62 protein-coding genes, 1 tRNA gene and 1 other RNA gene are annotated in these 57,140 nt (G+C 44.1%); 58 read left to right on the top strand and 6 right to left on the bottom strand.

What is annotated here, in order from left to right:
• Window positions 1–54: 54 nt before the first annotated feature.
• A complete protein-coding gene (locus ABDZ72_RS07570) occupies window positions 55–210 on the bottom strand; it encodes a hypothetical protein (protein ID WP_343752171.1) in 156 nt (51 codons plus the stop codon).
• 89 nt (window positions 211–299) lie between these two features.
• Window positions 300–713 (bottom strand): DUF3221 domain-containing protein, encoded by a 414-nt coding sequence (locus ABDZ72_RS07575; protein WP_343752173.1) that lies wholly within the window; start codon window positions 711–713, stop codon window positions 300–302.
• A 494-nt stretch (window positions 714–1,207) separates the two neighbouring features.
• Here ABDZ72_RS07575 and ABDZ72_RS07580 point away from each other — a divergent pair, with 494 nt between their 5' ends.
• The 4 genes from ABDZ72_RS07580 to ABDZ72_RS07595 all read left to right on the top strand — a co-directional run bounded on the left by ABDZ72_RS07580 (window position 1,208) and on the right by ABDZ72_RS07595 (window position 5,361).
• The gene (locus ABDZ72_RS07580) at window positions 1,208–1,681 is read left to right on the top strand and encodes a sigma-70 family RNA polymerase sigma factor (RefSeq protein WP_343752174.1); all 474 of its coding nucleotides are present in this window, start codon (window positions 1,208–1,210) and stop codon (window positions 1,679–1,681) included.
• Window positions 1,671–2,570 carry a hypothetical protein gene (locus ABDZ72_RS07585; protein WP_343752175.1) on the top strand — a complete coding sequence of 300 codons (900 nt, stop codon included), beginning with the start codon at window positions 1,671–1,673 and terminating at the stop codon, window positions 2,568–2,570. Before ABDZ72_RS07580 ends, ABDZ72_RS07585 begins: the two co-directional genes overlap by 11 nt.
• A 385-nt stretch (window positions 2,571–2,955) precedes the next feature.
• Window positions 2,956–4,671, top strand: coding sequence for an acetate--CoA ligase (gene acsA, locus ABDZ72_RS07590; RefSeq protein WP_343752176.1), 1,716 nt, complete (start codon window positions 2,956–2,958; stop codon window positions 4,669–4,671).
• Window positions 4,672–4,842: 171 nt separating this feature from the next.
• On the top strand, window positions 4,843–5,361 hold the full coding sequence (locus ABDZ72_RS07595) for a type 1 glutamine amidotransferase domain-containing protein (protein ID WP_343752177.1): 519 nt from the start codon (window positions 4,843–4,845) through the stop codon (window positions 5,359–5,361).
• Between the two features lie 48 nt (window positions 5,362–5,409).
• Here ABDZ72_RS07595 and ABDZ72_RS07600 read toward each other — a convergent pair whose 3' ends face one another.
• On the bottom strand, window positions 5,410–6,699 hold the full coding sequence (locus ABDZ72_RS07600) for a LysM peptidoglycan-binding domain-containing protein (RefSeq protein WP_343752178.1): 1,290 nt from the start codon (window positions 6,697–6,699) through the stop codon (window positions 5,410–5,412).
• A gap of 129 nt (window positions 6,700–6,828) precedes the next feature.
• Here ABDZ72_RS07600 and tadA point away from each other — a divergent pair, with 129 nt between their 5' ends.
• The 17 genes from tadA to rsmI all read left to right on the top strand — a co-directional run bounded on the left by tadA (window position 6,829) and on the right by rsmI (window position 18,172).
• Window positions 6,829–7,308, top strand: coding sequence for a tRNA adenosine(34) deaminase TadA (gene tadA / locus ABDZ72_RS07605; RefSeq protein ID WP_343752179.1), 480 nt, complete (start codon window positions 6,829–6,831; stop codon window positions 7,306–7,308).
• 61 nt (window positions 7,309–7,369) lie between these two features.
• An RNA gene (ffs, locus tag ABDZ72_RS07610) (signal recognition particle sRNA large type) lies at window positions 7,370–7,635 on the top strand.
• A 147-nt stretch (window positions 7,636–7,782) separates the two neighbouring features.
• The gene (gene dnaX, locus ABDZ72_RS07615) at window positions 7,783–9,474 is read left to right on the top strand and encodes a DNA polymerase III subunit gamma/tau (protein ID WP_343752180.1); all 1,692 of its coding nucleotides are present in this window, start codon (window positions 7,783–7,785) and stop codon (window positions 9,472–9,474) included.
• A gap of 29 nt (window positions 9,475–9,503) precedes the next feature.
• Window positions 9,504–9,818 carry a YbaB/EbfC family nucleoid-associated protein gene (locus ABDZ72_RS07620; RefSeq protein WP_343752181.1) on the top strand — a complete coding sequence of 105 codons (315 nt, stop codon included), beginning with the start codon at window positions 9,504–9,506 and terminating at the stop codon, window positions 9,816–9,818.
• 56 nt (window positions 9,819–9,874) lie between these two features.
• The gene (recR, locus tag ABDZ72_RS07625) at window positions 9,875–10,471 is read left to right on the top strand and encodes a recombination mediator RecR (RefSeq protein WP_343752182.1); all 597 of its coding nucleotides are present in this window, start codon (window positions 9,875–9,877) and stop codon (window positions 10,469–10,471) included.
• A gap of 22 nt (window positions 10,472–10,493) precedes the next feature.
• Window positions 10,494–10,712, top strand: coding sequence for a YaaL family protein (locus tag ABDZ72_RS07630; protein ID WP_343752183.1), 219 nt, complete (start codon window positions 10,494–10,496; stop codon window positions 10,710–10,712).
• 71 nt (window positions 10,713–10,783) lie between these two features.
• Complete coding sequence (locus tag ABDZ72_RS07635) at window positions 10,784–11,050, top strand: pro-sigmaK processing inhibitor BofA family protein (RefSeq protein ID WP_343752184.1); 267 nt, start codon at window positions 10,784–10,786, stop codon at window positions 11,048–11,050.
• 183 nt (window positions 11,051–11,233) lie between these two features.
• Window positions 11,234–11,425 (top strand): sigma factor G inhibitor Gin, encoded by a 192-nt coding sequence (locus ABDZ72_RS07640; protein ID WP_343752185.1) that lies wholly within the window; start codon window positions 11,234–11,236, stop codon window positions 11,423–11,425.
• A gap of 86 nt (window positions 11,426–11,511) precedes the next feature.
• A complete protein-coding gene (locus ABDZ72_RS07645; RefSeq protein WP_343752187.1) occupies window positions 11,512–12,930 on the top strand; it encodes an aminotransferase class I/II-fold pyridoxal phosphate-dependent enzyme in 1,419 nt (472 codons plus the stop codon).
• A 14-nt stretch (window positions 12,931–12,944) separates the two neighbouring features.
• Window positions 12,945–13,595, top strand: a complete 651-nt coding sequence (tmk, locus tag ABDZ72_RS07650) for a dTMP kinase (RefSeq protein ID WP_343752188.1) — start codon at window positions 12,945–12,947, stop codon at window positions 13,593–13,595.
• On the top strand, window positions 13,592–13,921 hold the full coding sequence (locus ABDZ72_RS07655; RefSeq protein WP_343752189.1) for a cyclic-di-AMP receptor: 330 nt from the start codon (window positions 13,592–13,594) through the stop codon (window positions 13,919–13,921). Before tmk ends, ABDZ72_RS07655 begins: the two co-directional genes overlap by 4 nt.
• Window positions 13,922–13,980: 59 nt before the next feature.
• Window positions 13,981–14,967, top strand: a complete 987-nt coding sequence (gene holB, locus ABDZ72_RS07660; RefSeq protein WP_343752191.1) for a DNA polymerase III subunit delta' — start codon at window positions 13,981–13,983, stop codon at window positions 14,965–14,967.
• Window positions 14,968–14,973: 6 nt separating this feature from the next.
• Entirely contained in the window at window positions 14,974–15,801 is an 828-nt protein-coding gene (locus tag ABDZ72_RS07665; RefSeq protein ID WP_343752193.1) for a PSP1 domain-containing protein, read from the top strand.
• Between the two features lie 14 nt (window positions 15,802–15,815).
• On the top strand, window positions 15,816–16,160 hold the full coding sequence (gene yabA / locus ABDZ72_RS07670; RefSeq protein ID WP_343752194.1) for a DNA replication initiation control protein YabA: 345 nt from the start codon (window positions 15,816–15,818) through the stop codon (window positions 16,158–16,160).
• Window positions 16,161–16,292: 132 nt separating this feature from the next.
• Window positions 16,293–17,036, top strand: coding sequence for a tRNA1(Val) (adenine(37)-N6)-methyltransferase (locus tag ABDZ72_RS07675; protein ID WP_343752196.1), 744 nt, complete (start codon window positions 16,293–16,295; stop codon window positions 17,034–17,036).
• A complete protein-coding gene (locus ABDZ72_RS07680; RefSeq protein ID WP_343752198.1) occupies window positions 17,026–17,319 on the top strand; it encodes a GIY-YIG nuclease family protein in 294 nt (97 codons plus the stop codon). Before ABDZ72_RS07675 ends, ABDZ72_RS07680 begins: the two co-directional genes overlap by 11 nt.
• A complete protein-coding gene (rsmI, locus tag ABDZ72_RS07685) occupies window positions 17,297–18,172 on the top strand; it encodes a 16S rRNA (cytidine(1402)-2'-O)-methyltransferase (protein ID WP_343752200.1) in 876 nt (291 codons plus the stop codon). Before ABDZ72_RS07680 ends, rsmI begins: the two co-directional genes overlap by 23 nt.
• A gap of 129 nt (window positions 18,173–18,301) precedes the next feature.
• Here the strand turns inward: rsmI and abrB are convergent, their stop codons facing one another.
• Entirely contained in the window at window positions 18,302–18,586 is a 285-nt protein-coding gene (gene abrB, locus ABDZ72_RS07690; protein ID WP_343752202.1) for a transition state genes transcriptional regulator AbrB, read from the bottom strand.
• 274 nt (window positions 18,587–18,860) lie between these two features.
• Between abrB and metG the strand changes: the two genes are divergently transcribed.
• The 24 genes from metG (at window position 18,861) to ABDZ72_RS07810 (ending at window position 41,088) form a co-directional block, all read left to right on the top strand.
• Entirely contained in the window at window positions 18,861–20,816 is a 1,956-nt protein-coding gene (gene metG / locus ABDZ72_RS07695) for a methionine--tRNA ligase (RefSeq protein ID WP_343752203.1), read from the top strand.
• A 14-nt stretch (window positions 20,817–20,830) separates the two neighbouring features.
• Window positions 20,831–21,604 carry a TatD family hydrolase gene (locus tag ABDZ72_RS07700; RefSeq protein ID WP_343752205.1) on the top strand — a complete coding sequence of 258 codons (774 nt, stop codon included), beginning with the start codon at window positions 20,831–20,833 and terminating at the stop codon, window positions 21,602–21,604.
• Between the two features lie 225 nt (window positions 21,605–21,829).
• Entirely contained in the window at window positions 21,830–23,050 is a 1,221-nt protein-coding gene (locus ABDZ72_RS07705; RefSeq protein WP_343752207.1) for a resuscitation-promoting factor, read from the top strand.
• Between the two features lie 67 nt (window positions 23,051–23,117).
• Window positions 23,118–23,705, top strand: coding sequence for a ribonuclease M5 (gene rnmV / locus ABDZ72_RS07710; protein ID WP_343752209.1), 588 nt, complete (start codon window positions 23,118–23,120; stop codon window positions 23,703–23,705).
• Complete coding sequence (rsmA, locus tag ABDZ72_RS07715; RefSeq protein WP_343752211.1) at window positions 23,677–24,552, top strand: 16S rRNA (adenine(1518)-N(6)/adenine(1519)-N(6))-dimethyltransferase RsmA; 876 nt, start codon at window positions 23,677–23,679, stop codon at window positions 24,550–24,552. The genes rnmV and rsmA overlap by 29 nt, the downstream gene beginning before the upstream one ends.
• 129 nt (window positions 24,553–24,681) lie before the next feature.
• Window positions 24,682–25,554, top strand: a complete 873-nt coding sequence (gene yabG / locus ABDZ72_RS07720) for a sporulation peptidase YabG (RefSeq protein ID WP_343752213.1) — start codon at window positions 24,682–24,684, stop codon at window positions 25,552–25,554.
• A gap of 207 nt (window positions 25,555–25,761) precedes the next feature.
• Entirely contained in the window at window positions 25,762–26,022 is a 261-nt protein-coding gene (gene veg / locus ABDZ72_RS07725) for a biofilm formation stimulator Veg (protein WP_343752215.1), read from the top strand.
• 173 nt (window positions 26,023–26,195) lie between these two features.
• Entirely contained in the window at window positions 26,196–26,366 is a 171-nt protein-coding gene (locus tag ABDZ72_RS07730) for a small, acid-soluble spore protein, alpha/beta type (RefSeq protein WP_343752254.1), read from the top strand.
• A 188-nt stretch (window positions 26,367–26,554) separates the two neighbouring features.
• Window positions 26,555–27,412: a 4-(cytidine 5'-diphospho)-2-C-methyl-D-erythritol kinase gene (gene ispE, locus ABDZ72_RS07735; protein WP_343752217.1), complete on the top strand. Its 858-nt coding sequence runs from the start codon at window positions 26,555–26,557 to the stop codon at window positions 27,410–27,412.
• Window positions 27,413–27,483: 71 nt separating this feature from the next.
• Window positions 27,484–28,302, top strand: a complete 819-nt coding sequence (gene purR, locus ABDZ72_RS07740) for a pur operon repressor (RefSeq protein ID WP_343752219.1) — start codon at window positions 27,484–27,486, stop codon at window positions 28,300–28,302.
• 129 nt (window positions 28,303–28,431) lie between these two features.
• Entirely contained in the window at window positions 28,432–28,722 is a 291-nt protein-coding gene (spoVG, locus tag ABDZ72_RS07745) for a septation regulator SpoVG (RefSeq protein WP_343752221.1), read from the top strand.
• 191 nt (window positions 28,723–28,913) lie between these two features.
• A complete protein-coding gene (glmU, locus tag ABDZ72_RS07750; protein WP_343752222.1) occupies window positions 28,914–30,293 on the top strand; it encodes a bifunctional UDP-N-acetylglucosamine diphosphorylase/glucosamine-1-phosphate N-acetyltransferase GlmU in 1,380 nt (459 codons plus the stop codon).
• A 15-nt stretch (window positions 30,294–30,308) separates the two neighbouring features.
• Window positions 30,309–31,262 carry a ribose-phosphate diphosphokinase gene (locus tag ABDZ72_RS07755; protein ID WP_343752224.1) on the top strand — a complete coding sequence of 318 codons (954 nt, stop codon included), beginning with the start codon at window positions 30,309–30,311 and terminating at the stop codon, window positions 31,260–31,262.
• A 118-nt stretch (window positions 31,263–31,380) separates the two neighbouring features.
• The gene (locus ABDZ72_RS07760) at window positions 31,381–32,016 is read left to right on the top strand and encodes a 50S ribosomal protein L25/general stress protein Ctc (protein ID WP_343752225.1); all 636 of its coding nucleotides are present in this window, start codon (window positions 31,381–31,383) and stop codon (window positions 32,014–32,016) included.
• Window positions 32,017–32,154: 138 nt separating this feature from the next.
• Entirely contained in the window at window positions 32,155–32,715 is a 561-nt protein-coding gene (gene pth, locus ABDZ72_RS07765; protein WP_343752227.1) for an aminoacyl-tRNA hydrolase, read from the top strand.
• A 75-nt stretch (window positions 32,716–32,790) separates the two neighbouring features.
• Window positions 32,791–33,021: an anti-sigma-F factor Fin gene (gene fin, locus ABDZ72_RS07770; RefSeq protein ID WP_343752229.1), complete on the top strand. Its 231-nt coding sequence runs from the start codon at window positions 32,791–32,793 to the stop codon at window positions 33,019–33,021.
• Window positions 33,022–33,125: 104 nt separating this feature from the next.
• A complete protein-coding gene (mfd, locus tag ABDZ72_RS07775) occupies window positions 33,126–36,671 on the top strand; it encodes a transcription-repair coupling factor (protein WP_343752230.1) in 3,546 nt (1,181 codons plus the stop codon).
• A 175-nt stretch (window positions 36,672–36,846) separates the two neighbouring features.
• Window positions 36,847–37,383, top strand: a complete 537-nt coding sequence (spoVT, locus tag ABDZ72_RS07780) for a stage V sporulation protein T (RefSeq protein ID WP_343752231.1) — start codon at window positions 36,847–36,849, stop codon at window positions 37,381–37,383.
• A gap of 193 nt (window positions 37,384–37,576) precedes the next feature.
• Window positions 37,577–39,028, top strand: a complete 1,452-nt coding sequence (gene yabN / locus ABDZ72_RS07785; RefSeq protein ID WP_343752232.1) for a bifunctional methyltransferase/pyrophosphohydrolase YabN — start codon at window positions 37,577–37,579, stop codon at window positions 39,026–39,028.
• 5 nt (window positions 39,029–39,033) lie between these two features.
• Window positions 39,034–39,291, top strand: a complete 258-nt coding sequence (locus tag ABDZ72_RS07790; protein ID WP_343752255.1) for an RNA-binding S4 domain-containing protein — start codon at window positions 39,034–39,036, stop codon at window positions 39,289–39,291.
• 61 nt (window positions 39,292–39,352) lie between these two features.
• Entirely contained in the window at window positions 39,353–39,652 is a 300-nt protein-coding gene (gene yabP / locus ABDZ72_RS07795) for a sporulation protein YabP (RefSeq protein WP_343752233.1), read from the top strand.
• Window positions 39,649–40,248, top strand: coding sequence for a spore cortex biosynthesis protein YabQ (gene yabQ / locus ABDZ72_RS07800; RefSeq protein ID WP_343752235.1), 600 nt, complete (start codon window positions 39,649–39,651; stop codon window positions 40,246–40,248). The genes yabP and yabQ overlap by 4 nt, the downstream gene beginning before the upstream one ends.
• Window positions 40,249–40,254: 6 nt before the next feature.
• Window positions 40,255–40,635 carry an FtsB family cell division protein gene (locus tag ABDZ72_RS07805; protein WP_343752236.1) on the top strand — a complete coding sequence of 127 codons (381 nt, stop codon included), beginning with the start codon at window positions 40,255–40,257 and terminating at the stop codon, window positions 40,633–40,635.
• 75 nt (window positions 40,636–40,710) lie between these two features.
• Complete coding sequence (locus ABDZ72_RS07810) at window positions 40,711–41,088, top strand: S1 domain-containing RNA-binding protein (RefSeq protein ID WP_343752237.1); 378 nt, start codon at window positions 40,711–40,713, stop codon at window positions 41,086–41,088.
• A gap of 123 nt (window positions 41,089–41,211) precedes the next feature.
• On the opposite strand, the gene ABDZ72_RS07815 is transcribed toward ABDZ72_RS07810, so the two are convergent.
• Window positions 41,212–41,285 (bottom strand) — tRNA-Met (locus tag ABDZ72_RS07815).
• A gap of 212 nt (window positions 41,286–41,497) precedes the next feature.
• Here ABDZ72_RS07815 and spoIIE point away from each other — a divergent pair.
• The 13 genes from spoIIE to lysS all read left to right on the top strand — a co-directional run bounded on the left by spoIIE (window position 41,498) and on the right by lysS (window position 56,451).
• On the top strand, window positions 41,498–43,948 hold the full coding sequence (spoIIE, locus tag ABDZ72_RS07820) for a stage II sporulation protein E (RefSeq protein ID WP_343752238.1): 2,451 nt from the start codon (window positions 41,498–41,500) through the stop codon (window positions 43,946–43,948).
• A 108-nt stretch (window positions 43,949–44,056) separates the two neighbouring features.
• The gene (locus tag ABDZ72_RS07825; RefSeq protein ID WP_343752239.1) at window positions 44,057–44,791 is read left to right on the top strand and encodes a VWA domain-containing protein; all 735 of its coding nucleotides are present in this window, start codon (window positions 44,057–44,059) and stop codon (window positions 44,789–44,791) included.
• A complete protein-coding gene (locus ABDZ72_RS07830; RefSeq protein WP_343752240.1) occupies window positions 44,766–45,689 on the top strand; it encodes a serine/threonine protein kinase in 924 nt (307 codons plus the stop codon). Before ABDZ72_RS07825 ends, ABDZ72_RS07830 begins: the two co-directional genes overlap by 26 nt.
• A gap of 107 nt (window positions 45,690–45,796) precedes the next feature.
• Window positions 45,797–47,185 (top strand): tRNA lysidine(34) synthetase TilS, encoded by a 1,389-nt coding sequence (gene tilS / locus ABDZ72_RS07835; RefSeq protein ID WP_343752241.1) that lies wholly within the window; start codon window positions 45,797–45,799, stop codon window positions 47,183–47,185.
• 10 nt (window positions 47,186–47,195) lie between these two features.
• Window positions 47,196–47,738 (top strand): hypoxanthine phosphoribosyltransferase, encoded by a 543-nt coding sequence (gene hpt / locus ABDZ72_RS07840; RefSeq protein WP_343752242.1) that lies wholly within the window; start codon window positions 47,196–47,198, stop codon window positions 47,736–47,738.
• A gap of 157 nt (window positions 47,739–47,895) precedes the next feature.
• Window positions 47,896–49,929, top strand: a complete 2,034-nt coding sequence (gene ftsH, locus ABDZ72_RS07845; protein ID WP_343752244.1) for an ATP-dependent zinc metalloprotease FtsH — start codon at window positions 47,896–47,898, stop codon at window positions 49,927–49,929.
• A 113-nt stretch (window positions 49,930–50,042) separates the two neighbouring features.
• Window positions 50,043–50,810, top strand: a complete 768-nt coding sequence (locus ABDZ72_RS07850; RefSeq protein ID WP_343752256.1) for a type III pantothenate kinase — start codon at window positions 50,043–50,045, stop codon at window positions 50,808–50,810.
• Between the two features lie 43 nt (window positions 50,811–50,853).
• The gene (gene hslO, locus ABDZ72_RS07855; RefSeq protein ID WP_343752245.1) at window positions 50,854–51,732 is read left to right on the top strand and encodes an Hsp33 family molecular chaperone HslO; all 879 of its coding nucleotides are present in this window, start codon (window positions 50,854–50,856) and stop codon (window positions 51,730–51,732) included.
• A 338-nt stretch (window positions 51,733–52,070) separates the two neighbouring features.
• Window positions 52,071–52,994, top strand: a complete 924-nt coding sequence (gene cysK / locus ABDZ72_RS07860) for a cysteine synthase A (RefSeq protein WP_343752246.1) — start codon at window positions 52,071–52,073, stop codon at window positions 52,992–52,994.
• A 123-nt stretch (window positions 52,995–53,117) separates the two neighbouring features.
• Window positions 53,118–53,951 (top strand): dihydropteroate synthase, encoded by an 834-nt coding sequence (folP, locus tag ABDZ72_RS07865; protein WP_343752247.1) that lies wholly within the window; start codon window positions 53,118–53,120, stop codon window positions 53,949–53,951.
• Window positions 53,944–54,309 carry a dihydroneopterin aldolase gene (folB, locus tag ABDZ72_RS07870; RefSeq protein WP_343752248.1) on the top strand — a complete coding sequence of 122 codons (366 nt, stop codon included), beginning with the start codon at window positions 53,944–53,946 and terminating at the stop codon, window positions 54,307–54,309. Before folP ends, folB begins: the two co-directional genes overlap by 8 nt.
• On the top strand, window positions 54,306–54,818 hold the full coding sequence (gene folK, locus ABDZ72_RS07875) for a 2-amino-4-hydroxy-6-hydroxymethyldihydropteridine diphosphokinase (RefSeq protein WP_343752250.1): 513 nt from the start codon (window positions 54,306–54,308) through the stop codon (window positions 54,816–54,818). The genes folB and folK overlap by 4 nt, the downstream gene beginning before the upstream one ends.
• A 151-nt stretch (window positions 54,819–54,969) precedes the next feature.
• Complete coding sequence (gene lysS, locus ABDZ72_RS07880; RefSeq protein ID WP_343752252.1) at window positions 54,970–56,451, top strand: lysine--tRNA ligase; 1,482 nt, start codon at window positions 54,970–54,972, stop codon at window positions 56,449–56,451.
• Window positions 56,452–56,939: 488 nt separating this feature from the next.
• On the opposite strand, the gene ABDZ72_RS07885 is transcribed toward lysS, so the two are convergent.
• Window positions 56,940–57,140 (bottom strand): hypothetical protein (locus ABDZ72_RS07885; RefSeq protein ID WP_343752253.1); only part of this gene is annotated, 201 nt, incomplete at its 5' end.

Below are 57,140 nucleotides of genomic sequence, written 5' to 3' on the forward strand. Positions count from 1 at the left end.
ACCTTTTTTCGGTCCGAGATCGAAAGCCCCTATTATTCTTAGGTAAGATATAAATCATTCAGCAACCCCTAATGTATCTTCATCAAATTTGTACACTTCGATACTGGAAACATTCTCATCTAATGCAAGGTTTTCTTTTGAGCAACTGGCTAAAATCGCTATTAATAATAAAATGGAAAAGAAAAATACTAATGTTTTTGTTCTAACCATTGAACTTCCTCCCCAGTAATATTTATGCCGTTAAATGGCCCAATTCCCGCATACAGTTGTTCGATTAACGCGCCCGTTTTATAAAGTGACTAGTCTTTTAAAGAAATTTCTTTTCCGTCTGCTTGTGTAGGATAAGATTCTTTAATCTCTCTACCTATTTGGGCTTTGATTTTATCACCTTTTTCATATTCGCTTATTTCCTCATCAACATCTTTATAGTTTATATACATAAAATTACCATCATCAGGACCATCAAAGGTTGGATTAGAACCTTTAAAATTGGAAGAAGGGTCATCTGAAGCAAACTTATCCTCGACTTTTTGAAATTCCTCTAACGAAGCATCTTTTAAAAGTAAAACGTCGTCACCATCTATTTCGACTATATAACCTGCTACTTCTTGACTCGAATTAGCTGTATCAGAATTATTTTGCTCGCTTATACCACATCCTGCTAACAAAATACATACAAGTAAAGTAACAATAAAAGCAAAAGACTTTTTCATTGATTCCTCTCCTTCCTAAAGTATAAAACGTATTAAATTAATTATTTCCTTACTTTGGGTATTTTCAACAGTAGTAAAAGCGATTAAGTCTACCTCGTCTATTATTTCTTCAAAATCATATACAGGCCAGTCTCCCTTTGCCTGAGTGTTATCATCGTTATTAATTGGATTACTGGAACCGCATCCAATTAATAAAACACTTATTAGCAAGGTAATGACAAAAAGAAAGATTTTCTTAATTGATTAAACTCCTCCTTAATTGTTTATAGAATAGGACGTATTAATCTCATTATAAGTTTCGGATTTCTAAACAAAACGTCCTGGTTGCTTAAGAATGTACACAGCATATTAAATTGAATAAAAAAACTTCGATAAATTTTAGACTAATGATGATATTCAACCGTCTAATACGTGTGTAAAAGAAAGGGGGGTGAAGTAAGTATTTTATGAAAAGGTTAGTAAAAAAAGCCCAAAGTGGTAATAAGGATGCATTCATGAAACTTATGAAGGAATACGAGAATGATATCTATCGAACAGCGTATGTCTATACAAAAAATGAAGCTGATGCACTCGATATCGTTCAAGAAACCGTCTTCCAATCCTACAGCAAAGTTAACAATTTAAGGAATCCGCAGTATTTTAAAACATGGTTAATCAAAATTACAATTAACTCCGCGATTGATCTGGTAAGAAAGAAAAAAAACATCACACATTTAAAGCCGGAATATACCGATAATTTGGGCGAAGATGATGGAAACATTACTCTATCCATAACTCTAAGGGGAGTCATTGAAAATTTAAATGAGCAAGAGAAAAGTATTGTCCTTTTAAAATATTATTATGGTTATACTTTTAAAGAAATTGCTGACATATTGAGGGTTCCTACGAGTACAGCAAAGTCTGTATTATACCGTTCTTTACAAAAAATGCGAGAGGACATGAAGGAGGATGATGTTTGTGAAAGGTAAGAACTTAAAAGAAGATATGCAAAATATAAAAGTTCCTAAGGAAAAACTTCATCAGAGAATTGAATCAGGTGTAAGGCAAGCAGAATCAAAAGGAAAGAAAAAGAGAAGAGTTCCTAAGTGGATACTTAGTTCAGTTGCTTCAGTAGTGATTATTGGTTCGGGTGTCACTTTTGGCGGTTCTTACATCGCAGATGCTGCCGAATCATTAATAAATCAAATATTTGGGTCGGAAGAAAATTTAATGCAAGCTTATCCTGATGAGAGTCAAGAAGAAATTGATGATTTCGACCGACACTTAGAACTAGCAAAGGAAAATTTAACGGAAGAAGAATTCAACGATTATAGTGAACTAATAAAAGAACGAACCGAAATATGGAGTAGAATAAAAGAAGAAAATAGAGAACCTAATGAGAACGAGGCAGCGAGACTAAACCAAATTGGAGATTTACAGCAATCTTACACAGATAAATTTGCACTAAAGGAAGTGCAACAGCAAGCAAAATTTAGTTTCACCATCACAAAGCCAACATATATACCTGAGAGTTATAATCAAATTGGCGAAAATTACTCTATCGAAAATGTAGATGAGGAACCAGTTGTTTCATTAAATTATAGCAATGGAGAGTATCTGTTTTGGACACAACAGGTGAATATAAATCAAAAAGATATTATGGAGGAGATGCTTGGGGATGGCCCTTATAAAAAATCCGAAACGTATTCTTCAAATGGGCTTCAGTTTGATGTAGTTTCCCCTAAAGATGAGAGTGCTAGTTTCAGGGGTGGTATGAGGGTTGCTGTACCAGAAAAAGATTACAAAATCGTAATGTTTGCAGAAGCATTGTCAAAAGAAAAAATGGAAAAAGTGTTGCTGTCTATGGTTGAAAAGTAAATGGACTTGAATAATCAGGTAGCGTTCGTGCCAATAAATAAGTGATTCATATCCACTTTTTTATTTTCATCATTCAATTGTAGGCAATTGTAAAAAAATAGAAGTTAATAACGATGATAGCACAGATTCAATTCTGTGCTTTTTATATGCAAATTCGTTTCACCTTTCAAATGATAACATGGCAAGGGGTTGCATCTGTATGCGTACTTCTCCGGTGTATTTTAAATCAAAATACTTTAAAAATGTCACAAAACGTTTTAAAATAGAAAACAGTCACAATATGATTTAATTAATTTCATCTGGTTGCATAGTTGGTTCAGTGATTCTATAAGTATATAATACGGATTATTGTAACCGATTGCAAAACAAGGAAGGGATGATAAACATGGATATGCAACGTATACCCGCGCAGAACGGGCATTTTAATTTACAAAACTATGAAAAGATGCGCGAGACGTTTTCCTGGGAGGAGGTCAAAAAAAACTTCACCTGGCATGAAACAGGCAAAGTGAATATGGCTTATGAAGCAATTGATCGCCATGCTGAAAATCCCGCTAAAAAAGATAAAACGGCCTTGTTATATTCATCACCGGAGCGGGAGGAAGCAGTGACGTTTGAAGAGCTGCGTCAACAAAGCAATCAGTTTGCCAATGTACTTAAGAAGCATCATGTTGAAAAAGGCGATCGTATCTTTCTTTTTCTTCCGCGAAGTCCAGAATTTTATGCGGTGTTTTTCGGCATTATGAAAACCGGTGCGATTGCCGGCCCGTTGTTTGAAGCATTTATGGAACAAGCAGTCCGGGATCGTTTGCAGGATAGTCAGGCAAGCATGCTGGTAACAACCCCTGACTTGTTGGATCGGGTACCACAGGAGGATTTGCCTGATCTTGAAAAAATCGTCCTTGTCGGCGAAAACAATGAGACGTCTGATAAGTATATCGACTATGCCTCGGAAATGAAGGAAGCCTCTTCTGAATTTGCTATGGAATGGGTCGATTTGGAAGATGGTATGCTGATTCATTATACGTCCGGTTCAACCGGAAAACCAAAAGGCGTCTACCATGTTCATCATGCCATGATTCAGCATTACCAAACGGCTGAATGGGTGCTTGACTTGCGGGAAGACGATGTTTACTGGTGTACGGCCGACCCGGGCTGGGTAACCGGAACCAGTTACGGCATTTTTGCGCCATGGCTGCACGGTGTCACTAACGTGGTCCGCGGGGGCAGATTCAGTCCGGATGCTTGGTATGGCACGATTGAACAATACAATGTATCGGTCTGGTATACAGCGCCAACGGCATTGCGAAAATTGGTCAGTGCTGGTGAGGATCCAGTGAAACGGCATGACTTATCATCCTTGCGTCATGTGTTGAGTGTTGGTGAACCACTGAATCCAGAAGTGATCACATGGGGCATGCAAGCATTCAATCTGCGTATTCATGACACATGGTGGATGACCGAAACGGGTGCACAATTGATTGTGAACCTTCCATCGCTGGAAATCCGTCCGGGTTCGATGGGCAAACCAATACCGGGAATCGAGGCGTCCATTGTTGATAATGAGGGCAATGAAGTTCCGCCCTACCAAATGGGAAATCTTGCAATCAAAGCACCGTGGCCGGCTATGATGCGCACCATTTGGCAACGTCCGGAAAAATTTGAAAGTTACTTTATTAATGGATGGTATGTTTCCGGTGATAGTGCTTATCAAGACGAGGATGGCTACTTCTGGTTCCAGGGACGCTTGGATGATGTGATCAATACATCCGGTGAACGCGTTGGTCCATTTGAAGTGGAAAGCAAATTGATTGAACATTCTGCTGTTGCGGAAGCCGGTGTTATTGGCAAGCCGGATCCAGAACGCGGGGAAATTGTCAAAGCATTTATCACTTTAAATGAAGGGTATCAGGAGTCGGAGGAATTGCTTGAAGAAATCCGTCAATTTATCAAAACTGGATTGAGTGCCCATGCGGCTCCACGTGAGTTGGAAGTGAAAGAGGGTATTCCGAAGACGCGCAGCGGAAAGATTATGCGCCGTTTGCTTAGATCACAAGAGCTTGGATTGCCGACTGGCGATACATCCACATTGGAAACGTAATTTGGGGATATAAGAGCTGTCATCATTTGGTGGCGGCTCTTTTTTGTCTCAATGGGGATGGATAAGCTGTTTGATTGTATATCTGTCCTGCTAGGTTTTATAATACGAGATGTGTGATCATCTTGATGATTATTGGTCATAAATTTCATTTAGCCGGAAGGAGTGAAGGTCATGAACAAAAAAATAGCAACTGTCATAACGGACATGTTTGAAGATGTGGAATACACGGAACCGGCAAAGGCATTCACGGATGCGGGTCATGAGATTGTGACCATTGAGAAAGAAAAAGGAAAACACGTAACAGGCAAAAATAAAGAAACATCCGTTACCATAGATGAGGCGATTGACCAAGTGAATCCAGACGATTTTGACGCATTGTTTATTCCCGGCGGATTTTCACCGGATATGCTACGTGCTGATGAACGTTTTGTGCGGTTTGCGGGTCAGTTTATGGATGCGGACAAGCCGGTGTTTGCTATCTGCCACGGACCCCAGCTCTTAATTACAGCGAAAAAGCTGGAAGGTCGGACAGCAACCGGGTTTACATCTATTCAGACCGATATGGCCTATGCTGGTGCCAATGTGAAGGACGAAGATGTGGTCGTTTGCTGCAATCAGCTCGTGACGAGCCGGCAGCCCGACGATATCCCTGCCTTTAATCAGGAGGCATTGCAATTGTTAAACAGCTGATAAAAATACTCCCCCTCGAGCATGCATGTGTTTGAGGGGGATTGTTGCTTATGGCCATTTTTTTATTTGAAAACGATCCTGCAGCAACAGCCAATTTTGCGGGAAAGCCAGTCCGAGCTTCCAGTAAGCAATCCCCTGCAGCCCAAGTTCCATTATCAGTTCTAATTTGGCCTGGATGGAGCGTGCATCCTCAAACCACACTTCATGCTTTGTGTTTTGTTTATCGTAATACGTGTAAAATGGCGCCTGTGCGTCGTTATCGTACTGGATGGCCACATTATGAATGCGTGCACGGTTTACGGCCTTTTGCGGACTGATTGCTTCAGCAGGTTCACCGCCTTCCTCGTAAGGCAATGTCCAGTCATAACCATACAGATTTTGACCCAACATTATTTTATCAGCAGGCATGACACTCAATGCAAAGTTGACAACTTTACGAACTTCATTTATTGGTGATACCGCTAACGGTGGGCCGTAACTGTATCCCCATTCATATGTCATGAGCACGACAAAGTCAGCAATTTCCCCGTGGACGGCATAATCATGTGCTTCATACCAGCCGCCCTCCTGCTGGGCACTGGTTTTCGGAGCGAGTGCGGTCGATAGAAAAAGACCTTTTTCGGACAGGCGTTGTTTAGCTTTACGCAGAAACTGATTGTAAGCTTCCCGGTCTTCCGGCGGCAAAAATTCAAAGTCAAAATGGACCCCACGGTAACCTTGTTCGGCAGCGGTATTGATCATATTATCAAGCAGTGTATTTTGCACGGCTTGGACGGTGACGATGATGTGTCCGAGCTCTCTGCTGAATTCACCCTCTTCCAGGTTCGTCACGACAAGTACCATGGCTGTATTGTTTTCGGCAGCGATCTGATGAAAGTTATCTAGTGGCGGCGGGGTAAGTGTTCCGTCGCGGCTGACGTTGTAACTGGACGGGGCGATATACGTCAAATATGGTGATGTTTTGGTTGTTGCATTTACCAATGTATCGGAAACGCGATCCCCGTAAGGTTCTACATAAGCGAAAGTGGCGATTGCACGTTTGGCCTGTTCCGGAATATACAATCTGTAACCAATGGGCAGCTTTTGATTGACAGGTAGACGGTTTACCACCGCTAATTCCTGTTGAGTCATGCCAAATGTATGGGCAATCGAATTCAGACTATCACCAGCCTGGACAACATACCATTGCCCGATAATTGGTACGACCAACGTTTGCCCGACAACAAGGCTGCCCGGTTCATCCAATTCGTTGGCTTCAATGAGTTCATTGATGGATGTACCATATAAATGGGATATGGCATATAAGGTATCGCCTGGCTGTACGACGTGAATTTGCACGAATATTCCCTCCTTCGTTTATATCCTAGTTCCACATTATGTTTGACTACACCTAGATATACCTCTGTCACATATGTCATTTGCCGGCGGAATAAGTTATACTGATGGTCAGTGAGGTGTTGGGTGTTTATGAATGATGCCACGTTTATGCATGAAGCAATCAAACAGGCCAACAAGGCAAAAGCCATCAATGAAGTCCCGATCGGAGCGGTTATTGTTCGCGAGGGACAGGTGATCGCTGCAGGATATAATATCCGGGAAACGTCCCGGACAACCTTATCGCATGCAGAACTGATCGCCATTCGAAAGGCTAATCAAGTCATCGGAAGCTGGCGATTGGAAGATTGTACATTGTACGTAACGCTTGAACCATGTCCCATGTGTGCCGGTGCGATTGTTCAATCACGAATCAAACGGGTTGTATACGGCGCCCCCGATCCGAAAGCAGGCTGTGCCGGTACGTTAATGAATCTGCTTGATGAGGAGCAATTCAATCATCGGGCAGCGGTTGTCAGCGGTGTTCTGGAGACGGAATGCAGCCTTCTTTTAACGGATTTTTTCCGGAACTTGCGGAGTCAGAAAAAAACAAGTAACGACCGGAAACTGTAAAATACATCCATCCAATGATTTTCATTGCATTTTACCCCGATAGTACGTATAATAACCATTACCGTGCTAAGCGGGGAGGTAGCGGTGCCCTGTACTTGCAAGCCGCTATAGCAAGGCCGAATTCCCATTCGAGGTCAGGCGTCTTTAGGGTCTGCCTCAAGGGATTGGTGTTGACGCCCAGGTCCTGCGCAACAGGAACCCATGAACCCTGTCAGATCCGGAAGGAAGCAGCAGTAATTGGTTATTCTTGTGTGCCGCGGGGAAGCCTGAGCCGAGCCATGAACTTGGGTAACGCTTAGGGATGTCCGATCAACAATGGGTGCACGGTTACATAGGTTCAACAAACTGCATCAGCGCTTGTTTTGCGGCTGGTGCAGTTTTTTCGTTTATTGGTTGGTATCGATTGAAAAGGTTCACATCCCCCCAGTTATCGAGTATAATGGAATCACACTATATAAAGAGGAAGCATGCATTATGAGCTATCAGGCATTATACCGTGTATGGCGTCCAAGACAGTTTCAGGATGTTGTTGGACAAACTCATATTACGAAAACATTACAGAATGCAGTGGCCCAGGAGACATTCTCTCATGCCTATATATTCTCCGGACCGCGGGGAACAGGGAAGACCAGTGCGGCGAAAATTTTTGCAAAAACGATCAATTGTGAGCAAGCCCCTGTTCTAGAGCCATGCAATGAATGCAATGCTTGCCTTGGTATTCAGGATGGTTCCATTTCCGATGTTATTGAAATGGATGCTGCCTCGAATACGAGCGTTGAGGATATACGTGAGATACGTGATAAAGTGAAATACGCCTCAAGCAGCGTTCCTTATAAAGTGTATATTATTGATGAAGTGCATATGATCTCCACCAGTGCGTTCAATGCACTGTTAAAAACGTTAGAAGAACCACCGAATCATGTCGTGTTTATTTTGGCTACAACCGAACCGCATAAAATTCCACTGACGGTCGCGTCACGGTGCCAGCGTTTTGACTTTAAGCCAGTTACAAACCGATCCATCGTTGAACGTATGCAAACAATTATCAACGCAGAAAATATAGCTGTATCGTCTGAAGCATTGGAAGCCATTGCGTTAGCAGCAGAGGGCGGCATGCGGGATGCGCTGAGCATTCTTGATCAGGCTATCTCCTACTGTGATGACCGCGTCGATATGGAGGATGTTCTGGCCGTGACCGGTGGTGTGGCACAGGGAATTTTGACAGATATTGTGCAGGCGTTGGAGCAGCGGAATGTGCAGCAGTCTCTGTCATTATTGGATGAGCTGATTCAAAATGGCAAAGATCCGGCCCGCTTTGTCTACGATCTTATCTATTTTTTGCGTGACTTGCTGCTTTATAAAAGTGCCCCGTCATTGGAAGGCATTTTGGAGCGGGCCATGGTTGATGATGCGTTCCAACAGCTGGCTAGTGATATTTCCAGTAGTTGGATTCAGGAAGCGATTGCTCATCTGAATCAGTGTCAACAGGAGATAAAGTGGACGACTAATCCGAAAGTATTTATTGAAATTGCCCTGCTGACGATTGCCGGTAAGGAGGAGCAGCACGTACCGCAACATGAACAGAATTCGGATAAAGTCATTGAATTGGCGACAAAGATTCAGCATCTGGAACAAGAGCTGAATGCACTGAAAGAAGCACCTCCCGCTGCCAAACAGCCGTCCCCATCCAATGAGCCAAGGCGTCCGAAACCCAAATCATCCAAAAACAGCTACGATGTTCCTTATGAAAAAATCCGACGTGTACTGGATGCGGCAGAACGGCCGCTTTTGCAAGACGTGCAGTCCGAATGGGCATCGTTTCTTTCCAGGCTAAAATCCGTCAGTGCTCCGGCTCACGCTACGATTCAGGACAGCAAACCAGCGGCTGCATCCCAAGAGGCGCTCATAGTTCAATTTAAGTATGACATTCATTGTTCCTTATTCCTCGATAACCAGGAGACGGTTGAATCGGTTTTAAAACATGTCACAGGGAAAGACTGGACGATTATACCGATTCCTGCGCATAAATGGCAGGAATTGCGTAATGAATATATAAGCAAACAGGAAGACCCATCGCCGGCCGAAGAAGATAACCAGAAGGATGATCCGCTGGTGGAGGAAGCTAGAAAGCTCGTTGGCGATGATTTGTTGGAAATTCGTGACTAGTAACTGATTATTTTAAGGAGGCGTTTTCGATGAAAGGTAATATGAATAACATGATGAAACAAATGCAGAAGATGCAGAAAAAAATGGAGAAGGCCCAGGAAGAATTGCATGAAATGACCTTTGAAGCGTCCAGTGGCGGTGGAATGGTCACCGTTACCGCAAACGGCAAAAAGGAAATAACGGACGTGCAGATTTCTGAAGAAGTGGTTGACCCGGACGATTTGGATATGTTGCAGGATTTGATTCTCACGGCAACCAATGATGTTTTAAAACAAATTGAAGATAAAACGAATGACACGATGGGTGAATTTACCAAAGGCATGAATATACCGGGAATGTTTTAATCCGGTCCATCTGTTACTGAGAGAACCCTTGCGCCGTTGTTCGAGGAGGCATCGGAATGTATTATCCAGAACCGATTTCCAAATTGATTGACAGTTTTACAAAATTGCCAGGGATTGGCCCGAAAACTGCCGTCCGGCTGGCATTTTTTGTGTTAAATATGAACGACGATGATGTGATGGACTTTGCCAAATCACTAGTCAATGCCAAACGGGAACTGACGCATTGCGCTAGATGTGGACATATCACTGACCAGGATCCTTGTGCGATTTGTCAGGATACGTCAAGAGATGGTTCCATTATCTGTGTTGTGCAAGATCCGAAAGATGTCATCGCTATGGAAAAAATGAAGGAATACAACGGAAAGTATCATGTTCTGCACGGCGCCATCTCCCCCATGGATGGCATTGGCCCGGAAGATATTAATGTCTCGGACTTGATTAACAGACTTAAAGATGAGGGTGTCGATGAACTGATTCTGGCGACGAATCCGAACATTGAAGGCGAAGCAACAGCGATGTACATCTCCCGTCTTGTTAAACCATCAGGTATTAAAACGAGTCGAATAGCACATGGACTGCCGGTCGGAGGTGACTTGGAATACGCGGATGAAGTGACATTATCCAAGGCTCTTGAAGGCCGGAAAGACCTATGAACATGCATGATCAGGTGATGGTATGAGAAAAACAAGAAAAAACAAGGAAACAGATCAACAATTGCTGGATGCGATCATAGCCTTGGAGCACGAATGGAAACAGATTCAAGCGATCGTTGATAAAAGTATTGAACCGACAGAAGATGTTTTTTTCAGACAGAATCTCGCTAGGGAAAACTACTTATTTTTGCTGCGTGAGGCTAAACGGCGTCATATTGGCATCATTCGTTACACTCGATAGATAAGTCGTTCTTTTTTCGTACATCTTTTCATATATAAGTAGAAAGGGACAAGGAAAAGGGGTGTTCGAAATTGAGTTCGACGCTAGTTATATCGATTATGGTTGCTCTGATTATTGTCTTATTGTTTGCAGGTGCCCCCGTGAAGCCGGTACGCTTCATTGCCAACGGTACCGTGAAAATGGGGATTGGCATTTTGTTTCTTTTCTTCGTTAATGTTTTTGGAGGAGCTATTGGGTTGCATATCCCCATCAACCTCTTTACAGCAGCTGTTTCCGGGTTTTTGGGGTTGTTTGGCGTGGCATCACTCGGCGCTATTCATTTGTTCATTATACCGTGACGGTCATGTTTGAAGCGTATTGCCCAAATATCGGTAAAGAAAAAAGCCCTCCTCGCATATACTGTTGTATATAGGCAAAAGCAACCATCTATATTACAAAAGCTATGAAAAATCTACATTTACAAGATTATCATGTATACGATTCGTTAGATTAGGAGATACTAAACTAACGGAGGTGGGGACATGGAACAAAAAATCATGACCGAACGATGCGGTATTTGTGAAGAAGAGAAAGAACGCGGCATCCATTTATACAAAATGTTTATTTGCCGTGAATGTGAAACAAACATGGTCCAGACAGAACCAAGAGAAGAAAAATATCGTTACTATCTACAGAAATTAAAAAATGTGAATCAACCAACATTATATTCCTAGAAATGATTTGAGGTCTCTTGTCTATTTAATGCAGAGACCTTTTTTAATGAAATAGACTAGGAAACCATGAAAAAGGTGAAGTATATATGACAATGGACCAAATGCAAACCCCATTGTATGATGCATTGCAGCAAATGGCCGAGAGGGACCCAATGTCGTTTCATGTTCCCGGCCATAAAAATGGCAATATATTTCCAGGGCGAGGGCGAGTTTTTTTTGATGCTGTCCTGCCGTTGGATATGACGGAATTGACCGGTCTTGATGATTTGCACGCACCAAAAGACGTCATTGGGCATGCACAAAAGCTGGCAGCCGCTTTTTTTGGCGCTGATGAAACGTTTTTTCTTGTCGGTGGCAGCACAGCAGGAAATCTGGCCATGATTATGGCTGTATGCCAGCCCGGGGATACGATCATTGTACAACGAAACAGTCATAAATCCATTATTAATGGACTGGAATTGAGTGGGGCCAGACCGGTGTTCGCAGCACCTGAATGGGATGAGGCCAAAGATCGTTATACAGCACCGTCTATTCATACCATACAGCAGGCACTGAGACAGCACCCAGATGCTAAAGCAATTGCTTTGACCTACCCTGATTATTTTGGTGGGACATTTGAACTGAAAGAAATGATTGACCTTGCTCATGCATATCATATACCAGTACTTGTTGATGAGGCCCATGGTGTTCATTTTTCACTAGGCAGGGCATTTCCTGCATCCGCATTGGATCTCGGTGCGGATGGCGTGGTTCAGTCGGCGCACAAAATGGCACCGGCGCTGACGATGGGGTCCTATTTGCACATTCGTTCACAGCGGCTGGCGACGAATCGCATCAGCCATTATTTGCAAATGCTTCAGTCGAGTAGCCCGTCGTATCCGATTATGGCAACATTGGATCTGGCCCGTTTTTATTTGGCGTCGTTGACCAATCGCGACGTCACGACTATTACGGACAGTGCCGCACAAATGAAGGCAATACTGGAAGATAGCTGGGCGTGGAGTATCTTGGAATCGGATGATCCGTTAAAAATAACCATACAGACAAAAGCCGGAATCACAGGTAATGTCCTTGCCCGTGCCCTGGAACAAGAAGCTATTTATCCAGAGCTGTCCAATCATAATCACGTTTTAATGGTTCATGGACTGACGCCTTTCACGGGAATGGTTCATTTGAAGAATGCTATCACACGCATAGGCACACAATTAAAATTTACAGAGAATAATGCTATAATAAATATGGACGACTTATTTTCAGAAAAGTTGACCGAACTTCATCTGGATTATCAGGAAATGCATGAGCGTTGCAGTCGGCCGATTTCTTTTCAGCAATCAGCGGGCTATACAGCGGCTGAGCCGGTCATCCCATATCCGCCGGGTATTCCCCTTATTTTGAAGGGGGAGCGGATTCGGGACAGGCATCTTCAGCTGGTGGAACAGCTGCGGCGTCAAGGTGTTTCGTTCCAACATCGGGATGTTGCCGGAACGATCAACGTTTTTCAATAAAGGAGCTAACACATGTGAACGGATATTTTGTAACATTTGAAGGTGGTGAAGGTGCCGGCAAATCATCCATTCTTAACGCAGCAGCTGTCCAGCTGTCCAATCAGGGATATGATGTGCTTACAACCCGTGAACCGGGCGGTATTGACCTATCTGAAAAAATACGTCAGCTGATTCTTAGTAACGACCACACAACCATGGATGCACGGACGGAAGCTCTGCTTTATGCAGCTGCGCGAAGACAGCATTTGGTGGAAAAGATTTTCCCTGCCCTTCAGGAAGGAAAGGTTGTTCTCTGTGACCGGTTCATTGACAGCAGTCTCGCCTATCAAGGCTATGCGCGAGGAATTGGTATGGATGATGTTTATCGAATTAACGAGTTTGCCATTCAACATGCCTTTCCGGATAGAACCTTGTTTTTTGATATTGAGCCGGCCAAAGGACTGGCGCGTATTGCATCGAATGAAAACAGAGAAAAAAATCGATTGGACCTCGAGAATAGATGGTTTCATGAACAGGTTTACGAAGCGTATCATGTGCTCGTATCACAATCACCAGACCGTTTCAGGGTTATTAATGCCGATCAGCCATATGAGGTGGTTCAGGCTGATGTTATGCAGCAGTTGCTGACAGGTTTACAAACCAAAATAGAGGAGGAAGAACAGTGAAATTAGTGATCGCGGTGGTTCAGGATAAAGATACCAACCGACTTGTCGATGTGTTGGGTGAGGGCGATTTTAAAATAACGAAATTGGCAACAACTGGAGGATTTTTGAAGGAAGGAAATACAACATTGATGATTGGCTGTGAAGATCAGTATGTCGATAACGCATTAGACATTCTCCGTGATAATTGTTCCAAGCGTGAACAAATGGTGGCGCCTATTTCACCAATGGGCGGCAATGCGGATTCCTATATCCCTAAACCGGTTAAAGTTGAGGTTGGCGGTGCCACCGTATTTATCTTGCCGGTCGAGGATTTTATGCAATTTTAACCATACGGATCGCTGTTGGTTCATTGATACAGGCCGTTTGAAAATGAGGGAATGAGAGAATGGAAACATGGTCACAAGTATCTGCTGTGCAGCCGCTGGCAAGCAAGATGATGACGAATAGTATTGCAAAAGACCGCATTTCCCACGCCTATTTGCTTCAGGGAGAACGAGGAACCGGAAAAGGTGCTATCGCCCTGTTGCTTGCCAAATCGGTCTTTTGTCAGGAACTAAATGGTATTGAACCATGTCAGGAGTGCCGTGCGTGTACACGAATTGCATCAGGAAATCATCCGGATGTCCATTGGATGAAGCCGGACGGTCAATCAATTCGGAAAGAGCAGATACAACACTTGCAAAAGGAATTTACTTATTCTGGTTTGGAGTCGGACCGGAAGTTTTACGTTATTGAAAGCGCGGAGACTTTGACACAAAACGCTGCCAACCGGATCCTGAAGTTTTTAGAGGAACCGGGCAGACAGACAACGGCCGTATTGCTGACTGAAAATAGCCAAGCAGTCCTTTCTACGATTCGCTCACGATGTCAGATGATCGATTTGAAACCACTTCATCCGGAGGCTTTTCAAAACCAATTGGTCGAGCATGGCATTAACCGGCAAACCGCCGTGTTATTAAGTGCTATCACAAACAATTTGGATGAAGCCATGTCGATGAGTGAGGATGACTGGTTTGCGCAGGCGCGAAGACGAATGGTACAATTAATAGAAATAATCATGAATGAAAAGGACGATTTGTTTCTATTTCTGCACCATGAGTGGTTGCCGCATTTCAAAGAGCGCACTCAGCAGGAACTGGGTTTGGATTTGTTGATACTAGCATTCAAAGATGTGGTGTACGTCCATGCCGGAAGAGATGATTTGATTGTTTTTTCCAATGATGATAAAAAACTGGAAAACTTGGTGATGTTCTTTTCACAGGAAAAATTACTGGATATATTGAATCGATTGCTTGATGCCAAACGCAAACTCAAGCAGAATGTCAATCCGACACTTGTGATGGAGCAGCTCGCCGTTCACATACAGGAGTGATAGACAGTGATTGAAGTAATTGGTGTCCGTTTTGAAAAAGTGGGTAAAATATATTATTTTGACCCGGGCAGCGAGCAAATCGAAACTGATAGCTACGTTGTTGTTGAGACGGCTCACGGAATTGAATTCGGCAAAGTTGTCATCACGAATAGACAGGTTGATGAGGAAGATGTGATTCTACCTCTTAAGAAGGTCATTCGTGTAGCCACGGAAGAGGATAAACGCACTGTCTTGGAGAACCAGGAAATGGCTGATAAAGCTAAAGAAGCATGTTCGCAAAAAATGAAAGAACATGAATTGGATATGAACCTGGTTGAGGCGAAATACACGTTTGACCGCCATAAAATTATTTTTTATTTCACGGCTGATGGTCGGGTTGATTTCCGCAATCTCGTAAAGGATTTGGCTGCTGAATTTAAAACACGTATCGAACTTCGGCAGATTGGTGTTCGTGATGAGGCTAAAAAACTGGGCGGTGTTGGCCCATGCGGTCGATTGCTTTGCTGCTCCACGTTTTTAGGGGATTTTGAACCGGTTTCTATAAAAATGGCAAAAGACCAAAATCTGTCGCTGAATCCGGCGAAAATTTCAGGACTGTGCGGCCGTCTGATGTGTTGCTTGAAATATGAAAACGAAGATTATGAAACGGCCAAACGTGAATTACCGGATATGGGCGAATCGATTACGACACCATACGGAGCAGGTAAGGTGGTCGGGTTGAACATTTTGGAACGGGTCATTCAGATTGAAATACCAGAAAACGAACGCGTGATTGAGTATACACTGGATGAAATGATTGATGAAGGCATTATTGCAGCGCAAGCCACAGAGTAGTGGGGTGAGTAAGCGTGTTCAAGAGGGAAATTTTTGATCAGGTTTCTGATATGGAAACACAAATCGGTCAACTGTATGAACAACTGGGTGATCTGAAAGGCAAATTGAGCGATTTGCTGGAGGAGAAACACCGGTTGGAAATGGAGAATCACTATTTGCGCAGTCGTCTGGAACAAATGGGAGATCCACCGGACGATACCAAACAGCCATCGGAAACCAAAGATATTCCGGGGGAAGGCTATGACAATCTGGCCCGATTGTATGAAGAAGGGTTTCACATATGCAATGTTCACTTTGGCACACCAAGACGCGAAGAAGATTGTCTGTTCTGTCTTGAATTTCTGAATAAAGCCAAATGATGACGATTGATATCATTTGTTTTAAACGCTTGAGAAAGCAAACATTTGCAACCACGCAACAAGCTGTCTCCCCATCGATAAGAGACAGTTTTTGTATCATGACAATGACATGACCTTGAATGGATGTGACGCATGAAGACAATCAATGATGATGAACGACTGGATTACTTGTTGTCGGAGAAAGATATGCATATTATACAAAGTTCCCATGTATTTTCTTTTTCATTGGATGCCGTTCTGCTGGCACATTTTGCGTATGTACCGATTAAAAAAGGCCATATTCTTGATTTATGTACAGGCAACGGTGTCATTCCATTGCTGCTGTCACGGCGTACCAATGCCTCCATCGTGGGTGTTGAAATTCAGTCACGACTGGCGGATATGGCCAAGCGGAGTGTAGCATTAAATCAGCTTGGGGACCGGCTGACCATGATTCACGGGGATCTGAAGGAAATGAAAACGGAATTGGGCCACTCAGCATTTGATGTAGTTACATGCAATCCACCGTATTTTCCGACCCCTGCTGTCACTGAACATAATGAGAATGTTCATATGACGGTTGCAAAGCATGAAGTATACTGTACACTTGATGATGTCGTAAAAGCTTGTAAGCTGCATGTGCGCCCGGGAGGAAAGGTCGCCATGGTTCACCGGCCCGACCGGCTGGTGGATATTATTGTCTCGTTTCGTCAATACCGGATTGAACCGAAACGTGTCCGGTTTATCTATCCAAAGTACGGCCGTGAAGCGAATATGCTGCTGGTGGAAGGAACTAGAGACGGCAATGCGGGGCTGACGATGTTGCCTCCATTATATATTTATCATGCAGATAACACGTATACGAAGGAAGCTGAGGGAATAATATATGGAAAATAATGAACATATTGTTTATATTTTAAAATGTGGTGATGATACATTTTATACAGGTTACACCAATGATTTGGAAAACAGAGTGACCATGCATGAAGACGGCAAGGGCGCTAAGTATACTCGGGGACGCGGACCATTTCAAGTTGTGTTTGTGGAAAAGTTGGCAACGAAAGAGGAAGCACTTCAGAGGGAATATCAAGTGAAGCAGCTTTCCCGTAAGGAAAAAGTGAAACTGATCAGGGAGAAGTTGAAAGAAGTGATGCAGTATGCAACTTCAGAAGAGTTTTGATGGAGAAACAGGTGGCACGATTTATGTTGTTCCCACCCCGATTGGCAATCTGGATGATATGACCATACGGGCGCTGAAAACACTCGAAACAGCAGATGTGATTGCCGCAGAGGACACGAGACATACCAGAAAGCTTCTTCACCACTTTGATATATCCACACCGCTTGTCAGTTACCATGAACATAATAAAACGAACCGCGGGTACGAACTGCTGGCCCGCCTGGAAAAAGGTGATACCATTGCTGTTGTCAGTGATGCGGGGATGCCATCCGTCTCCGACCCTGGTCAGGAATTGGTGCAAACAGCAATAGATTCCGGTCATCCGGTGATCGTTTTGCCTGGTGCCAATGCAGCGTTATGTGCTCTCGTTGGTTCTGGGCTGCCCGCTGAGGAATTTCTATTTTACGGATTTTTGCCGCGGAAGACAAAAGAGAAGAAGGCCGCATTCAATCGGCTGAAGCGTATGCAGGCGACAGTGGTGTTGTATGAATCACCGTATAGGGTGAAGGATACCATGAAAACATTGCTGACTTACTTCGGCAATCGCCGGATGACTGTGGCGCGTGAATTGACAAAAACGTTTGAAATGTATGCCAGAGGGACAGTAGAAGAATTGATTGAATGGGCTGAAACGGTGGAACTCAAGGGAGAATGCTGCCTAGTGGTTGAAGGTAATTCTGGTGACGTGATCGAAACAGATAACGTGTGGTGGAGCGATCTATCCATCGTTGAGCACGTGAACCGTTACATGGAAACAGATACGCTGACAAGCAAGGAAGCCATTAAGCGGACAGCAGTCGATCGGAATCTCGCCAAACGTGTCGTATACCAAGCGTTTCATATTGATGGCTGATGTTATATTACGCTGAACGGCTGTGCTAATGGTCATGTCTGCGCACGAAAAAAAGCGGCTAACGTTGTTTAATCAATGCGTCAGCCGCTTTTCGAACATTCTATGGAAAACAGCAAATGGATTGCTGATTTACCCATCATCATTTAACCGTGAACGAATTTCTGAAATCAACTCTTCTGCCCCTTCCGGACTAAGGACAATTTTTCCATTCGCCAATGATAAATTATCATCTGACGTCTCTCCGGTAATTTGACAAGTTGTGCTTGGCTCATATTTTTTCAGTATCACTTGATCATCATCAATAAATATCTCCAAAGGGTCTTTTTCATTTATATTCAATGTACGGCGCAATTCAATCGGCAGTACAACCCGGCCAAGTTCATCGACCTTCCGTACAATTCCAGTTGACTTCATTGTTTATTCTCCCCTCCATGCTCGAATTGCAAAGCATCGTATCTAACATTTTTCACCACATTTCGACATCTGCTTTGTGGAACATAATACCAACCTTTCAACCCAATGTCAACAAAGATGGTGCGAAATGTAAAAAATAAATGTGAAAATTAGTTTAACTAAACAATCGATGTGTTTTTTGATAAAATAACGCGTATGAAGGTAAATGTATCTATATTTGGAAAAGCATTAAAAAGAAGCTACAATGGGAACCATGTTGTAAGGAGGGAAAGCTATGGCTAATGAAAACAAAACATTTTATATAACGACGCCGATTTATTATCCGAGCGGCAACCTGCATATAGGTCATGCGTATTCAACGGTTGCCGGTGATGCGATGGCACGTTATAAACGGCTGCGCGGATACGATGTTTTTTATCTGACGGGGACGGATGAGCATGGCCAGAAAATTCAGCGTAAAGCGGAAGAAGCAGAAATGGAACCACAGGCATATGTTGATGACATTGTCAGTGGTATCCAGGATTTATGGAAAAAACTAAAGATAACGAACAACGACTTTATCCGGACGACCGAAGACCGGCATAAGAAAATCGTTGAGCAACTTTTTGATAAGCTAGTACAGCAGGGTGATATTTATCTTGATGAATATGAAGGCTGGTATTGCACGTCATGTGAATCGTTTTTTACCGAACGACAACTTGATGACGGCGCTTGTCCGGACTGCGGTGATCCGGTAGAGAAGGTGAAAGAACAGTCGTACTTCTTCAAGATGAGCAAGTATGTGGACAGGCTTTTGGCCTTTTACGAGGAAAATCCGTCGTTTATTCAGCCGGAAGCACGGAAAAATGAAATGCTGAATAACTTCATAAAACCGGGACTTGGAGATTTGGCTGTTTCGCGGACAACCTTTGATTGGGGTATCAAAGTACCGGGTGATCCGAAGCATGTTATTTATGTATGGATCGATGCATTGACAAACTACATTACAGCTCTCGGATACGGTACGGATGATGACGAACGGTACCAGAAGTATTGGCCTGCTGATGTTCATTTAATGAGTAAAGAAATTGTCCGTTTTCACACCATTTATTGGCCGATTATGCTTATGGCACTCGATCTGCCATTGCCGAAAAAGGTGTTTTCACACGGCTGGATTCTCATGAAAGACGGAAAAATGTCGAAATCAAAAGGGAATATTGTCGATCCTTCTAAGTTGATTGATGTATACGGCCTGGATGCAGTGCGTTATTACTTGCTGCGTGAAGTTCCGTTTGGTTCCGATGGCGTTTTCACTCCGGAAGGGTTTGTGGAACGTATTAACTATGATCTTGCCAACGACCTCGGCAACTTGCTGAACCGAACGATTGCCATGATCAGCAAATACTTCGATGGCAACATACCTGACTACATATCGGCCGAGACAACAGTGGAGGCATCGCTGGAGGCATTTCAGACGGAAACGGCTCAAAAAGTGGAGCAAGCCATGGACAACATGCAGTTTTCAGTGGCTCTTTCATCGCTTTGGGAACTAATCAGTCGCACGAATAAATACATTGATGAAACTGAGCCATGGATACTTGCCAGAGATAATGCAAATAATGATCGTCTCGGCAATGTTATGGCCCATCTCGGGGAATCACTTCGCAAAATCGCCATTATGCTGCAGCCATTTTTAACCGAAGCGCCAGTGGAAATCTTCCGCCAGCTCGGTATTCAGGATGAGGCGTTGCAAACGTGGGACAGCATTCGTGATGACGGTGTGCTGGGAGGCAAAACCGTGCAAAAAGGGAATCCGATTTTCCCTCGCCTTGATAATGACAAAGAAGTTCAAGCCATCAAAGCAATGATGCAGAAACCTCAACAACAGGAAGAATCGCCAGACGAAGCCGTTCCGGAACAGAAGGACGACGTTGCCATTGACGATTTTATGAAATTGGATATGCGTGTGGCCGAAATTCTTCAAGCCGAACCAGTCGAAAAGACGGATAAACTGCTGACATTGCAGATTGATGTCGGAACGGATCAGCGTCAGGTTGTATCAGGTATCGCTGATCATTACAGCCCCGATGACTTAATCGGGCGCAAAGTCATCTGCCTGACCAATCTGAAACCGGCCAAATTGCGCGGGCAAATGTCCGAAGGCATGATTTTGTGCGGCGAGGATAACAACGGACGGCTTGTACTGGCATCGGTCGATCAATCACTGCCGAATGGATCTGTTGTGAAATAAGAAGGAGTGATTCTATGTTAGTTGACACACATATGCATTTAAATGTCGAACAGTTTGTTGATGACCGGGAGGAAACCATCCAGCGCGCGTTTGATGCTGGTGTTGCGTATATGATCGTCGTTGGCTTTAACCGCGAGACGATTCCGCTCGCATTGGAACTGGCCGAACAGTATGAAACGATTTATGCCGCTGTCGGCTGGCACCCGGTCGATGCCATTGACATGTGCGATGAAGACCTGGAATGGATCGAGGACCTCACCCAGCATTCGAAAGTTGTCGCCATTGGTGAAATGGGTCTCGACTATCATTGGGATAAATCGCCAAAAGATGTGCAAAAAGATGTTTTTCGCAGACAGATTGCGCTAGCCAAAAAAGTTGGCATGCCGATCACGATTCATAACCGAGAGGCAACGGAGGATATTATCGATGTGCTGAAAGAGGAAAACGCAAAGGATGTTGGCGGCATCATGCATTGTTACAACGATGACGCCAAATACGTACCGACGTTTCTCGATATGAATTTTCACATATCTCTGGGTGGCCCGGTTACGTTCAAAAATGCGACCATGCCAAAAGATGTCGCCGTCCAAGTTCCAATTGACCGGCTGCTTGTGGAAACCGACGCACCGTTTCTCGCACCACATCCGAACCGGGGGAGGCGAAATGAGCCGGCTTACGTTAAACTGGTTGCTGAGAAAATTGCCGAACTCCGGGGTATGTCGTTTGATGAATTGAGCAGTGTGACAACTGAAAATGCGTTTAAGTTATTGAAAATAGGTGACTCCTGATATTTTGCATAACAGGAAAATGGATGAGGCTGACAGCATTGGTCAGTCTCTTTTTTATGATGCAGCGGGAAAACAAGGTTGCTCATGAATCAGATTGGAAACGACGGTGTCATTGAATGGTCATTATTTGTAATTTAAACGTAAATAGAACGTAATTGAAATTTCGTTGTAAATGCATAGGATGGTTACTATAATCAGAGTCGTATGGAAAGGAGGCATTTAAATATGCGATTCATTTCAAAGCTTGTGCCAAAGCGTATGTGGAAACAGATTGTCTCTGGTGCAGGCATTGCCATCCTGCTTGCTTTTTCCGGATTCGTTGTGTTTGAAATGTCAAAAACTGAAGTGACATTGGCTGAAAACGGTGAAAAGCAAACGATTAATACCCATGCAAAAGACGTAGAAGAATTACTTGCCGAAGCAGGAATTTCGTATGACGAACATGATGATCTATCCCATGAATTAGATACAGCAATTAAAAATGATATGACTGTTACATACGATGCAGCGAATCAAGTTACCGTGCTCATTGATGGTGAAAAAGAAACGTACTTTACCACAAGTGATACAGTTGGGGAATTCTTTAAGGATGAAAATATTCAAGTTAATGACCGTGATGACACATCCCGTAAAAAAGACGCATCGATTGATAATGACACGACCATTAAAATCGATAAGGCGTTTCAGGTTATGGTTAATGATGGCGGGAGTAAAGAAAAAGTCTGGACGAATGGTGGAAATGTTCAACAGTTATTGAATAATCAAGACATAGAACTTAATAAATTGGATAAAGTGACTCCTGCTAAAAGTGAAAAAGTCCAAAAAGACACACCCGTAACCATCACCCGTATGAAAAAAGTCACCAAAAACGTAACAGAATCGGTGGATTACCAAGTGAAAAAACGCAATGACAGCAGCCTGGAAAAAGGCAAAAAAAATGTTATTGCTGACGGTCAGGAAGGTTTGGTCACTAAAACGTATGAAGTGACCAAAAAGAATGGGGAGACAGTCGATCGGGATTTGATTGACAAAAACGTGCAGCGCGAGAGTAAAGATCGGATTGTCGCTATTGGAACCAAGGCGAAAGGACAGAATCTGACGACATTGTCTGCCAAAAGTAGTTCCGATAACAACAGTAAAAATAAAAACGCCGATGGTGAAGTCATGTATATGAATGCAACTGCTTATTCAGCAAATTGTTCCGGTTGTTCGGGTGTTACTGCTACAGGGATTAATCTGAACGCTAACCGGAACAAGAAGGTTGTAGCTGTTGATACAAGTGTCATTCCACTGGGTACGAAAGTATGGGTGGAAGGCTATGGAACGGCTGTTGCAGGTGATACGGGCGGCAATATCGTTGGGAATCGGATTGACCTGCATGTTCCGACTCAGTCGGCAGCAAGTGCTTTTGGTCGGAAAACTGTCAAAGTTAAGATACTTGATTAATATATAGGAAAACAGCTCCTGTCATGATATAGTGACAGGAGCATACTATTTGGGAAGAGGATTATACGTGAAAATTCAGGAAGTTATTGTCGTTGAAGGACGTGACGATACAGCAAAACTAAAGCAAGCTGTTAACGCTGATACGATTGAAACAAACGGATCAGCTGTCAAAACGTCGGTTATAAATCAAATAAGGCATGCACAAACTAAGCGTGGTGTTATTATTTTTACCGATCCGGATTATCCGGGAAGCCGGATCCGCCATATTGTTGCCAATGCCGTTGACGGATGCAAACACGCATTTTTACAACAGGATGATGCCCGTGCAAAAAATGAGAATGGAAAAAGTATCGGAATTGAACATGCATCCCCGGCTGCACTCCGTCAAGCGTTGCAAAATGTGTATACATTGACTGAAGATGAACCGGTGTCCATTACAAGAGACGATTTGATCGCAGAAGGGCTGATTGGAACGCCGGAAGCTGCCCGCCGACGGGAACGTCTCGGTGCACTGCTGCATATCGGTCATACAAATGGCAAACAGCTGCTGAAGCGACTGTCCATGTTCCGCATATCCAAACATCAATTCAACCAAGCGATGAATCGGGTACGGCAGGAGGAAGATAATGAACGAAAAACCAATAGCAACACCTAAACGAACAGCTGACATACTTCAAAAACACGGCTTTTCGGTAAAAAAAAGTTTAGGACAAAACTTTATCGTTGATGTGACGATCCTTCAGCATATTATACAAAAGGCAGACATCCATCAATTGTCCGGTGTGATTGAAGTTGGGCCGGGCATTGGTGCTTTGACGGAACAACTTGCCAAAGTAGCGAAAACAGTTGTCGCATATGAGATTGACAACCGGTTGTTTCCCATTCTAAATGATACACTGCGAGACTATAATCATATAAAGGTGATTCATCAGGATATACTCGAAGCCGACGTTTCCGCGATGATGGAGACCTATTTTGATGAGAATCAGCCGGTGCATGTTGTTGCTAATCTGCCTTATTACATAACAACACCGATTTTAATAAAACTGCTGCGCGAAGACTTACCTGTTTCCAGTTTTACGGTCATGATTCAGAAAGAGGTTGCTCAGCGAATGGCAGCCGGGCCTAACAGCAAAGCTTATGGGTCGCTTACTATTGCGATTCAGTATTATACCGATGCAAAAGTCGTTATGAATGTCCCCAAAGGTGTGTTCATGCCATCGCCGAATGTGGACTCCAGCGTGCTGAAATTGACGAAAAAAACGGAACCACCAGTTAAGGTGGATGACGAAGATTATTTTTTTTCCGTTGTCCAAGCTTGTTTTGCGCAACGCCGAAAAACGTTGCGCAACAATTTACGGCACTATTTCGGTACATCGGTGAACAAAGAAATGATTTCAGACGTGTTACTGGATACCGGCATTGACCCCCAGCGGCGTGGGGAATCGTTGGCAATGGAGGAGTTTGCGGCTCTGGCCAACGTCTTATACCGTACATTCTAATATGCGTCACAAAAAAGCGATTGCTCATCCACATGCAATCGCTTTTTATATGTTAGGCACAAGTTAGGCCCATCGGTCATAGTCTGCAGATAAGGAACTTGATCCGTTGAGAGGCTGTGAGGTGGCTTTATGAGTTTTTCAGCAGGAGACATGGTAACACGACAATCGTATAATCATGATTTGCTGTTCCGCATTGCATCTGTATCCGGGGATAATGCCCTGTTGTATGGTGAAAATGTCCGTCTTATCGCAGATGCCTCTTTGGGTGATTTGGTTCAAGTCGGGAAGAGGGATTTGGAACGGCGAAAAAAGCAGGGAAAGGATCAGGAGGAGTTTTCTTATCGTTTGTTCCGGCAGGATTATCAACTGATGAAGGACAAACGGGAGTACCAGACAACAAATGGGTATCAATATACAGGACGTTTCTTTCAGCTTCCGGCTAAAGTGCTGCATATCGATGGAGACCGCATGTATCTTCGTAAATGTATAGAATTGTACAATCGGATTGGTCTGCAGGTTCATGGTGTTCATCTTCATGAGAAAGATATGCCGCATGAAATTCCCGAACTCGTGGATAAAATCCAACCGAATATCATTGTAATCACCGGTCATGACGCTTATTCCAGTCAAAAAGGCATGAAAAAAGAATTGCGCGCCTACCGGAACTCCAAATATTTTGCTGAAGCGGTCCGGGCAATCCGAGACAATTATCCCAATTTGGATGATGTGGTCATATTTGCAGGTGCATGCCAATCTCATTTTGAATCACTAATTAAAGCCGGTGCTAATTTTGCGAGTGCACCTTTGCGTATTAACATTCACGCTCTGGATCCGGTTTATGTTGCCGCTAAAATTGCATATACCCCGTTTATGGAAAAGGTTGGCGTATGGGAAACACTCCGGAACACGATGACTGGAGAAAAGGGTATGGGTGGAATTGAAACGAAAGGACTGCTGCGTACCGGAATCCCTTATATATATAATGAGGAGGAAGACGACTGACGGACAGGAACGATCATTGTGTTGTTCCTGTCTAAGGATCACTTCGGACTAACCGTGTCATACATATTTTGTTACTTTTTTGCCATACTAAATAAAGAAAATGGTTTTAGTTATTGACACATAAAAAGCTATGCTGATATAATAATAAGTTTTATTTGACTTTTAATTCGGTATATGCTAATATAATTAGGAGTGAGGTGGAGTATAGTGGCAAAAACATTAATCGAAATCAAACAAGGTCTGGAGTGCCAGGTCGGCAAACGTTTGCAGCTGAAAGCTAACGGCGGGAGGAGAAAAACGATTGAACGCTATGGTGTACTAGCGGAAACGTACCCAGCTGTTTTTATTGTTGAACTGGATCAGGACGAAAATGCATTCGAACGTGTTTCTTATAGCTATGCCGACGTGTTGACGGAAACAGTGGAACTGAACTTTCAGGATGAGAGAGTTATGCTGGCCGAGCAGTAAACAAGGTTTGCTGCTTATTTTTGTCCTTCTGTCGGAAATCATACCGGAACGTACTGTACATATACATTTTAATGATTTCCTTATTTGCCTATAATTAACGGGTGTTTCTTCTTTGTCGTCACCATAAACTATAACTGTCGTAAAGACTCTTTGTTGAAAGGGGATGTTCTTTGTTGGGCAGACGAGGCGGAGCAATGTCCGACCAATTGAAAGAAGAAATTGCTAAAGAGTTAGGGTTTTACGACACCGTGCAGCAGGAAGGCTGGGGAGGCATTCGCGCAAAAGATGCCGGAAATATGGTGAAACGGGCAATTGAAATAGCCGAGCAGCAATCGAACATGTAACAATAAAGGCAAACCCTTCGGTTAAGGGTTTGCCTTTTAAATGTTCTGAAAAGTTGTGGGCGTCCATAGATGCAACGCTAGTCGCAGCCGCCTTTTGAATATGATATAATGCCATTTAGTTTTAAGGCGTTGGTAAAAGGTAGAATTTGACTCAGGAAATGAACGTTGTCATAAAGAGGAGGACGCTGATGGTGTTATTGGAAAAGGCTCCGGCTAAAATCACCTTATCCCTTGATGTCCTCGGAAAACGGACGGATGGGTTTCATGAAGTGAAAATGATTATGACCAGTGTTGACTTAACCGATATCTTAGAGCTCCATGAACGTCACCGTGATGTCATTGACGTATCGGCAGACAGCCAATATGTCCCTGATGACGAGCGAAATCTTGCTTATAAGGCGGCAGCAGCTTTTAAACAACAGTATCATCTGACAAAAGGGGTCCGGATAAATATAAAAAAGAACATACCGGTGGCAGCAGGACTTGGTGGTGGGAGCAGTGATGCGGCAGCGGTTTTGCGTGGCCTCAATCAAATGTGGTCAGTCGGTGCCTCTCGGGCCGAATTGACCCAATTAGGTGCACGTCTTGGTTCGGATGTGCCTTTTTGCATGACTGGAACGACTGCCCTTGGAACCGGACGTGGCGAGGTTATTCATCCGCTGCCATCACCACCTGCTTGTTATGTCGTTCTTGCCAAGCCGGATATGGGGATATCCACGAGACATGTTTTTCCTAGGTTGAACCTGAACAACCTAAAACATCAACCGACCGCAGATGTCATTCGTTCACTGGAAGAGGCGAATTTCCGAAATCTTTGCGACAGTGTCGGGAACACGTTGGAGCCCGTTACGTTTTCCATGCACCCGGAAGTGGCCCGGGTTAAAGAGAAGATGCTTGCCAATGGTGCAGCCGGTGCAGTTATGAGTGGAAGCGGCCCGGTGATTGCTGGATTGGTCCGACCCTTCAGCAGAGCCAGACGAGTGTATAATGGCCTGCGCGGTTTTTGTGATGCTGTTTATATCGTGCGGCTGTTGGATCAGCGCTAAAAACTTGAAAAAATACGTACATTAATGATATATTTACTTAAAATATACGGTTATAAGCGTGAGGTGTCCATATGAAAAGAAGCGATCGTTTGGTTTCATTAATGCATTATTTTTTGGAAAATCCACGGGAACATACGTCTCTTCCGGTGTTTGGTGAGCAGTATAAAGCAGCAAAATCCTCGATCAGTGAGGATTTGGATATCATTGATCGGGTCATGCGTGCCGAGGGAAAAGGTTATTTGCAGACGCTTCCCGGTGCATCCGGCGGCGTTCGATTCATCCCGGAACTTTCGGAAGAGAACAGCATGGCCTTTATCAGACAACTGTGCACAATGCTGGAAGATCCAGAGCGCATGTTACCCGGCGGCTATTTATACATGAGTGATATTTTGGGTGATCCCAAAATGGTTAATTATCTCGGGCGTATTTTGGCAACGGCGTTTCACGATTCAGCCATTGATGTGGTCGTCACTGTTGCTACCAAGGGTATCCCGCTTGCCTATGCGACAGCATCTGTTTTGAATGTACCGGTTGTTATTGTAAGAAGGGATCCGCGGGTGACTGAGGGATCGTCGGTCAGCATTAATTATGTATCAGGTTCATCCAAAAAAATTCAGACGATGGTTCTACCCAAACGAAGTCTGCAGGAACATACCAATGTTTGCATTATTGATGATTTTATGAAAGCCGGCGGAACGATTAATGGTATGATCAATTTGTTGGATGAATTCAATGCCAACGTGAGTGCCGTCGGGGTGCTTGCTGAAGCGGAAGATGATGAAGATGAGCGGATGGTGGATCATTATAAGTCACTTGTTAACATTACAGAGGCTGATGGGAAACATCAGCGTATAACGGCTGTTCCCGGAAATATTTCACCCTACTCCTAAAAGGTCTTTCTCATTTTTATGAGGAAGATTTTTAATCCAATTGATAAAATTTTTAAAAATAGGCAGGAATTCTTACTTTTTTGTTGAATTAGAGTTGGTAAGCACAAAGGGAAAGGGTGGTGAAACATCATGGAAGTTACGGACGTCAGATTACGCCGCGTGAATACGGAAGGGAGAATGCGGGCTATTGCATCGATCACTATGGATGACGAGTTCGTCGTACATGACATCCGTGTGATTAATGGCAATAACGGACTGTTTGTGGCGATGCCTTCCAAGCGAACACCGGATGGCGAATTCAGGGATATAGCCCACCCAATTAATTCGAAAACCCGTGGCAAGATACAAGATGCTGTTCTGGGTGAGTATCGTCTTGCCGGGGAAACAGAGGAAAATTACGAAGAAGCTGGTGCTTCCTGAATGAATGAAACAAGAAGTCTAATCTGCTGCCAGGTTAGTCTTCTTTTTTTCAGTCGGGGAAATGACCTGTTCTATTCGTCCTATGCTCTTATATTTATGCTTGTTTACTTGCTACTGGCCATGCCTATGGATTGAAATTCGCTCTGGTTTAAGATATATTCATAATGGATATTCAGAATGGAGGATTCCTCATGGCGAAACGATATGCCGTCATTCTTGCTGCCGGACAAGGAACCAGAATGAAGTCAAAGCTGTATAAAGTGCTTCATCCGGTTGCCGGGCGTCCAATGTTGCAGCATGTCATCGGTCAATTAAATGCTATACAACCGAATGAAATGGTGACGATTGTAGGGCATGGTGCGGATGATGTGGCCGAATACATCGATGATAACAGCCGGCTGGTTTTGCAGGAAGAACAGCTGGGCACCGGTCACGCCGTATTGCAGGCGGAGGACTTGCTGAAAGATAAAAATGGAACAACGATTGTCGTATGCGGAGATACGCCGTTGATTACAAGTGAAACATATCGCATGCTTTTTGATTATCATGAAAACGTTGGTGCTAAAGCAACCGTTTTGACAGCCAGAGCACCAAACCCTGCAGGATACGGCAGAGTTATTCGGGATGAGCGGAATGAAGTGGAACGGATTGTTGAAGAAAAGGATGCGGACGATCATGAACGTTCGGTCGATGAAATCAATACGGGAACGTACTGTTTTGATAACAAAGTGCTTTTTGACGCGCTTCAGCATGTTTCCAATGACAATGCGCAAGGGGAATATTATTTGCCGGATGTCATTGAAATATTGCAAAATCGCGGTGAAACGGTGGGTGCCTACCAGACGTCCGATTTTGAAGAGACGCTGGGCATTAATGATCGAAAAGCGCTGGCTCATGCTGAGACAGTGATGAAACGGCGCATCAATGACACACATATGCGAAATGGCGTGACACTCATTGACCCGGATAACACGTACATCGGACCGGATGTCGTTATGGAGCCGGATGTTCTCATTCACCCCGGTTGTATTATTACCGGAAAGGCCGTGATCCAATCCGATGCTGAAATAGGACCACATACCGAGATTCACAACTGCTCTGTTGGACAAGCCGCTCTTATCCGCCAAAGTGTCGCAAAAGATAGCTATATCGGTGACCGGGTACAGGCCGGCCCATACGCTCATATAAGACCGGAAACATCAGTCGGCAGCGAAGCGAAAGTCGGCAACTTTGTGGAAGTGAAGAAATCGTCGCTTGGAGATAAGAGCAAAGTTCCTCATTTGAGCTATATCGGCGACGCAGATATCGGCAGTCGGGTCAACATCGGCTGTGGAACGATCACCGTTAACTATGATGGAAATAATAAACATGTGACAGCCATTGAAGACGATGCATTCGTCGGTTGTAACTCCAATCTGATAGCACCGGTGACGGTGGGGAAAGGCTCCTACATCGCTGCCGGATCAACCATTACGGATCATGTTCCTGAGGATTCATTGTCCATTGCCCGTGCAAGGCAGACCAATAAAGAAGGTTATGTATCCAGAATCAAGAATCAAAAAAAGGACTAACGGAGGGTTTTTTCCATGGCATCTGGCTATAAAGATCCAGCATTGAAGGTGTTTTCACTCAATTCCAACCCGGAGCTTGCTGAAGATATTGCAAGTCATATTGGTACCCATTTGGGTGAATGCACAGTTAAAACATTCAGTGACGGAGAAATTCAAATTAACATCGAAGAAAGTGTCCGTGGTTGCGATGTATACGTTGTCCAGTCTACCTCGTCACCTGTTAACCAGCATCTAATGGAGCTTTTGATTATGGTCGATGCGCTCAAGCGTGCGTCAGCCAGGTCCATTAATCTTGTTATGCCGTATTACGGCTATGCCAGGCAGGATCGTAAAGCACGGTCACGAGAACCGATCACATCGAAACTTGTGGCCAATCTACTTGAATCATCCGGTGCGGACCGTGTGATCACGCTCGACTTGCATGCACCCCAAATACAGGGATTCTTCGATGTACCAATCGATCATTTGCAGGGTGTGCCCATTTTATCTGATTATTTTGAGGCGAAAAATTTTGACGATCTCGTTATTGTTTCCCCCGACCATGGCGGTGTTACTCGTGCCAGAAAGATGGCCGACCGTCTTAAGGCACCGATTGGTATTATTGATAAACGCAGACCCCGCCCCAACGTTGCGGAAGTCATGAATATTGTCGGAAATATTGAAGGCAAAACAGCGATACTTATTGATGACATCATTGATACAGCGGGTACCATTACACTGGCGGCCAATACACTGGTGGAAAATGGCGCAGAACAAGTGTATGCATGCTGTACACATCCGGTGCTGTCAGGTCCGGCCATAGATCGAATAAATGATTCCAAAATAAAAGAATTAGTTGTAACGAATTCAATTCCACTTCCTGAGGAAAAGCGCAGTGAAAAGGTCACCGAACTATCCGTTGCTCCGCTGATCGGTGAAGCAATAACCCGTGTACATGAGCGGAAGTCGGTCAGCATGCTGTTTGATTAACGGGTGACTTTTGTATAATGGTGCGAATTATGTTTTAATGGGGAGTGTTACTGAAACATTTACCGCATTAATAAACATGAATGCAAACAGGATTCTCAACTAATGGAGGGTGATAAATATGGCAGTGATATTAAAAGCAGAAAAAAGAGAAGACCTTTCTAAATCAGTAACAAAGCAAATCAGAAAAAATGGCAATGTCCCATCCGTTGTCTATGGAAAAGATAAAGCGTCCAAAACGATAACGGTCAACAGTGTTGATTTGACGAAAACGGTACGGGATGAAGGAAGGAATGCGATTATTTCGCTTGCTGTGGAAAATGACGAACCGGTTAATGTTATGCTTCATGACTATCAATTGGAACCGCTGCGGGATGATGTGCTGCATGCGGATTTTTATATCGTTAATATGGCCGAGGAAATGGATGTGGAAGTACCATTGCATCTGGACGGAGAGGCAAAAGGTGTCAAAGATGGCGGTGTCTTGCAACAGCCATTATTTGAATTGCAAGTACGTGCGAAACCTGCTGACATTCCGGAACAGATTTCTGCTGATATATCCGATTTAGATATAGGCGATACGATTTCCATTGCTGACTTGCCTGAATCATCGGCTTATGAATTCCTTGAGGATCATGAAACAACGATTGCCACGGTTGTACCACCGGATACGGTGGAAGAGACCGACGAGGCTCCTGCTGATGAGGAGGCTGAGCCGGATCTGGTTGGCGGTTCCGAAAACGATGACGAGAAATAAGCTGTTTTAAAGAAGCAGTACAGCGAAACAAGCATACTGTTTCCCACCAGGAAATATAGAGGCCCTCCTAATGGGATAGGAGGGTTTTGCTTTATTATTGGATCGCTTGATAAATATACTGTTAAAGGAAGAAGCAACATGAAATGTATTGCTGGATTGGGCAACCTTGGACGAAAATATGATAAGACACGGCATAATGTCGGTTTTATGGTGATTGATGAATTGCTCCGGCGGCATGGGTGGAAAGTAAAAAAGGATAAATTTAACGGTCAATCAACGGTGGAGACACTTCACGGTGAACAAGTCATTTTGTTGAAGCCGCAAACATACATGAATCTTTCCGGTGAATCGATTCGTCCACTTACAGATTATTACCATATTGATATGAACGATTTGCTGGTTATCCATGATGATCTTGATTTGCCAGCGGGTAAGATTCGTCTGCGGCAAAAGGGTGGTCACGGTGGTCACAATGGTATCCGTTCCATTGTTGATCATTTGAGTACCAAAGAGTTTAACCGGCTGCGGATCGGGATTGGAAGACCGGAGAATGCCATGCCTGTTGTTGATTATGTTCTGCGCCCGTTTACCAAAGATGAAAGACAACATGCGGTACAAAGCATTCGGATGGCGGCTGATGCGTGTGAGTCATGGATGGAGCAATCTTTTCCCGAAGTGATGAATGAATTTAATCGCTGATTCTGCATATAGTATAACAATACGCTTTTCGGATAAACTTTAGGATAGGTTATGTTTATTCGAGGAGGTATAGGTATGCCAATTATCTATCAATGCAGACATTGTGGACAGGAAATTGGACAATTGAATCAGCGGAGGGTTGATGCGTCCATGCTTGGTCTTGACCAGTTATCGGCTGACGATACACGTGACATGATTGATTACCGGGAAAATGGGGATATAAAGATTAAGGCCATTTGTGAAAGCTGTGAAGCGTCACTCGAAAGCCATCCAACGTATCATGAATTGGATCATTTTTTACAATAACAGAAATGTTGCAAGAAGCTTTGGTTGCCTGTTGACGGATCTCGCATGAGGGTTGGGTCCCGAAAGGAATCAGAGCATTTTTGCACGTAAGCAGGTGGGGGAAAATGAAGGGAATTCATCGATTTTTAGAATCAAAAGAAGATATAGCATCGGTCATTAATGGCCTTTCAGATGGCATGAGCGAACAGCTCGTATCCGGTCTGTCCGGCTCAGCGAGAAGCTTGTTTGTGTCGGTCATTAACGAATCTATGCATAAACCCGTTTTGCTTGTAACAAATCAACTTGTGCAAGCCCAGGAGCTTTATGACGACTTAGTCGAATTAACCGGGGAGCACCATGTTCATTTGTACCCGGTCAATGAACTGATTGCCTCGGAAATTGCTATTGCCAGTCCGGAACTGCGCAGTCAACGTATCCAATCGCTGACCGAATGGTCGCAGAACAAATCTGGTATTCTCATTGCGCCAGTTGCGGCATTGAAACGGATATTGCCTCCAACCCATTATTGGTCTTCCTATCAGTTGCCATTTCATAACGGCGGAACGATCAACCTGGATGCTTATCTATCGTCATTGATTGACATGGGCTATGAACGGGTATCTATGGTTCAGACGCCGGGTGAGTTCAGTGTTCGTGGTGGTATTATTGATGTCTATCCGGTTACGGAGGAAAGACCGATTCGTGTTGAATTATTTGATGATGAGATCGATTCTATTCGTCAGTTCGATCCGGAAACACAACGGTCGCTGGAAAAGTTGTCATCTTTTACAGCCGGACCTGCTACAGAAATGATTCTAACGGATGAGGACAGGCTGGCAGCTGCCAATCGCCTGGAGAATGCGTTAGCCAACTCTCTGCAAAAAATGACGTCCACAGAAGCGAAGGAAACGTTGAGCGAGACGATTGAGCACGATATAGACCGTATGAAACGTTTGGAACATTTTCAGGAATTATATAAGTATATTGGATTTCTATATGATAACCCGGCTAGTTTGCTAGACTTCCTCCCTTCCGATGGATTGATCATTATGGATGAAATGAGCCGTATTGAGGAGACGGCCTCCAATCTGGATACTGAGGAGGCGGAATGGTACAGCAGCTTGTTGGAAGCGAATACCATGGTTAGAGGCAGCACATTTTCCTATGACTGGAACACGGTTAAAGCCAATATGAGTCAGCAACGACTTTATATGTCCGTCTTTTTACGGCATATCCCCAATACCCATCCGCAAAACATTGTTAATTTATCGGCACGATCCATGCAAGAATTCCATGGGCAGATGAGTCTGTTTCAAAACGAACTGCAGCGATGGGAAAAAGGTGACTTTTCCGTCGTTGTGTTCGCACCGGATGAAGACCGTGCGGAAAAGATTCAATCCATTTTTGCGGATTATTCGGTGGAGGCGGACGTTGTTCGAGATCTGGATCTTCCTGTCAGCCGACCGGTTATTACGGTCGGCAATATCAGCAATGGCATTGAGTTTCCGATGCATAAACTTGTGCTCATCACGGAAAATGAATTGTTCAAAAAGAAAACAAAACGCAAACCCCAACAAAAACAGAAGCTTTCAAATGCCGAACGTATTAAAAATTATCAGGAGTTAAAAGCGGGCGATTATGTGGTGCATGCCCACCATGGCATTGGCAAGCATCTGGGTATTGAAACGCTTGAAGTAAATGGTTTGCATAAGGATTTTATGCTGATCAGGTACTCAGGGGATGATAAGCTTTATGTCCCCATTGATCAGATTGACTTGGTTCAGAAATTTGTTGCATCTGAAGGTCAAGAGCCAAAACTGCACAAATTGGGCGGCAGCGAATGGACGAAAGTGAAACGGAAAGTCCAGTCCAGTGTGGAGGATATTGCTGATGATCTCATTAAGCTGTACGCCGAACGAGAAGCGAGACAGGGGCATGCTTTCAGTGCAGATACAGAAATGCAGCGTGAATTTGATATGGCTTTTCCGTATCAGGAGACAGACGATCAGCTGCGATGCATTGCCGAGATTAAACACGATATGGAGCGCGAACGCCCCATGGACCGTCTTCTCTGCGGCGATGTCGGCTATGGAAAGACCGAAGTGGCCTTGCGTGCTGCATTCAAAGCCATGGTGGATGGGAAACAAGTGGCCATCCTTGTGCCGACAACCATTCTTGCGCAACAGCATATGGAGACGATTCAGGAGCGATTCCAGGACTTTCCGGTCAACATTGGTATGTTAAGCCGGTTTCGTACGAGAAAACAGCAGCAGGAAACCATTGAAGGGCTTCGTAAAGGACAGGTCGATATCGTTATCGGCACTCATCGCATGCTGTCCAAGGATGTCGTCTATCGGGATCTGGGATTGCTGGTGGTAGATGAAGAGCAGCGGTTCGGTGTCAAACATAAGGAAAAGATTAAAGAGCTGAAGTCCAATGTTGACGTCCTGACGTTGACGGCAACGCCAATTCCGAGAACATTGCATATGTCGATGCTTGGTGTTCGTGACTTATCCGTTATTGAAACACCACCGGAGAACCGGTTTCCTATTCAGACGTATGTCACGGAATACAATCCCATTTTTATCCGAGAAGCTATTGAACGGGAAATGGCACGTGGAGGTCAGGTGTTTTTCCTGCATAATCGAGTTGATAATATTGATAAAGCAGCCCGTGACCTTGGTATGCTTGCTGAAGATGCGCGAATTGCGGTCGCCCATGGTCAAATGAATGAAACGGAACTGGAAAATATTATATTTGCTTTTTTAGCTGGTGAATATGATGTTCTCGTCAGCACGACCATCATTGAGACAGGTGTAGATATACCGAATGTGAACACATTGATTGTCAATGCATCCGATCGCATGGGGCTCAGTCAACTGTATCAACTGCGTGGACGTGTTGGTCGTTCTAATCGTGTTGCTTATGCATATTTCACATATCACCAGGATAAAGTGCTCAGCGAAGTGGCGGAAAAGCGTCTGGAAGCCATTAAAGAATTTACGGAACTAGGATCCGGCTTTAAAATTGCTATGCGTGACTTATCCATTCGCGGTACGGGCAATCTGTTGGGTGCACAACAGCACGGTTTCATTGACTCGGTTGGATTCGACATGTATTCGCAGATGCTTAAGGACGCCATAAATGCACGCAAGTCCGGCAAGGAACAGGATGAACAAGAAGCATTTGAACCTGAGCTCTCGCTGATGTTAGATGCTTACATCCCGGATACCTATATCGATGATGAAAAACAAAAAGTGGCCATGTACCAACAATTTCAAGCCATTACGTCTTCAGAAGATATAACGGATTTGCGGGATGAATTAATTGACCGGTTTGGCGATTATCCGGAAGAAGTAGACAACTTATTTACGGTGACATCGTTAAAATTCCATGCCAAGCAGCAGCGTGTCGCCTATATTACTGAAAAGTCCGGCAAGATGGAGCTTTTGGTGGATGAAAATCGCAGCCGGAATATCGACGGTTCCAAGCTGTTTGAAAAAGCAAATGCATTTGGTCGCCAAGTGCAACTTGGAACGGAAGGCAACCAATTGAAGATAATCTTGACATGGACACGCGATACGCAGCAACAACGGTATGAACAAGCGGAACAATTCATTCAGCAACTGGGTGCAGTGGACTGGGATGATGTTGCGTCAGCTCAGTCATAGGCACACCATTTCGGGGGAAGCCGCCCGCCTTTTCCGGTCGCTTTTATGTGATGCATAGATCCTGTGGAATGTTTCATACTAAACCCACAACTGGTGTTTTTTTCTGTCAAAGGAAAGGTCTGAAAAAAGTGCCTGCACCAGGAACAATCACCATAGAAAGCGAGGCTTCCTACCCATGAAAGCAACTGGAATTGTACGACGTATTGATGATTTGGGACGAGTGGTTATTCCAAAAGAAATCAGACGAACATTGCGTATTCGTGAAGGAGATCCATTGGAGATATTTGTCGACCGGGAAGGCGAAGTCATTTTAAAGAAATATTCACCAATCAGTGAGTTGGGGACATTTGCGACAGAATACGCGGAAGCATTGTTTGAATCACTTCAGTATCCCGTGTTGATTTGCGATCGTGATGAGATTATCGCCGTCGCAGGAGGTTCCCGAAAAGACTACTTAAATCAAAGCATTGGTACAGAACCGGAAAGCACCATGGAAAATCGTACTATGTCCTATGAAACGGATTCGACCTCAATAGAACTAATCCAAGGAAGAGACGAACAGGTTGACTCGTACTGCATCAGTCCTATCATTGCCAACGGCGACCCGATTGGCTGTGTGATGTTGTTTTCCAACGAAGGAAATAAAATCGGTGATGCGGAACAAAAGGCGGTGCAGACGGCTGCCAGTTTCTTAGCGAGACAAATGGAATAATGAAAGTAAAACGAAATGGCTTCGATTGAATCGGTTTTCTTATTGAAAAAGTGTCTTTATTTGGACAAAATAAGGCACTTTTTTCGTTTGAGTCGTAATTAGTTCCGAGCAGCTTCTAGTCAATCGGAACTATGGTATCATGGATGTGATAGACATGCTTATGAATGTGACTTTGTAAAGTGAGGGATTTGTGATGGAAGGAACCATTGAGGTTATCGGCCTCGGGGCGGGTGATGCAGAGCAGTTATCACTCGGGGTGTATCGTAAATTGTTGCGTGCGGAAACGGATGTGTTTGTACGAACAATCGACCATCCGGTCGTAAAGGAATTGCAAAACGAAGGGGTTGTGTTTAGACCATTTGATGATGTTTATGAATCATCAAAAGACTTTACCACGGTTTATGAAGCGATTGCAGACAGACTCGTGGATGAAGCGCGGACAAAATCAGTGATATACGCTGTTCCTGGTCATCCCATGGTGGCTGAGGAGACGGTCAGGCGGTTACTGGAACAAACCGATGTACCGGTTGACGTCATGGGGGGTCATAGTTTTCTGGATGCGCTTTTCACAGCATTGAACATTGATCCGGCAGACGGGTTTCAATTGACGGATGGTACAGCTTTTCACAGGCATGGACTGAACTACCGGCAGCATCTCCTTATCAGTCAGGTGTATGATCGAATGACGGCCTCCCATGTAAAACTTGAACTATTGGAAGACCTCCCCCCGGATTATCCTGTCCGTATTGTGGAGGCGGCCGGGAGCCGACAGGAAACATTGATTGAAATTCAGTTGGAGGATTTGGACCGTTCGTTTGATAAGGTTTCCAATTGGGCATCGGTCTATATTCCTCCGGTGCCCGAGAGCATGCTGCAGCACACATTTTCCCGGTTACGTCATGTGATTGCTGCATTGCGGGCGCCGGATGGTTGCCCGTGGGACCGCGCACAGACACATGAAACATTGCGTCCGTATGCGGTTGAAGAGGTTTATGAATTGTTAGAGGCGATTGATGAGCAGGATGATGATGGTATTGTTGAGGAATTGGGCGATCTTTTATTGCAGGTCATGTTGCATAGTCAGATTGGTGAAGACCATGGCTATTTTAACATTGATGATGTCATCCATTCGATTACTGGAAAGATGATTCACCGTCATCCGCATATTTTTTCCAATCAATCCGCCGACACGGTCGATGAGGTATACGCGACGTGGGATGCATTGAAACAAGAAGAAAAAGGCGACGAGCGGACATCGGTTCTGGACGGTGTTCCTATCGGGCTACCTGCGCTGGCAAAGGCCTTTAAGTTACAACATAAAGCAGCCAAGGTCGGTTTTGGTTGGGACGAGGCAGCAGACGTGCTGGCGAAATTTCAGGAAGAGTGGCGGGAGCTTCAGAATGCGATGGTTGAACAACCAACAGATAAAGTGGAAGAAGAGCTTGGTGATGTTTTATTTGTACTGGCCAACGTGGCGCGGTACTATGACATTAATCCGGAAGTGGCTTTGAACAGAACCAATCAAAAATTTGTGTACCGCTTTTCGTACATCGAAAAGCAGCTGACGAATCAGGGAGACGATATATGGACGGCTCCATTTAAAAAAATGGAAGACTATTGGAATCAAGCAAAGAGGAAAGGATGATGGTATTGCGGCTGGATAAATTTCTGAAAGTATCACGGCTTATTAAGCGGCGGACGCTGGCAAAAGAAGTAGCCGGGCAGGGGCGCATCACCATTAACGGAAATAATGCAAAAGCTTCTTCCGTTGTCTCGGTCGGGGATGAACTGGTGATTCGTTTTGGCCAAAAAGTGGTAACCCTAGAGGTGACATCGTTGCAAGAAGCAGCACAAAAGGGGGAGGCAGAAACATTATACCGCGTGATCCATGAAGAAAAAGTGGATTAAAGACAGTTCTATACTTGTCCCTCTCGTCATATAGTAATAATGACAAGGGAGGGGTAAATGTATGTATGATTATCAAAATGACACGGTCAATCGCACTCAGCAGGAACATTCCGTTAAGATAAACGACCGTAAGAACTTGGAAATAACTGGAGTAAAAGAGGTTGACAGTTTTGATAATGAAGAATTCCTGCTAGAAACAGTGATGGGTTATTTAATTATTCGTGGACAGAATTTGCAGATGCAAAATTTGGATGTAGGTGACGGGCTTGTCACTATAAAAGGCAAGGTATATGAACTTTCCTATGTGGACGACCATCATCAGGAGAAAGCTAAAGGATTCTTTAGCAAGCTATTCAAATGACGTTAAGTGCACAGTTTGCAACGATGCTCTCCATGACTGCAGGCGGGTTTTATTTAGGGATTATTCTTGACACTTACAGGCGTCTGTCGATTTATTGGAAAGGCAGCCCGTTTATGATCTACGCCATGGAAATTGTTTTTTGGCTGTCTCAGACGATGCTGTTATATTATGTATTATTTTTGGTAAATAGCGGAGAATTGCGGGTTTATGTATTTTTGGCGTGCCTGCTCGGATTTTCCATGTACAAAGGAGTGGCTGCCAATGCCTATCAAACATTCCTCGAACACATCATCCGTATGGTGGCAGCCGTATACCGCTTCTGCAGGCGGACAGTGCAAATACTTGTTATCATACCGGTGAAAGCCATCATCCTGTTCATGTCAGCGGTGGCTATGTCCATACTTCGTGCTGCCACCGCACTTGTGCGGTGGCTCGTCACCATTGTATTTACTCCGGTTTTTTGGCTGTTCCGACTGCTTTATAGCTTGCTTCCGTCTTCCTTTCAAAAGAAATTATACAAAATAGCAGGATTTTATAGTAAAATAGAGAATATATGTAGGAAATGGATCAAAGAATTATGGTTCAGGAGGAGGTAGTCAAGCGTGTCGGCAGATGAAAAAACAGTTACGCATCTGGATTCCGATTACATGCAGCAGTATGATGCCTACATAGCCAGACAAAAACGCAAGAAAAAGCGCTTGGTGCGCCGGCTCGTTTTATTTGCCGCTATTACCATGCTCGTTATTGGAAGCCTTACGGTGTACCACTTACAGCAGCGATCATTGCATGCGGAAAAACAGCAGCAATACGAACAGCTGCAGGATAAGCTTGCTCACTTGGAAAAGAAAGAACAAAGTTTGAAGGAAGACATTCATTTACTGAACAACGATGAATATGTATTAGAAATAGCCCGGACCAATTATTTCTATTCCAAAGAAGGTGAGTTAATTTTTAACATTCCCGACAAAGAACCCTCATATTGACACACTTTTACAAGACTGGCTATAATATAGTAGAAGTACACTTTTCAAGAAATTCTAAGGAGGAGCACTTTTTTTATGTCAATCGAAGTAGGCAGCAAACTGCAGGGAAAGGTGACCGGCATCACTAATTTTGGGGCCTTTGTTGAAATTGAAAAGGGAAAAACAGGCTTGGTCCATATCAGTGAGGTTGCTGACAATTATGTAAAAGACATTAATGAGCATTTGAGTGTTGGTGACAGTGTGACGGTAAAAGTCATTAATGTCGAGGAAGATGGCAAGATTGGTCTGTCCATAAAAAAGGCCAAAGACAAACCGCGCCAGCAGCCTCGTCAGCGTACGGAGTCGTTTGAGTCCAAGATGAACAAATTTCTTAAAGATTCGGATGATCGTTTAGCCTCTTTGAAAAAACACACGGAATCTAAGCGAGGAGGTCGTGGTGCCAAAAGAGGATAGCTGTTTGCTGTCTATGATCAATTGATGCGAAATTTGATGCGGAATTCACCATATATGATATAAAAAAGCAGGCAATTCCTTTCAATGGAAAGCCTGCTTTTTTTTACGTTTAATGAATACGAATGGCGGTGGAGGGATTCGAACCCCCGACCCTACGGGTATGAACCGTATGCTCTCGCCAGCTGAGCTACACCGCCGAATGAGTCACAAATGATATAATACAACAGCACATGTTATGTGTCAATGGTATTCCGTTCGTTGACATAAATAAACAGAACGTGGAAGGTTGTGTAGAATATCGCTTGTCCGACTGGAAAGACGTCGAACGATTCTTTGACTTCGTCTTCCTGTTTTGACAAAAACAGTGTGTATTATGTGCTTAAATGGGTGTAAGAAGGAGTGGTTGACAATGATAAATTCTATTCCGGATTACAAACCTGTTGGAGGGCATATGCAGGATCGTGCCCTGGACAAGTTCGTCAGAAAAATAGCAGGCACTATGACGACAATACTGCTTAAAAAAGGTTGGCTTTTTTATATCGTTGGTTTTTTACTTGGACGAGCCATTATATTATCCGTTGTGTCACCGTTTGCTATTGCTTTTTTGGCAACGATATGGTTTATTCAACGAGAAAAAGCTGCTAAATCGATGCTGTTTGTTTTGGGTGGCGCATTAACGTATTCGCTTACACAAGGCGCCTTCATGGCATTGTCTATGATTATTTTTCTTTTCATAGCGGGGTTAATAAAGAACACATCAAAACAGAAAGTCCTGCTGCCACTGGCTGTGTTTATGTCCACGGCCGCACCGAGAGTATTCTTGTATTCCATTAGCGACAAGCTTTCATCTTATGAATGGATGCTACTCGTTGTTGAAGGCGTATTGGGAGCAGTCCTGGTATTAATCTTTATGCAAAGCATTCCACTTTTATCACCGCATCGCTATAAACCGGCACTGAAAAATGAGGAAATTGTTTGTATGATCATTCTCATTGCATCAATTTTGACCGGAACAATTGGCTGGGAAGTGTATGGCGCATCGGTTGAGCAGGTTTTTTCCAGATATTTTGTTTTGCTGCTTGCGTTTGTCGGTGGGGCATCGATTGGCTCGACTGTTGGCGTTGTCGCAGGCCTTATCCTGTCACTCGCCAATGTTGCCAATCTTTACCAAATGAGTCTGCTTGCTTTTTCCGGTCTGCTTGGCGGACTGCTGAAAGAGGGAGGAAAAGCAGGTGTCAGTGCCGGGCTATTGGTCGGGACAGTAATGGTTGCTATTTATGTGGATGTCGCAGCGGTGCTTCCATCCCTTAAGGAAACATTGATTGCTGTTATGATGTTTATAGTGACACCGAAGAGCTTAATCAAAAAGTTGTCCCGGTATATTCCTGGAACCGATGAATATACCACAGAACAGGAACAATATTTACAGAAAGTCCGCAATGTAACAGCCAAACGTGTGGAGCAATTTTCCAATGTCTTTGAAGCATTGTCCAACAGTTTCTCATCGGCTGAAGATATGACAGAGGATGAAGCAGCTGACCGGAAAGAAACGGATTATTTTCTGAGTCAAGTGACAGAGAAGACATGTCAGTCCTGTTTCATGAAGGAACGCTGTTGGCAGCAGCAGTTCGATAAAACGTATTCGTTAATGGAAGATGTAAAGAACGATTTGGAAGCTGGAAAAGAGCCGGGTCGTCAATCCATGCACAATTTTGAAAATCATTGTGTCAAATCGAAAAAAGTAGTGGACGTCATGAAAGAGGAAATGTCATTTTTCGAAGCGAACAAACAGTTGAAAAAACAGGTAATAGAAAGCAAGCAATTTGTTGCTGATCAGCTGCAAGGTGTTTCCGACGTCATGGATGATTTTGCCGATGAAATTCTTAAAGAACGCAAACACCATGAAAAACAGGAAATGCAGATTATGAATGCGCTGCACCACATGGGCATTGAAGTGGAAAAACTTGATATTTACGGATTGGAAAAAGGCAATATTGATATTGAAATGACACTGTCCTTTTACCATTATCATGGCGAAGGTCCGAAACTCATTGCTCCAGTTTTGTCGGATATTTTAAACGAAATGATTATCGTCAAACACGAAGAGGTATCCCCGTTTCCCAATGGCTATTGTCAATTAGTCTTTGGTTCAGCCAAGGAATATGTGGTGGAGACAGGGATTGCCAATGCAGCTAAAGGAGGGGGCCTTGTTTCTGGAGACAGCTACCGGACAATTGAGCTCGGAGAAGGCAAGCATGCACTGGCAATCAGCGATGGTATGGGTAATGGTCAGCGTGCCAAAGAAGAAAGTGAGGAAACGTTGCGTCTTCTTCAGCAAATTTTACATACAGGCATTCCTGAGAAAGTGGCGATCAAATCGATCAATTCCATTTTGTCCCTCCGCACCAGAGATGAGATGTATGCCACGTTGGATCTTGCTGTTGTCAATCTGCACAATGCGTTTGTCCGTTTTTTAAAAATTGGTTCCACGCCAAGTTTTATTAAACGGGGGGATGATATTATTAAGGTGGAAGCAAGCAATCTGCCAATGGGCATTATTCAAGAATTTGATGTGGACATTGTCAGTGAGCAACTAAAATCGGAAGACATCTTGATCATGATGAGTGACGGTATATTGGACGGGCCTAAGCACGTAGAAAATACGGACATTTGGATAAAACGAAAAATTCAGGAACTGCAAACAGATGATCCTCAAGCGATTGCTGATATTTTGCTGGAAGAGGTTGTACGGACAAGATCGGGTGCTATTGAGGATGACATGACAGTCGTCGTCACCAAAGTGCAGAAAAATTCGCCGCAATGGGTATCGGTCCCTATTTATTCGGATAAAGCACAGTAATGATTGACCATTCATACCAAGCCGTTCACACACGTATAGAAGAACAGATGTATATGGCTGTGTGTTTATGTCGATGATGGTAATGGATTCGATAGGGAGGTATGCCAGGTGAAAAAAGGAACGTTGAAACAAATACTGTTGATGACGGATGGCTGTTCTAATAAAGGAGAAAGTCCGGCTGAAACAGCTGTATTAGCTCGTGAGCAAGGCATTGCTGTCAATGTCATCGGCATTCTTGATGATGATCAGACGGAAGAACCCGAGGGGCTGCAGGAAGTGGAGGCCATCGCCAACGCCGGTGGAGGGATTAGCCAAATTGTTTACAAACAGGCGTTATCTCAGACGGTTCAGACGGTTACAAAGCAATCGATGACGCAAACGATACAAGGATTTGTCAATCAGGAATTGAAGCAGATTCTCGGCCCGGGTCAAAGTCTGGAAGAGATTGAGCCTGAAAAACGTGGGGAAATTATGGACGTTGTGGAAGATATGGGAGAGACGTGTGATTTAGAGGTACTGATCCTTGTCGATACGAGTGCCAGCATGAATGACAAACTTCCGTCCGTCAAGGAGGCACTGGTTGACTTATCCATCAGTTTGAATGCCCGAATCGGCCGGAATCGTTTCAGCATTTATCATTTTCCGGGCAAGCGCAAAGATATACAAAACGTGTTGGATTGGTCACCAAAACTCGATGCCATATCGGATGTTTTTCCAAAGCTGACCAGCGGTGGTATCACACCAACCGGACCAGCCATACGAAAAGCGATGTATCAATTTGGGAAAAAAGGATTGTTGCATCACTTGAGGGATGAAGATGAGTCAGGCATGGAAGAAGCTTAGTTCGATACGACCCGGAACCGTCATAGTCGGCAAGTGGCATCAAAAGCATTATACCATCCGGCGCAGACTGGGAAGAGGTGCTGTCGGAACGGTATATCTCTGTGAACAGAACGGCCGTTATGCAGCACTGAAAATCAGTGATAACGCCGCATCGATGACGGTGGAAGTCAATGTCCTTAAGTCATTGGAAAAGGTTCAAGGCAATCGTCTTGGACCTTCTTTACTGGATGTGGACGATTGGGAGGCCTTTCCTGGAGATAAATACGTTTTTTATGTCATGGAGTACTTACACGGAGAACCTTTGACACACTTTATCAATCGACATGGTCATGAGTGGGCAGGGATCTTTATGGTGCAATTGCTCGATGACTTGGAGCAATTGCACCAGGCCGGCTGGGTGTTAGGTGATGTTAAACCTGAGAATATGATCGTGGTTTCGTCTCCTGCCAAGGTTCGGTGGATTGACGTTGGCGGTACGACACAAATAGGCCGCTCGATTAAAGAATATACGGAGTTTTTTGATCGAGGTTACTGGGGTATGGGATCCAGACGTGCCGAACCAAGTTATGACCTGTTCGCACTAGCCATGATTTTTTTAACGGTTTATTATCCAAACCGCTTTGACAAAGGGCCAGATCCAAAAGGAACATTATTTCAAAAATTGCATGATGTCAAGGCGTTGCGTCTATACCGAAATTGTCTTAAAAAAGCTCTCACCGGGAGTTATCAGTCAAGTGCCCACATGCGCAATGAACTGATGGCAGCGATGAACAATGCACGTGCACGGCACAATCACACGAACAATGCCTCCTCGTATAAAAATTCGGTCTTCAAAGAGGGGATCGGTATCATGCTGCTGACTCTCGTCTATTATGTATCATCATTGTTTCTGCCTTAAATCGCCATAGCAATTTATCCGGTCAATGGTTTATGATACGATTAAAAAAGAACAGTGGTCTTACTGTTTGCAACGGAATTCCACCAATGGACAGGAGATGAAATGACGTGCAGGCAACCGTCCAATCTTTCATAAACAAACATGCATTGATGTCAAACGGGGCAACGGTGCTCGCTGGTATTTCCGGAGGCCCGGATTCGATGGCACTCTTGCACTTTCTGTGGCAGCTGCGTGACATGTGGAACCTCAGAGTTATCGCTCTTACAGCCGATCATCAGTTACGCAATGGTGAATCACGGGATGATCTGCGTTATGTGCAACGCATGTGCTGCGACTGGAACATTGAATTTGTTAGCACGTCGTTGGATGTTGCTTCCTATAAGCAGACAGATCAATTGGGAACACAGGCGGCAGCAAGAAGCCTGCGTTATGCCTTTTTTGAAAGAGAGATGGAGCGATTCCAGGCTGACTATTTAATGCTTGGTCATCACGGAGATGATCAGGCAGAAACGATGCTAATGGGACTGGTGCATTCAGCAGGTGTACGGTCCTTGGCGGGTATCCCTGTCCATCGTCCATTCGCCACAGGACACATTGTAAGGCCTTTATTGTGTGTGACAAAAGAGGCAATTGAAGATTACTGCAGCGAATGGGGAATTATACCACGTCGCGACCCATCCAATCATGATGATGCCTACACACGGAATTACTACCGCCGCCACGTGCTTCCGTTGCTTAAGGATAAGAACAGCAATATGCACCGGACGATGCAACATTTGAGCGAGTCGCTGCAGGAAGATAATGCGTTTCTAATGGAGAAGACACGACAAATGGCAGAAGAAGTTGCTATCTTCAATGAAGAAAAACGGTTGGTTTCGTTTTCTATTGATGATTTTCTTTCATATCCCCGTTCTTTACAAAGGCGTTTCTTTCATCTATTATTAAATTATCTGTATAATGATCAGCAGGTACATATATCATATAATCACGAGGAACAGTTTTTCGCTTTATTGAACGTACGTACCGGTAATGTCACACTTGATTTTCCGCGAAAGTTGAAGGTGGAACGAAATTATCATAACATGGTATTTTTTGTGATGGATGAGGATTCCCTGTCATACCAAAAAACGCTGGACGTACCGGGGGAGCAGTTGCTGCCGAATGGTTATTGCATCGCTGCTCATTTCACGGACTGTCCAGAGACAGAAGGGGGGAACGTTTACGCCTGTCGCGCTGCGAATATTTCCTTGCCTTTACATATACGGACCCGCCAGGCCGGTGATCGGATGAGCTGGAGTGGTTTGCATGGCAGCAAAAAACTGAAAGATGTGTTTATCGATGGCAAAATTCCATTAAATGAAAGGAATGTTTGGCCCATTATAACTGATAATAATGGTGACATACTCTGGCTGGTCGGTTTAAAAAAAGGACTTCCACCGATTAAAAAGACAACGGGGCCATACATTCAGTTGACATATGGGAAACGGGAGAAATAGGAGGAGCAGCATGAATAATGATATAAAAAAAATTCTGATTACAGAAGAACAAATTGCCGCTAAATGTGCCGAGCTTGGGCGAACACTGACAGAGGAGTATGACGGACGATTTCCGTTGGCGGTCGGTGTGCTGAAAGGTGCGCTTCCATTTATGTCTGATATTTTGCGTTCCATCCATACTTATCTTGAAATGGACTTTATGGATGTGTCCAGTTATGACGGACAGATGCGCTCATCGGGTGAGGTTAAAATTGTCAAAGATCTCGATACAAAAGTGGAAGGCCGGGATTTGCTGATTATTGAAGACATCATCGACAGTGGTCTCACGCTTAGTTATCTGGTTGATTTATTTAAGTACCGCAAAGCCAATTCCATTAAAATCGTCTCACTGCTTGATAAACCGGACGGACGCACCTCCCATATCAAAGCGGATATCGTTGGCTTTGACGTTCCGAATGAATTTGTCGTTGGATATGGGCTTGATTATGCAGAAAAATACCGAAATCTTCCATATATCGGTGTTTTGAAACCGGAAATTTACGGTGGTACATAACGGTGTTGTGACTGTGTGAGTGGATATGGAAATAGTTAATGGACAGGAAAACAACAAGGATTGAAGTACGCTGCCGAAACAATTTAAATTAGTTGTACCGACACTTTTTCTTATGGTACTATTGATTGTAGTTTTCCCGCTCGGGAGGAGGTAAGGAATGAACCGGATATTTCGTAATGTCATCTTTTATTTATTAATATTCTTAGTCGTCATAGGCGTCATAGGAGTATTCAAAGGACCAAATGAACAACGAGACGAGTTTAACGTTCAGGAATTTATGAATGCATTAAATAATGGCGAAATCGAAGAAATGACGATGCAGCCATCGAATGGGATTATGCGCATTACCGGTACCACCGGGGATGATGAAGCTTTTATTGCGCAGGTGCCGGATAATACGGATGTTATATCGGAGATCTATGATCAGGCTGTACAGCAAAGCACACTCAAGACAAAAGAAGAGGAACAACCAAGTGGTTGGGTTACCTTCCTAACAACGATTATTCCATTTCTGATATTGGGACTATTTTTCTTCTTCATCCTCAGCCAATCCCAAGGCGGCGGTGGCGGCCGTGGAGTCATGAACTTTGGCAAAAATAAAGCCAAAATGGTCAGCGATGATAAGAAAAAAGTCCGCTTTAAAGATGTGGCCGGAGCAGATGAAGAGAAGCAGGAACTCGTTGAGATTGTGGATTTCCTGAAAGACCCACGCAAATTTTCAAGTGTCGGAGCCCGTATTCCTAAAGGCGTTCTGCTTGTCGGTCCTCCTGGAACAGGTAAAACATTGCTTGCCCGCGCTGTTGCAGGAGAAGCCGGTACACCGTTCTTTTCGATCAGCGGTTCCGATTTTGTGGAAATGTTTGTTGGTGTCGGCGCATCCCGTGTACGTGACTTGTTTGAAAATGCGAAGAAAAATGCACCGTGTATCATTTTTATTGACGAACTGGACGCTGTTGGACGTCAGCGTGGTGCCGGACTTGGCGGCGGTCACGATGAACGGGAGCAGACACTGAACCAGCTGCTCGTTGAGATGGATGGGTTTGGTGTTAATGAAGGCATTATCATTATCGCTGCAACTAACCGTCCGGATATTCTTGACCCGGCCCTTTTAAGACCAGGACGTTTTGACCGCCAAATTACGGTTAACCGCCCGGATGTCAAAGGCCGTCAGGAAGTGCTCAAAGTACATTTGAAGGATAAGCCGTTGGACGATACAATCGACCTCAAAACTATTGCTATGCGCACACCAGGTTTCTCCGGTGCGGACCTGGAAAACCTTCTGAATGAAGCAGCGCTAATTGCAGCGCGTTTTGATAAAGATACCATTGGAAGTGACGATATCGAAGAAGCCATTGATCGGGTAATTGTCGGTCCTGCCAAGAGGAGCAAGGTCATTTCCGAGAAAGAACGTAATATTGTGGCACACCACGAAAGCGGTCATACGATCATTGGTAAAGTATTGGATAATGCGGATGAAGTCCATAAAGTGACGATTATTCCGCGCGGTCAGGCAGGCGGTTATGCTGTTATGCTTCCAAAAGAAGACCGGGCCTTTATCACGAAACCGGAATTGCTTGATAAGATCACTGGTCTGTTGGGAGGTCGTGTAGCTGAAGAAATTATGTTTGGCGAAGTGAGCACGGGTGCTCACAATGACTTCCAACAGGCAACGAACATTGTACGTAAAATGATTACGGAATACGGCATGAGTGACAAAATCGGTCCTATTCAATTTACTAGTGGTGGCGGGGAAGTATTCCTCGGCCGTGACCTTCAGAATGAACAAAATTACAGTGATGAAATTGCGCATGAAATTGATAAAGAAATGCAAAGCTTTACAAATTACTGTTATGACCGTGCCAAATCCATTCTTACAGAACATAAAGATAAGCTGGAACTAATGGCACAGACATTGCTGGAAGTGGAAACTTTGGACAAAGGACAAATTAAATCCTTGTTTGAAGACGGTGTTTTGCCAGAACCTGAAACGAGCAACGATAAAACATCATCAAGTAGCGATTCCGATATGAAAGTCAATATCAATTCTAAAAACAATGAAGAAACGACACCGGAATCCTATGAGGAAGCCAAACAAAAGGCTGAAGAAAAACGGCAGGAGAAGTACGAAGAAGAGGATGACGACAACACAAGTGAATCGTCATCGGATGATGAAAGCAATAAAAAGGAATAAACCCATGACAGCCTCTCATGAGTATGAGAGGCTGTATTTATTTAATGACACCGAATAGACTTATCGGGTATAGTGAAAGGATAGAAAAAGGTTTAGAGGAAGGTTTGTTGTGCATGTTACTTGTGCTTGATGCAGGCAATACCAATACAGTTCTTGGTGTGTTTGAAGAGGATACATTAATCCATGAATGGCGCATAAAATCAGATCGCCATAAAACAGAAGATGAATATGCCATGCTTATGAAATCATTGCTGAAACATGAGAATATAGCATTTTCTGATATAACCGATATTGCCATATCGTCGGTCGTCCCTCCGATGATGTTCGCATTAGAAAAACTATGCACCAAGTATTTTCACTTGGAACCAATGATTATTGATGGTGCATCTGCTCATACATTTTTGAAAATGGCTTATCCCCATCCGCAAGAAATTGGTGCCGATCGCATTGTCAACGCTGTGGGTGCGATTGAAGAGTACGGAGCGCCGTTGATCATTATTGATTTCGGCACTGCGACAACGTATTGTTTTATTAACCGCGATGCAGCATACGAAGGAGGTGTGATTATACCCGGTATGGAAATTTCGTTGGAAGCTCTCTATCAAAAAGCATCCAAGCTCCCCAAAATTGAGATACAGGAACCCGACAAAGTGATTGGGAATTCAACAGTAAGTGCTATGGAGTCGGGCGTGTTTTATGGTTATGTCGCACAAGTGGACGGAATGGTTAACCGAATGAAACAAGAGACTCCGATAGACCCAACCGTTATTGCAACCGGCGGAATTGCACCACTCATCGCTAGTAAGGCAAAGACAATTGATTATGCAGACAAGCAACTGACATTGAAAGGCCTGCATAAGCTATATTTTTATCACGCATGAGCACGGTTGAATAAGTGAAAGTTGGAAAAGGAGATGAAAGCCTATGAAGGATCATTTAATAAAATCGACGGTATATGATGGTATGATACGTGCTTATGCCATCCGTTCGACCAATACAGTGAAAGAAGCGCAAACCAGACAGGACACGTGGGCGACGGCATCAGCTGCCCTCGGACGCACTGTTACCATCGGTGCCATGATGGGCGCCATGTTAAAAGATAATGAGTCGCTAACGGTGAAAGTCGAAGGCAATGGTCCGATAGGTGCGATTATTGCAGATAGTGATGCAACCGGCGATGTCCGTGGCTATGTAACCAATCCGTATGTGGACTTTGATTTGAATGATCAAGGAAAATTGGATGTAGCACGTGCAGTTGGTGAGGGCAATATCAGTGTTGTCAAGGATTTGGGTTTAAAAGATTACTTTACAGGTCACGTCCCGATTGTTTCAGGCGAAATTGGCGATGATTTCACGTACTATTTTGCCAACTCAGAGCAAATTCCTTCTGCAGTAGGAGCCGGTGTCCTTGTTAATCCGGATCACAGCATTCAGGCAGCCGGTGGTTTTATTGTGCAGGTAATGCCTGGCGCGGACGACGATGTCATTGCACAAGTGGAAGAAACGATTGCAAACATGCCCACGATATCTCAATTAATAAAAGAAGGTACATCACCTGAAGGCATATTGGAACGTCTTTTTGAGGTTGACAAGGTTACGGTTCACGGTCGTCTGCCTGTTCGGTTTCAGTGTAAGTGTTCAAAGGAACGGCTTCAGCGCGCAGTAACCGGTTTGGGAAAGGAAGAAATCCAGAGTATGATTGATGAAGACCATGGTGCTGAGGCCACTTGCCATTTCTGTAATGAAGTTTATAGGTTCACCGAAGAGGAATTGCAGGAACTGAAAGAGTCAGCCCATTCTTGACGTCGCCTTTGAAAATGTGACCCACAGGGGGAAAGAGACTGTATCCCAACAAGGGGAACGCCTTGCCGATAACGACTGTCAATTGATTCAGTCGCTGTCGGACGAATATAGCCTTCATACGATCATTGCCCGGGTAATGACAGTTGACGACGACACAAAAAATATTCAGTGAGCAACCAGCCGTGTGCAAAAAGTCAGCAACTGCAGCATTCCTTAAATGATATAAAAAAATGCGGTTTTACGATAGTCAATGATATCATTGATTGACATTTTGAAAACGATAGCATAACATATGGTGTAAACCCTATTGAAAAACTAGGGATTAGGAGGCTTATGTAATGAGAGTGGCGGAAAACATTACACAACTAATTGGGCAAACCCCGATTGTTAAATTGAACCGTTCGGTTGATGACGATAGTGCTGATATCTATTTAAAACTGGAATTCATGAACCCCGCCAGTTCGGTAAAAGACCGAATTGCTCTGTCCATGATTGAAGATGCTGAGAAAAATGGCCAGTTGAAAGAAGGGGACACGATTATCGAGCCGACGAGTGGCAATACCGGCGTTGGCCTGGCTATGGTTGCTGCGGCTAAGGGGTATAAGGCCATTTTGGTTATGCCAGATACGATGAGCCAGGAACGTCGCAATCTTCTGCGCGCTTATGGGGCAGAGCTGATTCTCACACCAGGGGCCGAAGCGATGAAAGGTGCGATCAATAAGGCGGAAGAACTACGGAAAGACTATGGCTATTTCATGCCGCAGCAATTCAATAATGAAGCCAATCCGGACGTGCATGCACAGACAACCGGCCATGAAATTGTACACCAAATGAGTGACGGGCTGGATGCGTTTATTTCCGGTATTGGAACCGGTGGAACGGTCACCGGGGCCGGCAAGATATTGAAAGAACACTTTAAAGGGATCGAAATTTATGCCGTTGAGCCGGATGATTCAGCTGTTCTTTCCGGTGAAGCACCAGGTCCGCATAAGATTCAAGGGTTGGGTGCAGGTTTTGTTCCGGACGTTCTCGATACGTCCATTTACGATGGAATTTTCCGGATAACCAATGAGGAATCGTTTGATACGGCACGTGACGTTGCGAGATTGGAAGGCATACTCGGCGGTATTTCATCCGGTGCCGCTGTTGCTGCAGCCAAACAAACAGCCAAACGGCTTGGCAAAGGCAAAAAGGTGCTCGCAATCATCCCGGATAATGGAGAGCGCTACTTGTCAACCCCTCTTTATCAATACGACGATTGATGACGGGATTTTGGAACCGGTGCTGGCCTTAGCACCGGTTACTTTTTGATCACTGCTTCCAGTTTTATTAAGGCTGTGGTACGATGATAATGGAAAAAATGTTCAAGGAAAGAAGGCTGGGGAATGAAACTGACAACCAAAACTAAGACGTATGATTTCTCTGAACGGACGCATGTGATGGGTATATTAAACGTAACGCCCGACTCGTTTTCTGATGGTGGGCATTATACCACGGTTGATCAGGCCGTCGACCAAGCTGTTTTGATGGAAAAACAGGGAGCGGATATCATTGATATCGGTGGAGAGTCCACGCGTCCGACACATCAACCTGTGTCTTTGAACGAGGAAGTAAACCGCGTTATTCCGGTTATTCAGGCGGTCAAACGTCATGTAACCATTCCGATTTCCATTGATACATATAAGGCGGAAACCGCTCGTCAAGCATTGGCAGCCGGTGCTGATATCATTAATGATGTCTGGGGTGCCAAGAGGGAGCCCGCTATTGCACAGGTTGCAGCGGAATTCGGTGCTCCGATTATTTTAATGCACAACCGGACAAATAAAAACTATACATCGATTATTGATGACATGAAGGGGGATTTGCAGGAGAGTATCGATATGACACTGACAGCTGGTGTTCACCCTGATAACATTATTCTCGATCCCGGAATCGGTTTTGCCAAAACATCCGAAGACAATGTGACTGTCATGCATCATTTGGAGGCATTTACCGAACTTGGATATCCACTGCTTCTCGGTACGTCGCGAAAATCCTTCATCGGTAACATTCTTCATGTGCCGTCATCCGAACGCGATAACGGCACTGGAGCGACAACGTGTCTAGGGATCGTCAAGGGCGCACAGATCGTCCGTGTACATGATGTAGCATTGCATGTGGAACTGGCAACCATGATGGATGCCATGCTATATAAACAGGGCGTGTCAGACCATGGATAAAATTTTGCTGAACGGCATGGAATTTTATGCGTATCATGGCGTTTTTCAGGAAGAAAAAACACTTGGACAACGGTTTTACGTGGACGCAGAGCTTGAATTCAGCCTAAAGAAACCCGGCCAATCGGATGATATGAATGACTCCATTGACTACGGTGAAGCCTATGAAGTAATGCGAGGCGTTATGGAAGGCCGGCCGATGAATTTATTGGAATCTTTGGCTGAAACCGTTGCTAGTGAATTGTTCCGGTCGTTTTCTCCACTGAATGCCTGTCGTATACGCATCACTAAGACTGATCCGCCCATACCGGGTCATTACCGGTCAGTAGCGGCGGAAATTTTTCGGGAGCGAGATGAATGAACACCGTATATATTGCATTAGGGTCCAATGTTGAACCAAAGGACAACTATTTAAAAGAAGCGCTTCATTTACTAAGGGAACATCCACAGGTGCGCATTATTCAATTATCATCGATCTATCAGACGGCTCCGGTTGGTTATACCAATCAGCCCGATTTTTTAAACATGGTGATAGAAGCAGAAACATCACTGTCTCCACTGGTACTGCTGGAGGCTTGTCAACGGATTGAACACCAGCTTGAACGAAAGCGGGATATTCGGTTTGGTCCCCGTACGATTGACCTTGACATTTTAGTTTATAATCAAGAAAATAGACAAACAGAACAATTGACCCTCCCGCATCCACGTATGCACAAGCGAGCATTTGTCCTTATACCGCTGAACGAAATTGCACCGGAATTGATATTGCCAACAACGGGAAAACCGATTTCCGATTATATGAAACAATTCTCTGAAAGGGAGAAAAATGATGTTACACGATGGACAACAAGGGGATCGACAGACAAATAAAAGTATGTCTTAAATGAACGGGGTTATGCACAGCGGGACTGCAGGAACGCCGGAGGTGCACGTCGAGCCATTTTAATTTATACTTGATGATAATAAACATGTATAGGCCTGATCGGTCATCCGATTAATAATGAATGTTGGAGTGATAACTGTGTCAGAAGAATTAAATGATCATATGCAGGCCCGCCGGGAAAAGCTTGCTATGTATCAAGAACGGAATGTGGAACCTTTCGGCGGCAAATTCAATCGGTCCCATTTGGCTGATGATTTGTTTGCCGGCTATGACCAATTTTCCAAAGAGGAATTGGAAGAAAAGCCGGATGAAGTGTCTATCGCAGGTCGGGTAATGACCAAGCGCGGGAAAGGAAAAGCCGGTTTTGCTCATGTACAGGATGTCAGCGGCCAGATTCAAATCTATGTCCGCCAAGATACCGTTGGTGAAGAGGCGTACGACATTTTTCAATCCATAGATATGGGGGATATTGTCGGTGTAACAGGCTCCATGTTCCGGACGAAAGTGGGTGAATTGTCTGTAAAAGTTGAGGAATTCACTTTGCTGACTAAATCGTTGCGGCCACTTCCGGAAAAATATCACGGGCTGAAAGATGTGGAACAGCGCTATCGTCAGCGGTATCTCGATCTGATCACCAATCCGGATAGCAAAGAGACGTTTATTCTGCGCAGTAAAATTATTCGTTCGATGCGCAGTTTTCTTGATGGACAAGGGTTTTTGGAAGTTGAAACACCAATGATGCACGGCATACCGGGTGGCGCTTCTGCCCGTCCGTTTGTCACGCATCATAATGCACTGGATATTCCGCTGTATATGCGCATAGCTATTGAACTGCACTTGAAGCGGCTGATTGTTGGTGGTTTGGAAAAAGTGTATGAAATTGGACGTGTATTCCGTAATGAAGGTGTCTCCACACGCCATAATCCGGAATTCACCATGTTGGAATTGTACGAAGCGTATGCTGACTTTTACGATATTATGACATTGACCGAAAATTTAATCGCGCATATAGCTGACAACGTTCTCTCTGGTTCGACTGTGGCCTACGACGATTACGAAATCAGTCTGGCCCCAGGGTGGAAACGGCTGCATATCGTCGATGTCATTAAAGAATATACAGGTGTTGATTTTTGGCCACGCATGAATGATGATGAGGCGAAAAAAATGGCCGCCGAACATGGGGTTCAAATTCAGGACAATATGACATATGGGCACATTGTTAATGAATTTTTTGAACAAAAGGTTGAGGAGCATTTAATTCAGCCTACATTTATTTACGGACATCCCGTGGAAATATCGCCATTAGCTAAGCGAAATGCAGACGACAACCGGTTCACCGACCGTTTTGAGTTATTTATCGTCGGCCGTGAACACGCCAATGCTTTTAGTGAATTGAATGATCCGATCGATCAGCGGGAACGTTTCGAAGCGCAAGTAAAAGAACGTGATGAGGGTAATGATGAAGCCCATCTAATGGATGAAGACTTTTTGGAAGCACTTGAATACGGAATGGCTCCAACGGGCGGATTGGGAATAGGAATTGATCGTCTTGTCATGCTATTGACGAACTCTCCGTCCATTCGGGATGTACTGCTCTTCCCACAGATGCGCAGCAAATAACTCATTTTTAAATGAAATGTTGGGTAAATGTAACGGTTGATCCATGAAAACCGTGAACGGAGTGATTGTTTTGCACATGATTATACTGGCTTCCACAGTACCGACTGCCGTACCGATAATGAGTTGTGTTAGTTGCTGTTTTTCTGTCGCGCCATCGGTACTGACGCGTTCTATGTGGCGGGCGTGCCTGTTCCTGTAACGAATATTCAGTGGGAGAGAAAAGAATTCCCACTGAATGATATTTTATAAACACAGAATATACAGCTATGTGATAGTGATATGATCGGAGACGTATTCATTTGTTTACATGATGGTTGAGGCAGTTTGGTAGCATACATGGATATTGGAAGAAATCGCCACTTATTTTTTTGGATTTACTATTGATTCCACATAACACACATGATACATTATTGGATGTCGCGCAAAAAAGCGGCACGAAACGAACCAATCATTAATCATTAACAAAAACACTATTGACTTTGGTTTTTTTAAATGATATAGTTATTAAGTCGCTTTTCAACGAACAGATCAAATAAAATGATTCGTAAAAAGTTATTGACTTGAAATTGATTGTTTGTTACAATTAAAAAGTTGATTGATATTAGAACATTAATCATAAGTTGCTCCTTGAAAACTGAACAAAACAGCCAGTATGACAGTTGGATGTCAGAGGCAGGAAGTCGGAAAAC

Source organism: Lentibacillus halophilus (genome assembly GCF_039522485.1).
In the GTDB taxonomy this organism is placed as follows: Bacteria; Bacillota; Bacilli; order Bacillales; family Amphibacillaceae; genus Lentibacillus; species Lentibacillus halophilus.

Coding starts and splice junctions, on each gene's coding strand:
- ABDZ72_RS07645 (WP_343752187.1), top strand. CDS start 11,512: ATGACAATGGACCAAATGCAAACCCCATTGTATGATGCATTGCAGCAA.
- yabN (WP_343752232.1), top strand. CDS start 37,577: ATGGAAGGAACCATTGAGGTTATCGGCCTCGGGGCGGGTGATGCAGAG.
- ftsH (WP_343752244.1), top strand. CDS start 47,896: ATGAACCGGATATTTCGTAATGTCATCTTTTATTTATTAATATTCTTA.
- ispE (WP_343752217.1), top strand. CDS start 26,555: ATGGTGTTATTGGAAAAGGCTCCGGCTAAAATCACCTTATCCCTTGAT.
- ABDZ72_RS07595 (WP_343752177.1), top strand. CDS start 4,843: ATGAACAAAAAAATAGCAACTGTCATAACGGACATGTTTGAAGATGTG.
- tadA (WP_343752179.1), top strand. CDS start 6,829: ATGAATGATGCCACGTTTATGCATGAAGCAATCAAACAGGCCAACAAG.
- ABDZ72_RS07580 (WP_343752174.1), top strand. CDS start 1,208: ATGAAACTTATGAAGGAATACGAGAATGATATCTATCGAACAGCGTAT.
- ABDZ72_RS07630 (WP_343752183.1), top strand. CDS start 10,494: ATGAGAAAAACAAGAAAAAACAAGGAAACAGATCAACAATTGCTGGAT.
- hslO (WP_343752245.1), top strand. CDS start 50,854: ATGAAGGATCATTTAATAAAATCGACGGTATATGATGGTATGATACGT.
- ABDZ72_RS07620 (WP_343752181.1), top strand. CDS start 9,504: ATGAAAGGTAATATGAATAACATGATGAAACAAATGCAGAAGATGCAG.
- ABDZ72_RS07570 (WP_343752171.1), bottom strand. CDS start 210: ATGGTTAGAACAAAAACATTAGTATTTTTCTTTTCCATTTTATTATTA.
- ABDZ72_RS07575 (WP_343752173.1), bottom strand. CDS start 713: ATGAAAAAGTCTTTTGCTTTTATTGTTACTTTACTTGTATGTATTTTG.
- rsmA (WP_343752211.1), top strand. CDS start 23,677: ATGAACGAAAAACCAATAGCAACACCTAAACGAACAGCTGACATACTT.
- ABDZ72_RS07705 (WP_343752207.1), top strand. CDS start 21,830: ATGCGATTCATTTCAAAGCTTGTGCCAAAGCGTATGTGGAAACAGATT.
- spoVT (WP_343752231.1), top strand. CDS start 36,847: ATGAAAGCAACTGGAATTGTACGACGTATTGATGATTTGGGACGAGTG.
- ABDZ72_RS07850 (WP_343752256.1), top strand. CDS start 50,043: ATGTTACTTGTGCTTGATGCAGGCAATACCAATACAGTTCTTGGTGTG.
- yabP (WP_343752233.1), top strand. CDS start 39,353: ATGTATGATTATCAAAATGACACGGTCAATCGCACTCAGCAGGAACAT.
- glmU (WP_343752222.1), top strand. CDS start 28,914: ATGGCGAAACGATATGCCGTCATTCTTGCTGCCGGACAAGGAACCAGA.
- ABDZ72_RS07755 (WP_343752224.1), top strand. CDS start 30,309: ATGGCATCTGGCTATAAAGATCCAGCATTGAAGGTGTTTTCACTCAAT.
- ABDZ72_RS07810 (WP_343752237.1), top strand. CDS start 40,711: ATGTCAATCGAAGTAGGCAGCAAACTGCAGGGAAAGGTGACCGGCATC.
- folP (WP_343752247.1), top strand. CDS start 53,118: ATGAAACTGACAACCAAAACTAAGACGTATGATTTCTCTGAACGGACG.
- recR (WP_343752182.1), top strand. CDS start 9,875: ATGTATTATCCAGAACCGATTTCCAAATTGATTGACAGTTTTACAAAA.
- spoVG (WP_343752221.1), top strand. CDS start 28,432: ATGGAAGTTACGGACGTCAGATTACGCCGCGTGAATACGGAAGGGAGA.
- folK (WP_343752250.1), top strand. CDS start 54,306: ATGAACACCGTATATATTGCATTAGGGTCCAATGTTGAACCAAAGGAC.
- cysK (WP_343752246.1), top strand. CDS start 52,071: ATGAGAGTGGCGGAAAACATTACACAACTAATTGGGCAAACCCCGATT.
- purR (WP_343752219.1), top strand. CDS start 27,484: ATGAAAAGAAGCGATCGTTTGGTTTCATTAATGCATTATTTTTTGGAA.
- fin (WP_343752229.1), top strand. CDS start 32,791: ATGCCAATTATCTATCAATGCAGACATTGTGGACAGGAAATTGGACAA.
- ABDZ72_RS07680 (WP_343752198.1), top strand. CDS start 17,026: ATGGAAAATAATGAACATATTGTTTATATTTTAAAATGTGGTGATGAT.
- pth (WP_343752227.1), top strand. CDS start 32,155: ATGAAATGTATTGCTGGATTGGGCAACCTTGGACGAAAATATGATAAG.
- ABDZ72_RS07700 (WP_343752205.1), top strand. CDS start 20,831: ATGTTAGTTGACACACATATGCATTTAAATGTCGAACAGTTTGTTGAT.
- yabQ (WP_343752235.1), top strand. CDS start 39,649: ATGACGTTAAGTGCACAGTTTGCAACGATGCTCTCCATGACTGCAGGC.
- ABDZ72_RS07675 (WP_343752196.1), top strand. CDS start 16,293: ATGAAGACAATCAATGATGATGAACGACTGGATTACTTGTTGTCGGAG.
- mfd (WP_343752230.1), top strand. CDS start 33,126: ATGAAGGGAATTCATCGATTTTTAGAATCAAAAGAAGATATAGCATCG.
- ABDZ72_RS07830 (WP_343752240.1), top strand. CDS start 44,766: ATGAGTCAGGCATGGAAGAAGCTTAGTTCGATACGACCCGGAACCGTC.
- spoIIE (WP_343752238.1), top strand. CDS start 41,498: ATGATAAATTCTATTCCGGATTACAAACCTGTTGGAGGGCATATGCAG.
- abrB (WP_343752202.1), bottom strand. CDS start 18,586: ATGAAGTCAACTGGAATTGTACGGAAGGTCGATGAACTTGGCCGGGTT.
- hpt (WP_343752242.1), top strand. CDS start 47,196: ATGAATAATGATATAAAAAAAATTCTGATTACAGAAGAACAAATTGCC.
- dnaX (WP_343752180.1), top strand. CDS start 7,783: ATGAGCTATCAGGCATTATACCGTGTATGGCGTCCAAGACAGTTTCAG.
- holB (WP_343752191.1), top strand. CDS start 13,981: ATGGAAACATGGTCACAAGTATCTGCTGTGCAGCCGCTGGCAAGCAAG.
- rsmI (WP_343752200.1), top strand. CDS start 17,297: ATGCAACTTCAGAAGAGTTTTGATGGAGAAACAGGTGGCACGATTTAT.
- yabG (WP_343752213.1), top strand. CDS start 24,682: ATGAGTTTTTCAGCAGGAGACATGGTAACACGACAATCGTATAATCAT.
- acsA (WP_343752176.1), top strand. CDS start 2,956: ATGGATATGCAACGTATACCCGCGCAGAACGGGCATTTTAATTTACAA.
- ABDZ72_RS07760 (WP_343752225.1), top strand. CDS start 31,381: ATGGCAGTGATATTAAAAGCAGAAAAAAGAGAAGACCTTTCTAAATCA.
- ABDZ72_RS07640 (WP_343752185.1), top strand. CDS start 11,234: ATGGAACAAAAAATCATGACCGAACGATGCGGTATTTGTGAAGAAGAG.
- metG (WP_343752203.1), top strand. CDS start 18,861: ATGGCTAATGAAAACAAAACATTTTATATAACGACGCCGATTTATTAT.
- folB (WP_343752248.1), top strand. CDS start 53,944: ATGGATAAAATTTTGCTGAACGGCATGGAATTTTATGCGTATCATGGC.